This window comes from Salmonella sp. SA14318 (genome assembly GCF_029866905.1).
Lineage (GTDB): Bacteria > Pseudomonadota > Gammaproteobacteria > Enterobacterales > Enterobacteriaceae > Salmonella > Salmonella enterica.
Genome location: NZ_CP123282.1, coordinates 4,138,602 through 4,195,099, shown reverse-complemented (window position 1 = coordinate 4,195,099; position 56,498 = coordinate 4,138,602). Strand labels below are relative to the sequence as shown.

The following is a 56,498-nucleotide window of genomic DNA, read 5'->3' as shown; positions in this document are numbered from 1 at the left end:
TTTACATGGCCAAAGATATGAGAAACCAATAATTGCGGATTACTGGCATAATCAGCACAGTTAAAAACGATAAACGGTGAATTTTTATCAAGCGCATTCTGATAAACAGCGTAATTATACATCAGACTGGCAAAAAGACTTTTCCCTACACCAGTGTCCCCCGTTAACAGCGTATGCAATCCATGCGGAGGATACATAACAGCAGCTTTAGCCTGATTGATTTGTTTTTTAATACTTCCGTTATACCCCAGAAAATACTGGAAAGGCTCTTTTTGTACATCAGGCACAGGCAGATTAGCACTCTGATGAATGGTTTTAAGGTTTTCTTTTTTGATAGAGTAAAGTACTGGGCGAGTGCCGGATTTGACTATTTTATTCTCTTTAATAAATTGATTTAAATAATTACTAACATTGGGCCTGGCAATATTTGTATATAGTGCAATCTGCTCAGTTGTCAATCCATTAGGAAAAGTGATACAAAGCTCACAAACTGCCTGAAATATTTTCTCTTTTCTGTTCATCGGAGATCACATTTTTTGTAGGGTATTATGTTTGGCGCGCGCTTTTGTGTTGTTTTAGCGCAATTTCTATATTGAGCACGCCAATCGTGTAAACGGGAATGATATACATTGTTATAATCAACAACCGATCATTTCATAACAATGAAACGAATAAGTTGATGCTACATACCACAACCACATTGAAAGCGGCACTTCGTTTCAATGGGATTTCTACAATAGATATACACCTAAAGAGGAATTTTTACTATGACAATCAGTCTGCTATTTTCTTGTTGCTGGTAGGTAAGGTTGCAATAACCCGGCGCAACTAAAACGTTTCGCTTCTTCCCGGACCAATTACTTCTTGATGAACAATAGAACATAGCAAAAAAACGAGTTAATAAAATAGTAATACTGATCTCTTAAATCCTGTCAGTAGCACTGAGTACCTTTCAGACACAAATAAATCATTGTGATCGCGCTCGCATCGTGAACAATGTTGAGCCATGAGTTATATCAATATCAATATCAATGAAATCGATAGTTTTATTGAAGTTATGGGATGGACAATGGACAGCAATACTCAGGGATTCACTTCATACTGGCGTAATAGCTTAGCTGATGCCGAGTCTGGAAAAGGGGCATTCGAGCGTAAAGATGAAGATTCATTCAATGACCTGACGGCCAACCTCTACAAACTCTGGAACCGAATGGCATCCGGGAGCTACTTCCCACCGCCAGTTCGGCGGGTGGAAATTCCCAAAAGTGGTGGTGACCCAGGCCCAAAGGTGAGCGGCTGATCGCCGAAGCGCTGGGCGTTGCGCCAGAGAAAATCTGGCCTTCTCGTTATAGCTAGTCAGACCAGAGATGGGGGCTACGGATTTCCATTCCCAGAAAAGCAAAAACCCAGCCATAGGCTGGGTTTTCTGAATAAGTGGTGCCCGGACTCGGAATCGAACCAAGGACACGGGGATTTTCAATCCCCTGCTCTACCGACTGAGCTATCCGGGCAACGGGGCGCATTAAACCGTAAAGGGGCGCGGTCGTCAACGGCTTTACACGAAAAAAGTGATAAAAGCGCGCTGACTGCCTGCTTTTCAGGCAAAATGCATAAAATCAGTACCCGTCAGGTGAGCGCGCCACCCTGACGGCACTGTGCAAAACGCAGAATATCTTCCGCCAACCGCTGAGCGGTATCTACATCAGCCTGACTGCGGTTGACCAGCATTCGGCTGAGACAACCTTCCAGCACCAGCTCCATCTGCCTTGCAACCATCGCCGGATCGTCAATTTCCAGCGTGGTCAGTAGCTCATGGGTAAAATCATGTGCCGCGCGTTTTTGTTGATTAGCCAGTTGGTGAATAGGATGGGTTGGGTCGGGATAAAACGTACAGGCGGCAATGAACAAGCAACCAGGATAACGGTTATTACTGACACATTCCGAAAGCGCGCTGTAGCGTGCCAGTAGCTTTTGTTCAGCAGAAAGCGTCTCATCAAGAAGAAGCTGGCGTCGCCAGATATCTACCTGCTGACTCAGATAACGTAGCGCGTCATATAAAATGGCTTCTTTATCTGGCCAGAAACGCTGTAATGTGTCGAGTGGGCGATTTACGCGCTCCGCCACCATTTCCAGCGTAGTATCGGCTATCCCTTGCGTCTCCAGTAATTTCAGGGCTTCTCCCAGAATATCTTCACGTTGCACGGTATTCTCCTCCGTCTTTGCTTTTGCAAGTGTCGCTCACGGTTGGCGATCGTGCAAATGCGCGCTAAAGGTGGCGGCGTCCATAAAGCCGGTGACTCGCGATTGCGGCTGTTCCTGGCCTTGGGCATTAAAGAACAGAATGGTGGGCAGCCCGAGGACTTGCAGATGCTTTAACAGCGCGACATCCTGCGCATTATTAGCGGTGACGTTAGCCTGCAAGAGCACCGTGTCGCCGAGCGCCTGCTGGACCCGCGGATCGCTGAAGGTATACTTTTCAAACTCTTTACAGGCCACGCACCAATCGGCGTAGAAATCCAGCATAACGGGTTTGCCTTTGGCCTGCGCCAGCGCCTGATTGAGTTCGTCCACGGTAGAAATAGCCGTGAAATTGAGGTGCGCTGGAGCTTGCGCGGATGGCGATCCGAATGCCCAATCTTGTAGAGGCCGCACGCTAATGAGCGCTGCCGCCAGCAGGATAATCTGTACGATACGCATCCACGCTCGTCTGGCCTGAAGGCTGGTGATAAAGGCCCAACCAAAGAAAGCGACGCCCAGCAGCGACCACAGACGTAAACCCCAAGCCTCGCCAATAATCCGCTCCAGTAAAAAGACCGGTAACGCGAGGATCACGAAACCAAAAGCGGTTTTGACATGCGCCATCCACGGGCCGCTTTTCGGTAGCAGACGGTTGCCAAACACGGTGACCAGCATTAGCGGCAGACCCATACCTAATGCATACAAATACAGCGTACCGCCGCCCAGCCACATGTTGCCGCTCTGAGCGATATAAAGCAGGATCGCGCTTAATGGCGCTGTGGTACAGGGCGAGCAAATTAATCCGGCAATCGCCCCCATAACAAAAACACCGCCGGGCGAGCCGCCTTGCTGACGATTACTCATTAATGTCAGCCGGGTTTGCAGTGAGGAGGGGAGCTGTAGTGTGAACAGGCCAAACATCGACAACGCAAGCAGGGTGAACACGATGGCAAGGCCGATTAACACATAAGGGTGCTGCAGCGCCGCCTGAAACTGTAATCCCGCCGCGGCGACGACCAGACCCAGTGCGGTATAGGTCAGCGCCATCCCTTGTACATAGATAAAGGCCAGCAGCAGTGCGCGCCCCGTCGACAAACGTTGCCTTCCCCCCAGGACAATACCGGAAATCAGCGGATACATGGGTAAAACGCAGGGCGTAAAGGCGATGCCTATGCCGATCAGCAACGCCCAGAGCGCGGAAAAAGGTAGCTGGGCGGCGGGTTTTGACGTCTCACTCGTCTGGGTGACAGCAGGCGTCGGCGTGGCGTCTATTGCCGCGGCGACTTCACTTAGCGGCACCGTTTTCGTTTCCGGCGGATAACAGAATCCCGCATCGGCGCACCCCTGGTACGTTATCGTTAATGCCGCGCCAGCCGCCGCCTGGTTAACCGTTACCGGAACGTTTAGCCGCTTACGGTAGATTTCGCTTTTTCCGTAGAACTCATCTTCATGCCAGACGCCTGCCGGGAGTTGGACTGCGGCGATATCCGCTTTCGTCGGCGTGATACTGATTTGTTTACGGTAAAGGTAGTAACCCTCTTTTACCTGCCAGGAGAGGGTAAGATCGTGTTGATTTTGCTGAAAATCAAAAACAAACGCCCGGTCTGCCGGGACGAACTGCGAGCGACCCGGCGCGTCGAATAATCCGGCGAAGGCGGATGTGCTGCACAGCAGCAGGATCAGCGTAAAGATGCGTTGAGCCATGAGAGGTAATCAGTATCTCCGTGAGTAACAGGTAAAACCAGAAGTTCAGGCGTTTGATACGGGTGATGAGACTTCAGGCAGTCGATAAGCGCTTGCTGATGTGAAACGGTGGTTTTTAAGATCATTTGAACTTCATACTCCTGCTCCAGTTTGCCTTCCCAGTAGTACAGCGATGTCGCGCCGGGGAGGAGGGTGGCGCAGGCAGCCAGTTTCTCCGCCAGCACTTTGGCGGCCAGATCCTGGGCGGTAGCTTCATCCGGGGCGGTACAAAGCACCACAACGGCCTCGGGGATGGAAATATCCTGACTCTTAACATCAAGCATAAACACCTCGAAAGAACAAAAAGACCCGCAAGTGAACGGTCACTATACAACGGACGAGGGCAGGATGTTAGTCAAAGGGCGGGAGAATGCGGGGCGTGATACGCCCCGCGGGTGAAACACTTACAGCATAAAGCTGCCCAGCAGGAAGCCGAAGCAGACAGCCAGAACGACGCCCAGGGTGCCTGGGATGAAGAACGGGTGGTTAAAGACGAATTTACCGATACGGGTTGTACCGGTGTCATCCATCTGTACCGCTGCAACCAGAGTCGGGTAGGTCGGCAAAATGAACAGGCCGGAAACGGCGGCGAAGGAAGCGACTGCCGTCAGTGGAGAGACGTTCAGCGCCAGCGCCATCGGCATCAGCGCTTTCGCCGTTGCCGCCTGAGAGTAGAGCAGCGCGGAAGCAAAGAAGAAGATGACGGCCAGCAGCCACGGATGACCCTGGATGACGCTACCCGCAGTGTCTTTGATCCAGTCGATGTTAGCGGATACGAAAGTATCGCCCAGCCACGCCACGCCCAGAATACAGATACAGGCGCTCATCCCTGCTTTAAAGGTACTGGAGTTGAGGATGGCGTCAGTTTCCACTTTACACAGGATGGTGGTCAGCGTTGCGACGCTCAACATGATGATCAAAATAGCGTTGGTGGTGTTCATCAGCGGTTTCTCAACCAGGCCGAGGCTCGGACTGTTGACAATCGCATAAACAACCACGCAGATAACGCCCAGCAGGAACAGCCAGACGGAATTTTTTGCCATTGGTTTGATTTCAATCTGCTTTTCACCACGCAGTTCAATCAGCCCTTCTTCCAGACGCTTGCGGTAAATCGGGTCGTCCGACAGTTTGGAGTTGAACAGCATCGTGACCAGGAAGGACATCACCAGCACCGCCAGCAGCGTAGAGGGGATAACCACGGACAGCAGGTGAATGTAGCTAATGCCATGACCTTCCATAACAGAAGACATATACACCACGGCCGCAGAAATCGGCGAGGCGGTAATCGCAATCTGCGCGGATACCACGGCGGTCGAGAGCGGACGGCAAGGTTTGATTCCCTGCTCCTTCGCGACTTCAGCAATAACCGGCAGCGTTGCCAGGGAAATGTTCCCGGTACCAGCAAAAATAGTCAGGAAATAGGTCACAATCGGTGCGAGGATAGTGATGTATTTCGGGTTCTTACGCAGCAGTTTTTCCGTCTGGTTTACCAAATAATCCAGACCGCCCGCGACCTGCATAGCAGAGATCGCGGCGATAACCGCCATGATGATGGAAATGACATCGAATGGAATTGTCCCTGGCTTCACGCCGATGGCGGCAAGTACCAGAACACCCAGCCCACCTGCGAATCCAATACCGATGCCCCCAAGTCTGGCGCCCAAAAAGATTGCCAGCAAAACAATGATAAGTTCGACAACTATCATATTAGCCTTCCTTGTTGTTTAACAAGTTGATATTAAATTGTTGTTATTTGGTAACTTCTTGTAAGAAAAAAGGCACGTCATCGTGACGTGCCTCTTTGGTACTACCCTGTACGATTACTGTTCGCTTTCATCAGTATAACGTTTAGCTTTATAAGCCGGGTGCATCAAGTTCTGTACGGAGAAAATATCGTCCAGCTCGGCTTCCGTTAACAGGCCGCGCTCCAGCACAACTTCACGTACGCTCTTACCGGTTTCAGCACAGATTTTACCGACGATGTCGCCGTTGTGGTGGCCGATGAACGGGTTGAGGTAAGTGACGATACCGATGGAGTTATAAACGTACCCTTCGCACACTTCTTTATTCGCGGTAATGCCGTTAACGCATTTTTCCAGCAGGTTGTAGCACGCGTTGCTCAGAATGTGGATGGATTCGAACATCGCCTGACCGATAACCGGCTCCATAACGTTCAACTGCAACTGACCGGCTTCCGCCGCCATCGTAACGGTGGTGTCGTTACCGATGACTTTAAAGCATACCTGGTTTACGACTTCCGGTACTACCGGGTTCACTTTGGCTGGCATGATGGAGGAGCCCGCCTGCAGTTCCGGCAGGTTGATCTCGTTCAGGCCGGCACGAGGACCAGAAGAGAGCAAGCGCAGGTCGTTACAGATTTTGGACATCTTCACTGCCAGACGTTTCAGCGCGCTGTGAACCATAACATACGCGCCACAGTCAGATGTCGCCTCAATCAGATCTTCCGCCGGAACACAGGCGAAACCAGTGACTTCAGCCAGTTTTTTCACCGCCAGCGGAGAGTATTCTTTCGGCGTGTTCAGACCGGTGCCGATTGCCGTTGCGCCAAGGTTGACTTCCAGCAGCAGCTCAGCAGTACGCTCGATGCTTTTCACTTCTTCTTTCAGCAGGATGCTGAACGCACGGAATTCTTGACCAAGCGTCATCGGTACGGCGTCCTGCAACTGGGTACGACCCATTTTCAGGATGTCCTGGAATTCAACCGCTTTACGTTCGAAACCTTCACGCAACTGGTTGATGGCATCGATCAGTTTGACGATAGAGGCGTAAACCGCTACACGGAAGCCTGTCGGATAGGCGTCGTTAGTGGATTGACATTTATTCACGTGGTCGTTCGGGTTCAGGTACTGATATTCACCTTTCTGATGACCCATCAGTTCCAGCCCGATGTTGGCCAGCACTTCGTTGGTATTCATGTTGACGGAAGTGCCCGCGCCGCCCTGGTAGACATCTACCGGGAACTGGTCCATGCACTTACCGTTGTTAAGGACTTCATCACATGCGGCAATGATGGCGTTCGCCACACTCTTAGGAATGGTTTGCAGCTCTTTGTTGGCCAGCGCCGCCGCTTTTTTTACCATAACCATGCCACGCACAAATTCAGGGATGTCGCTGATTTTGTTATTGCTAATGTAGAAGTTTTCAATCGCTCTCAGAGTGTGAACACCATAGTAGGCTTCAGCTGGAACTTCCCTGGTACCCAACAGATCTTCTTCGATACGAATGTTGTTTGACATGTGAACCTTCTTTTTCAAGCTGCCAATGATTTTTACTTTAAAACACACAGGATATATGTGATTTCGAATGTTTTCTGACCGACGATTATCCCCTCCATCGGCCTGATAAACGAGATCATATGCTGCTTCAGAATTCCTACCGTAATCTGGATCACTTAAAGTGTGGGAATTTACCCCTTATTTATTATTTTGTGAAATAGGTCACCGCTTTAGTATTACTACCTAAAATAGGTGTACAAACCACTTGAAATTTTGCTACGCACCACCATATCGGATCGATGCGAATCGCAACCCCATTCAAATGGTCGTCGCAGACGGCCATGACTTACAGGAGAGTCCTTTGCGCTGGATACCCTTTTTAGCTGTCTTTCTCTATGTTTACATTGAGATTTCTATCTTTATCCAGGTCGCCCATGTGCTTGGTGTCCTGATGACGCTAATCCTGGTGATTTTTACGTCTGTTATCGGTATGTCGCTGGTACGTAACCAGGGTTTTAAAAACTTTTTGCTGATGCAACAAAAAATGGCGGCCGGTGAGAGCCCGGCGGCAGAAATGATTAAGAGTGTATCGCTGATCATCGCTGGCTTACTGCTCCTGTTGCCGGGGTTTTTCACCGATTTTCTCGGCCTTCTCCTTTTGTTACCGCCAGTGCAAAAACATTTGACGCTGAAGTTGCTGCCGCATTTACGTTTTTCCCGGATGCCGGGCGGCGGGTTTAGCGCGGGTACTGGCGGTGGCGAAACATTTGACGGCGAGTATCAACGTAAAGATGACGATCGCGATCGTATTGAACATAAAGACGATCGTCGGGATTAAAGGTAGAGATGTTGGTCGGATAAGTCGCGTGAGGCGCTATCCGGCCAGCGGATGCGTCTTACGCCATGCGTTTTCGCTTCGGTAAAAATAGCCATAATGCAGCCAGCATGATAATGGCATATAAGCTTTTCCACCCCAGCATTGCCAGCAATAACAGGCACAGTAGACAACCCGTCACCGCCAGTGCATAGCAACGCCCTTTCAACAGTCGACAGCCCGCCAGCATACAAAGCAGATAGAGCATAATAAAAATACCGTTAGCATAGACGATCAGCGCATTGAGGTTAATCTTCAGGGCGTAGACGACCAGAGAACTCACGCAACAACAGGCCAGAATAACGTTTAACGCGTGCAAGGGAAGGCGCCCGGGAGAGAGTTGAGCCAGATAGTGATCGGGCTGATATTGCATTTGCGTCCATATCAGACGCGCAAAACTCTGAGCATACACATTCAGGCTGGCAAAGCAGGTGAGATAACCAATAATGCAGGCTACCCACAACGCCTGGATACCGAAGAGATGAACAATAATAAGCGGTAGCGAGGCTGTTGCCGCTATCTTGTCGCTATAGACGCCAAAATGCAGCACCACGGCGGTACAGGCCCAATAAATGGCGCCGGCCAGCATCAGGCCAATGATCAATGCGCGCGGAAAATCACGTTCAGGATTTTTAAATTCAGACGACAAATGCGTAAACGCCTCAATTCCCACAAATCCCCAGAACATGATCGCCAGGGCGGTACACAGCCGGGAAAAGGTGATTTCGTTTGCGGCTGGGAAGGTGATATCTGCAGGTTTAATCGCGCCTTTCCACAGAATGGCGGCAATAAGCGCGATAATTAATCCAGCGATAATGGCTTGCAGGTTGGCGCTGGAGCTGGCGCCGCGCGATCCCATAAACCATAGTAAACCTAGAGTACCCAGCTCCCCAAATAAGAGCTGTTCGCTTTGCCAGCCAAACAGCGCCTGGCCGAAACCCACCGCAATATGCAAGGCTGCGGGAAAACTAACAGGAATGACTGATAAAAACAGCCAACTGATCACTCGTTGCAGACGCGGGCCAAATGCCATCCCGACAAAATGCGCTACGCCGCCAGCGTGTGGAAAATGACGCCCCAGCACAGCAAAGACAATCGCAATAGGGAAAATCAAAATAATGAGTAGCGGCCATGCCCAAAGGCTGATGTTGCCTGCCGCCAGCGCAGCCAGCTCCGGAAGCGCAAAAACGCCAGTCCCTAATAATGATGTGGTTAACAAGATAACGCCCTGAACCAACCCAAGCTCTTTTTTTAGTTCATTCATCAGCTCATTATCCGGCGGCATTGTAACGTCAGGTGACGACAGACATTTTTAAGCGTATCACACACGCCTTTTCTTATAGCAGGATGTTCTAAACCTTGGGTAAACGTGAGATAAGTAGCGTTTTTACCGCTTTTTTCGCTCAGAAGAATTTTTTTTCATCTCCCCCCTTGAAGGGGCAAAACCCCATCCCCATCTCTCTGGTCACCAGCCGGGAAACCGTTTACGGGCCGGCGTCACCCATAACTGATAATGACTTTCTCAAAGGAGAGCTATCAATGAGTATTCGTCCGTTACATGATCGTGTGATCGTCAAACGTAAAGAAGTTGAGTCCAAATCTGCTGGCGGCATCGTACTGACCGGTTCCGCAGCGGGTAAATCAACTCGTGGCGAAATCATCGCTGTCGGTAAGGGTCGCATCCTGGACAACGGTACTGTACAGCCGCTGGACGTGAAAGTTGGCGACATCGTTATTTTTAACGATGGCTACGGTGTGAAATCTGAAAAGATCGACAATGAAGAAGTGTTGATCATGTCTGAAAGCGACATTCTGGCAATTGTTGAAGCGTAATCCGCGAACGACACTGAACATACGAATTTAAGGGAAAGAGAAAATGGCAGCTAAAGACGTAAAATTCGGTAACGACGCTCGTGTGAAAATGCTGCGCGGCGTAAACGTACTGGCAGATGCAGTGAAAGTAACCCTCGGTCCGAAAGGCCGTAACGTGGTTCTGGATAAATCTTTCGGTGCGCCGACTATCACTAAAGATGGTGTTTCCGTAGCGCGTGAAATCGAACTGGAAGACAAGTTTGAAAACATGGGCGCGCAGATGGTGAAAGAAGTTGCCTCTAAAGCGAACGATGCTGCAGGCGACGGCACCACCACCGCGACCGTACTGGCGCAGTCCATCATTACCGAAGGCCTGAAAGCCGTTGCTGCGGGCATGAACCCGATGGACCTGAAACGTGGTATCGACAAAGCGGTTGCTGCTGCGGTTGAAGAGCTGAAAGCCCTGTCCGTACCGTGCTCCGACTCTAAAGCGATTGCTCAGGTAGGTACTATCTCCGCTAACTCCGACGAAACCGTAGGTAAACTGATCGCGGAAGCGATGGATAAAGTCGGTAAAGAAGGCGTCATCACCGTTGAAGACGGTACCGGTCTGCAGGACGAACTGGACGTGGTTGAAGGTATGCAGTTTGACCGCGGCTACCTGTCTCCTTACTTCATCAACAAGCCGGAAACTGGCGCAGTAGAGCTGGAAAGCCCGTTCATCCTGCTGGCTGATAAGAAAATCTCCAACATCCGCGAAATGCTGCCGGTTCTGGAAGCCGTTGCAAAAGCAGGCAAACCGCTGCTGATCATCGCTGAAGATGTTGAAGGCGAAGCGCTGGCTACCCTGGTTGTTAACACCATGCGTGGCATCGTGAAAGTGGCTGCTGTTAAGGCACCGGGCTTCGGCGATCGTCGTAAGGCGATGCTGCAGGATATCGCTACCCTGACCGGCGGTACCGTAATCTCTGAAGAGATCGGTATGGAGCTGGAAAAAGCAACCCTGGAAGACCTGGGTCAGGCGAAACGCGTTGTGATCAACAAAGACACCACCACCATCATCGATGGCGTGGGTGAAGAAGCTGCCATCCAGGGCCGTGTTGCTCAGATCCGTCAGCAGATTGAAGAAGCGACCTCCGACTACGATCGTGAAAAACTGCAGGAGCGCGTAGCGAAACTGGCAGGCGGCGTTGCGGTAATCAAAGTTGGCGCTGCGACCGAAGTTGAAATGAAAGAGAAGAAAGCCCGCGTTGAAGATGCCCTGCACGCGACCCGTGCTGCGGTAGAAGAAGGCGTGGTTGCTGGTGGTGGCGTTGCGCTGATCCGCGTTGCTTCTAAAATTGCTGACCTGAAAGGCCAGAACGAAGACCAGAACGTGGGTATCAAAGTTGCGCTGCGCGCAATGGAAGCTCCGCTGCGTCAGATCGTGCTGAACTGCGGCGAAGAGCCGTCTGTTGTCGCTAACACCGTTAAAGGCGGCGACGGTAACTACGGTTACAACGCAGCAACTGAAGAATACGGCAACATGATCGATATGGGTATCCTGGACCCAACCAAAGTTACCCGTTCTGCGCTGCAGTACGCGGCTTCTGTGGCTGGTCTGATGATCACTACCGAGTGCATGGTGACCGACCTGCCGAAAAGCGATGCTCCTGATTTAGGCGCTGCTGGCGGCATGGGTGGTATGGGTGGTATGGGCGGCATGATGTAATTGCCCACCCCCTGCATCCTTCAGGCTGCAGATGCGTTGGCTAACCCCAGTCACTTACTTGAGTAAGTGACTGGGGATTAACAAACTGGCCGCCTTCCTGCAACCAGAATGATTTGGGTGCTTATCTCCCAGAATTGAGAAACCCCCGGGCAGAAATGACCGGGGGTTTTTCTTTTAGTCATCTTTTTAGTATAAGATTCAGATACGGACAAAACGTCCAGCTCATTGATTATGGGGAATAACATGCACGTGAAATATTTAGCAGGGATCGTTGGCGCCGCGCTGCTGATGGCGGGTTGTAGCTCCAGCAACGAACTCACCGCTGCCGGCCAAAATGTACGCTTTGTCGAAGATAAGCCGGGCGCGGAATGCCAGCTTATTGGTACGGCAACTGGTAAACAGAGTAACTGGTTTTCAGGCCAGCACGGCGAAGAGGGTGGCTCAATGCGTGGCGCAGCGAACGATCTGCGTAATCAGGCAGCCGCGATGGGTGGAAACGTGCTGTATGGCGTAAGTAGTCCGTCACAGGGCATGTTGTCCAGTTTTGTCCCGACGGCCAGCGAGATGAACGGCCAGGTTTATAAATGTCCGAATTGATATGTCTGAATCGTAACGCCCTCTGAAAGATTCAGAGGGCGATATGGTTAGCGTTTTTCCTGCGATGATGCCATGCGTAGATTATGCAACGCGCGCATGCATTGATCTTGCGTCAGACGCGCTGCTTTACCGGTTTCAAGCGTTCTGACAAAAACCTTACACGGTTTTCCTTCCAGCTTTTTAAGACGCGGGCTGAAATTCAGCAAGCGGCGTGATATTGCTTCAGCTTCTTTAGAGCCTGACTGACTACGGGTCTTAATGATGGTGCCGCAATCATGCGATTGTCCTGCCTCATCCGTATAACGATAAACGAGCGCTAAATAATGGTTATACAGATTATGTTTCCAGTCAGGCTGGTTATAGGTATCGAATTCGATATTACCGTTTTCCAGGCAGTCAGCATCGTATAATGGTAAAAAGTCCAGCATTGAAGAAATACGCAATGCGAGCTCACGCATTTCGGCATTATTAATGGCGTGAATAATAGCCATCACCAGAACTTCAACCTGCCACTCACCGACCTGTAAATCAAGATGGCTACCATTGTGCAGCTTTAACGTAAAGGTTAATACTTTTTCTGTATTATCGCTCAACGCTAAAGATTCAACACGCTGATTAACATCGGCGTTTTCCAGCTCTTCACGGAGTATTGCCGGAATATTCTCATGCATTTTAAGCACATGACTGCTTTTGGCTTTCTGGCGTTTTTCCTGCTCTTGTTCCGGAAGCGAGTGTTGTAAATAAAGCCGGTGTTCAAGGCCGATCAACAAGTCTCGCAGCGCGAGCACAGGAAAGAAAAGCAGTGTTTCTTTATTTCTCAGTGACTTCACCTTAAGCGCCAGCGCGATAAACTTATCATTGTGACGAATAACGCCGGTATTTAGTCCCTTAATCGTTAAGGCCATGTCAATTCTCCACAAATATAAAATAATTAAATGTTTTACTGCAATGTATTTGATATATAAATTGTTTATGCCGTCCTATAAAAAGGAGAACCAGTATAATTCGAAAATGCAGTACACGCTAAGCGAGTCCTAAAACGGACTTTATTGAAAAGAGAGGACCGGAAAGGTGTATTTAACGAAGGTTAGTTTATCCTCGCCAAAGGGTGAGGAGAATCGCGGGGGAGTCTCCTCGTAATATTGCGCGGTAATATTTTTCGTCGTCCCTGACGCGCCCGCGAGGATTAGCACTGCCGAAGCTGTAAATCCAGCGGTGTTTTGCTCGGTTCGCCGCCGATTTCACGCGCCAGTCTTGGCACCATATAGCCGGATACCAGCGTGAGCAGTTCGCGCATGATTTGCCGGGATTCGTCATCGGTGACCATAAAATGCGCGGCGCCCTGCACTTTATCCAGCACATGCAGGTAATAGGGCATCACGCCGGCGTCAAATAGCGCGTTGCTCAGATTCGCCAGCGTTCGCGCGTTATCATTCACGCCACGCAGCAGGACGCTCTGGTTGAGAAGCGTGACGCCCACGTGGCGCAGTTTCTTCATCGCCAGGCAGAACGCCTCGTCCACTTCATTAGCGTGGTTGATATGGTTCACCAACAAAATTTGCAGACGTGACTGGTCAAAGCGGGCAACCAGTTCGTCAGTAATGCGTGCCGGGATGACGATAGGCAACCGACTGTGGATGCGTAGCCGCTTGACGTGCTTAATGGCTTCCAGTTGTGTGAGCAGCCAGTCCAGCTCATGATCTTTCGCCATCAGCGGATCGCCGCCGGAAAAGATGATCTCATCCAGTTCCGGGTGTGCGGCGATATACTCCAGCGCGACTGTCCAGTTGCGCTTATTGCCTTGATTCTCCGCATATGGGAAGTGACGACGGAAACAGTAGCGGCAATTTACCGCACATCCGCCTTTTACCAGCAATAGCGCCCGGTTTTGGTATTTATGCAATAATCCTGGCACCACGCTGTGTTGCTCTTCCAGCGGGTCGGTGGAGAAACCGGGGGCGACAATAAATTCATCCCGGGACGTCAGCACTTGACGTAAAAGAGGATCGTCAGGGTTGCCCTTCTCCATGCGCGCAATAAAAGCGCGCGGCACGCGGAGGGCAAACAAGCGCCTGGCGTCCTGTCCTGCCCGGAGGTTTTCATCAGCTTCAATCTGTAAAAGATGCAGCAGTTCGTCGGGATTGGTCACAACATCGGCAAGTTGCGCTAACCAATCTTCTCGCAATGGGGTATTTAGGGTTACAATATGCGCCATTTTGTGGCTTAGCTACCAGTTAACAATTTCAGAGGGCCTTATGGCGACTTACTATAGCAACGATTTTCGTTCCGGTCTTAAAATCATGTTGGATGGCGAACCTTATGCGGTTGAATCCAGTGAATTCGTGAAACCGGGTAAAGGCCAGGCGTTTGCCCGCGTTAAGCTGCGCCGTCTGCTGACCGGCACGCGCGTTGAGAAAACCTTCAAATCGACCGATTCCGCTGAAGGCGCGGATGTAGTCGATATGAACCTGACTTACCTGTACAACGACGGTGAGTTCTGGCATTTCATGAACAACGAAACCTTCGAGCAGCTGTCTGCAGATGCCAAGGCTATCGGCGACAACGCAAAATGGCTGTTGGATCAGGCAGAATGCATCGTAACCCTGTGGAACGGTCAGCCTATCTCTGTCACTCCGCCGAACTTTGTTGAGCTGGAAATTGTTGATACCGACCCAGGTCTGAAGGGCGATACCGCAGGTACTGGCGGCAAACCAGCCACGCTGTCTACTGGCGCAGTGGTTAAAGTTCCGCTGTTCGTGCAGATTGGCGAAGTGATCAAAGTCGATACCCGTTCCGGCGAATACGTATCCCGCGTAAAATAATTTACGTTATCGGGAAAAATGGTGCAGCGTATGCTGCGCCATCCTATTTTTCGCGCCTCAATGATGAAACGCTTTATCGGTCTTGTCGCGCTGGTTCTTCTTACCGGCACATTATTAACGGCATGTAATACCGCCCGCGGCTTCGGCGAAGATATTCAGCATCTTGGCCACGCCATCTCCCGCGCAGCCAGCTAATCGCTTCTCGTCTTCCTAAAATTAGTCGATCGCCCGTCATTTTCTGGGATGTTGTCTATTATTAAGTTGCTATACACAAACAACATTGGCTAGAAAAGGAAGACATTATGGTTAAAAAGACAATTGCAGCGATCTTTTCTGTTTTGGTACTTTCCACTGTATTAACTGCTTGTAATACCACGCGCGGCGTGGGCGAGGACATCTCGGACGGTGGTAGTGCGATCTCTGGCGCTGCAACCAGAGCTCAGCAGTAATCATCAACGGTACGGCATGGCGTCGTACCGTTAATCGATTTTCTCCGGAAGCATAAGAAAGGGAGAATACCGGTTATCCATATGAAGTTTCATACGGATATTACGTTTATAGGTGTAAACCGTTTTCCCGTGAATGCCAAGCGCATACGCAATCTCTTTATTGCTGGTGCCTTCCGTCCACATCGCGAGCACTTTTTCCTCCTGCGGAGAGAGCAATGGCGTGGCGCTTTCCGGCGCTTCCTGCAGTGGATGAGTATATAGCGCTCCTTTAATTCGTTGTGCAAGCTCATGTAAAGGCGTGTGTTTAGATAACACCGCATGACTGGCATATTGCGGTCTGTACGGCATATTCCCTGACTGTAATAATACCAACGGCGTCATCCTGCAGGCGGCAAAAAATGCATTGATAGGCTGCTCGGGTAAGGCATCATTGAGAAAACCATATAAATCAGCGATAACCAGATGGGGCTTCCATTGCAGAATATGTTCTTTCGCCAGTATAAGGTTATTCATCCCGGATACCAGCAGTGAAGAACTGAGCACATCAGTGTGATTAAGCCAGGCCTCCATGCCCGTACGGGTAAAGTGGCATCGGTCTATCACTAAAATTTTCAACATAGTTTTTTGCACCCGGAAGTAGATAAAGCACTTTCTTTCCCAGAAGGCGTTCCATCATAGAGAACTCCTGTGGGCGCTAAATGCGAAAACTACGCGGCTTAAAAGGGCCAATTCCCGCCTTTAGACGGAAAAAAATAAAAAGGTTGAAATTCATTTTCTCTCAGGCAAGAATGGCTTTTCATCCGTATACGTTACAGGACGACCTGTAAACGCTATTCTCACCGGGGACGGCCCCATTAATTATCTGGAGCCTGCTATGTCCTGGATCATTCTATTAATCGCTGGTTTACTTGAAGTGGTATGGGCTGTCGGCCTGAAGTATACCCACGGTTTTTCTCGTCTGACCCCCAGTATTATCACCATTACGGCCATGGTTATCAGTATGGCGTTACTTTCCTGGGCAATGAAAACGCTGCCCGTTGGAACGGCGTACGCCATCTGGACCGGCATCGGCGCCGTCGGGGCGGCAATCACCGGTATCCTTCTGCTGGGCGAGTCTGCCTCACCGGCGCGTTTGCTCAGTCTTGGCTTGATCGTCGCGGGTATCATTGGGCTAAAACTCAGTGCGCATTAATTCGTCGCTGATATTGCTACGAACCTGATTGTTTTACCCAAATTAATTTATTGACGTCAAACCCCTCCCGGGTCGCGACGGCCAGCATTTGCTGTTTTATTTCCTCAGAAAGCGTTGGCGTGCGAGAGAGTATCCACAGATAGTCGCGATCCGGGCCGCACACCAGCGCATGACGGTATTCCCGGTCAAGCGCAATCACGTTATAGCCGCCGTAGAACGGGCCGAAAAAAGAGACCTTGAGCGCGGCGCGGTTTGGACTACCGGTAAAATACGCTTTGCCTTCTGTTTTTTGCCACATTCCCCGCTCCGGGTTATAGCCTTTATTGATGACATTAATCCCGCCATCGTCACGCAGGCTATAGGTGGCCGTGACTTGTTCCAGCCCACGTTCAAATCGATGATCGAGGCGTGCGATCTCATACCAGGTGCCGAGGTAACGTTTGGCATCAAAGTTATTTACCACGGTAACGCCTTTAGGCGGAGTAGGCGAACTACAGGCGACAACCAGAAATGCAGCCGTAACTGCAGCAACGACGGGCAGAATGCGCATAAAATTTTCCTTCCAGTGTTTTTTCTAAGTGTAGAACCTGGCGGGAAAATGAGAGGCAGGAAAAGAAAAAACGCCCTCTTATCGGGTAGATAAGAGGGCGTTGTGGCAACTTAGAGAGTGATAACGCCAATCGCCGTCACAACGGTCAGGATTGCCGCCAGACCGTAGAAGACCCATTTGCCCGCAGGCACGTGGATTTTCAGGTCATGCATCGCGTGGTGCATACGGTGTAGGCCACACCATAGCGGCAGCACGATCATCAGGAACAGAAAAACGCGACCAATAAAGCTTTGGGCGAACGTCAGTACGCGCTCAAAACTCAGGGCATCGCCCGGAAATAGCCCCAGCGGCAGCATGATGCCAACCAGTAGCACGATCACCGGCGCGATGATCGCGCCCCACATACCGCCTGCGCCAAACAGTCCCCAGAATACGGGTTCATCAGAACGTTTTGGGTTTGGATTAATCATCCGGGACTCCTTACCAGAACAGGGCAACATACAGAATGACTACGGTGACTACCGCAGTGACCACCCAAAGCCCTTTGATGATTGGCTCTGGCCCCATTTTTTCGTCTTTTACAATGATATTGGCCGCCTTCGGCGCCAGTTCAAACCAGGTTTTGGTGTGCAGCAGCGCGGCCGCCAGGGTGATCAGGTTTAAGATCACTACCACCGGGTTTTGTAAAAAGCCGACGAATCCCATCCAGGATTCCGCGCCGTGTTTGAGCGCAAACAGACCGAAAATCAGTTCAATACTGAACCAGACTGCCGGCACCGCTGTGCCTTCGCGCAGCATATAAAAGCGATAAAACGGCAGTTTTTTCCACCAGGTGGACGTCATCGGCCGCACATAGGGTTTGCGTTTAGTCGTCATGTTGCACTCCTTAGCGTGGTTTCAGGGTGGCGATAAGAAAGTCTTTCGAGCTTTCCACTTTACCCTGCTGAATGGCCGCAGCCGGATCGACATGTTTTGGACAGACTTCGGAGCAGTAGCCCACGAAAGTACAGGTCCATACGCCGTTCGGACTGTTCAACTGCGCCATACGCTCCTTCTTACCGTGATCGCGGCTATCTTCGTTATAGCGATGCGCCAGCGTAATCGCAGCCGGTCCGATAAACTCAGGATTCAGACCGAACTGCGGGCACGCGGCGTAGCACAGACCACAGTTGATGCAACCGGAGAACTGGTGATACTTCGCCATTTGCGCCGGGGTCTGGACATTCGGCCCCTGATCTGGCGTGCGAGAGTTGCCAATAATGTACGGTTTGATCGCTTCCAGGCTTTCGATAAAGTGCGTCATATCGACAACCAGATCGCGTTCAATCGGGAAGTTCGCCAGCGCTTCCACCTTCATACCGTTGGTGTAATCGCGCAGGAAGGTTTTACACGCCAGTTTAGGGACGTTGTTGACCATCATGCCGCAAGAGCCGCAGATCGCCATACGGCAGGACCAGCGGTAGCTCAGGTCTGGCGACAGGTTATCTTTGATGTAGCCCAACGCGTCCAGTAGCGATGTTGTTTCATCATAAGGAACTTCATAGAAAGCACTGTGCGGCGCGGTATCGGTTTCCGGGTTATAGCGCACCACCTCAACTTTCAGGTTTTTCATCTCAGCCATTCGCCTTCTCCTTCTTATCGGCTGCTTCCGCTTCACCGCCGTAAACACGTTTGGCTGGCGGCAGGGTGGTGATTTTCACGTCGCTGTATTCCAGACGGGTCGTGCCATCAGCATCGCGGAAGGCGAGGGTGTGCTTGAGGAAGTTCACATCGTCGCGCTCGGTACAGCCTTCATCCAGACGCTGATGCGCGCCGCGGGACTCTTTACGCGCCAGCGCAGAGTGCGCCATACATTCCGCCACGTTCAGACCATGACCCAGTTCGATGGTATACAGCAGGTCAGTGTTGAACACGCTGGAAGTATCGGAGATACGTACGCGCTTGAAACGTTCCTGAAGCTCGGCCAGTTTATCAACGGTTTTCTGCATCAGTTCCGGGGTACGGTAAATACCGCAACCTTCTTCCATAGACAGACCCATCTCATCGCGGATCTTCGACCAGTTTTCGTTGCCTTCCTGGTTCACCAGATTTTTCAGACGCTGTTCAATATCGGCAACCTGGGCGTCGAGCGCGGCGCTATTTGCGGCGCCTGCCGTAGCAGCGCGTTCCATTGCTTGTTCGCCAGCCAGACGACCAAACACCACCAGTTCCGCCAGCGAGTTGGAACCGAGGCGGTTCGCGCCATGCAGGCCAACAGAGGAGCATTCGCCAACGGCAAACAGCCCTTTGACACGGCTTTCACAGTTCTGGTCGGTTTCAATGCCGCCCATGGTGTAGTGCGCGGTCGGACGTACTGGAATCGGTTCTTTAACCGGATCGACGCCGACATAGGCTTTCGCCAGTTCGCAAATGAACGGCAGACGTTCATGCAGTTTCTTCTCGCCGAGATGACGCAGGTCGAGGTGAACCACATCGCCGCGCGGCGTGGAGATGGTGTTGCCTTTACGCCATTCGTGCCAGAAAGCCTGGGATACTTTGTCGCGTGGCCCCAGTTCCATATATTTGTTTTTCGGCTCGCCCAGCGGCGTTTCGGGGCCCATGCCGTAGTCTTGCAGGTAACGGTAGCCATTTTTATTGACCAGAATACCGCCTTCGCCGCGGCAACCTTCGGTCATCAGGATACCGGAACCTGGCAGGCCGGTCGGGTGATACTGAACGAATTCCATATCACGCAGCGGAACGCCGTGGCTCAGCGCCATGCCCATCCCGTCGCCGGTGACGATGCCGCCGTTGGTGTTATAGCGGTATACGCGGCCTGCGCCGCCTGTCGCCATGACCACGGCGTTGGCGCGGATTTGCACCAGCGTGCCTTCCATCATGTTCATTGCCACCAGGCCGCGCGCATGGTTGTCATCAACCAGAATATCCAGCACGAAATGTTCGTCAAAGCGCTGGATTTGTGGGAACTGCAGGGAAGTCTGGAACAGGGTATGCAGCATATGGAAGCCGGTTTTATCCGCGGCGAACCAGGTACGCTCGATTTTCATACCACCGAAGCGACGCACGTTAACGCTACCGTCCGGACGGCGGCTCCACGGGCAGCCCCATTGCTCCAGCTGCGTCATCTCAGTGGGACAATGGTGGACAAAGTAATCCACGACATCCTGCTCACACAGCCAGTCTCCGCCTGCTACCGTATCGTGAAAATGGTAGTCAAAGCTGTCATGATCCTGGGCGACAGCGGCTGAACCCCCTTCGGCAGCGACGGTGTGGCTGCGCATCGGGTACACTTTTGAGATCAGTGCGATTTTAGCATTGGGATTCGCCTGTGCGGCAGCAATTGCAGCACGTAATCCCGCGCCACCGGCGCCTATAATGGCAAGATCGGCTTGAAAGGTTTGCACGACATTCCTCCAGATTATTGTAATTTCACCCTCGCGCAGCCAGATAAAGCCTCTGGGTTCTGCGAAGTATGAATGCGTTTCCACTGCTCCTTTATGGGTACAACAGTATAGTCTCAGGGATGTGAGGGAAATTTGACGTGTTCGATTTTTTTAGCGTATCAGAGGGATGAATTATCATTGATTTTGATTAATTTAATTACTAAACCATCTGAAATCACTTTTTTTACCCTCCAGAAGGCGCCCGATACGCCTGCGCAAAATTTGTTTCGCCCGCGCGTTGCGAGTAGACTTCGTGACCCTGTCTTAAACTGGAGAAAGAATCATGAGCGAAACGGCAACCTGGCAGCCGAGCGCGTCCATCCCCAATTTATTAAAACGTGCGGCGATTATGGCGGAAATCCGTCGTTTCTTTGCCGATCGTGGAGTGCTTGAGGTTGAGACGCCCTGCATGAGTCAGGCGACGGTCACAGACATTCATCTGTTCCCGTTCGAAACGCGTTTCGTCGGACCTGGCCATTCCCAGGGGATGAACCTCTATTTAATGACCAGTCCGGAATACCATATGAAACGCCTGCTGGCGGCAGGGTGCGGTCCGGTTTTCCAGCTATGCCGCAGTTTCCGTAATGAAGAGATGGGACGACATCATAATCCGGAATTCACTATGCTGGAGTGGTATCGCCCGCATTACGATATGTACCGCCTGATGAATGAAGTGGATGATTTGCTTCAGCAAGTGCTGGATTGTCAACCCGCGGAAAGTCTCTCCTATCAACAGGCGTTTCAGCGCCATCTGGAGATTGACCCGTTATCAGCAGATAAAACGCTGCTGCGTGAGGCGGCGGCAAAGCTTGATTTAAGCAATATCGCCGATACGGAAGAAGACCGTGATACGTTGCTGCAACTGTTGTTCACGATGGGGGTTGAGCCGTATATAGGTAAAGAAAAGCCGACCTTTATTTATCACTTTCCGGCAAGTCAGGCATCGCTGGCACAAATCAGTACCGAGGATCATCGCGTCGCCGAGCGCTTTGAGGTGTACTACAAAGGTATTGAGCTGGCGAATGGTTTCCACGAACTGACGGACGCACGTGAGCAACAACAGCGCTTTGAACAGGACAATCGTAAGCGCGCCGCTCGCGGTCTGCCGCAGCAGCCGATTGACCAAAATCTACTGGATGCGCTGGCCGCCGGTCTACCGGATTGTTCCGGCGTGGCGCTGGGTGTTGATCGTCTGGTGATGCTGGCGCTGGGAGCAGAAAGCCTGGCGGACGTGATTGCTTTTACGGTCGATCGGGCGTAAATCTGAAATTCACTCTTCCGCGAGATAAAATGGCGCAATAAGCGCCATTTTGTAGCATATTTTTTCAATTATCCTCTGTTTGCCACAACATAAGGCTGGAACTTTGATGCCATTTAGGTATCAATCCTGTGTTGATTTTTTTATCGCTGACCTTTGTAAAAAAGAAGGCGGCGTCAATCGGTGAGCGGCGTCTGGCAAACGCGCTCAAGCGTAAGGGATGGTTGAATGACCCACACGATAAAAAAGATGAGCCTTATTGGGCTTATCCTGATGATTTTTACTTCTGTTTTTGGTTTTGCGAATAGCCCGTCGGCGTTTTATTTAATGGGGTATAGCGCAATCCCGTGGTATATATTTTCTGCCTTGCTGTTTTTTATACCATTCGCCTTAATGATGGCTGAAATGGGTTCCGCTTATCGCAAAGAAGAGGGCGGGATCTATTCGTGGATGAATAATAGCGTGGGGCCACGTTACGCGTTTATCGGCACGTTTATGTGGTTTTCATCGTATGTCATATGGATGGTAAGTACGGCGGCAAAAATTTGGGTACCGTTTTCTACTTTTGTTTTTGGCGCCGATATGACGCAGCACTGGCGTATTGCGGGGCTTGAGCCTACGCAGGTTGTCGGGCTGCTCGCCGTTGGCTGGATGATTCTGGTGACGTGTGTCGCCGCCAGAGGGATCAATAAAATTGCGCGAATTACGGCGGTCGGAGGTATTGCCGTAATGTGTCTTAATTTAGTTTTATTGTTAGTGAGTGTCGCTATTTTGTTATTAAATGGTGGGCATTTTGCACAAGAAATTAATTTTACCTCGTCACCGAATCCGGGTTATCACTCCGGCCTGGCAATGTTGTCATTTGTGGTATTTGCTATTTTTGCTTACGGCGGTATTGAGGCTGTCGGCGGACTGGTGGATAAAACCGAGAAACCGGAAAAGAATTTTGCGAAAGGTATTGTTTTCGCGGCCATTGTGATTTCAATTGGTTATTCTTTGGCGATCTTTTTATGGGGCGTCAGCACTAACTGGCAACAGATATTAAGTAATAGCGCCGTTAACTTAGGGAATATCACCTACATTTTGATGTCGAGTTTAGGCACGACATTAGGTAACGCGTTAAACCTTTCTCCGGACGCAGCGATGACGGTGGGCGTCTGGTTTGCGCGTATCACCGGCCTTTCTATGTTTCTGGCTTATACCGGCGCGTTTTTTACGTTGAGCTATTCACCGCTGAAAGCCATTATTCAGGGGACGCCAAAAGCGTTGTGGCCCGCGCCGATGACGACACTGAACGCTAACGGTATGCCGGCGACCGCTATGTGGCTACAGTGCGTGCTGGTGAGTCTGTTTATTTTGCTGGTCTCTTTTGGCGGTGACACTGCATCGGCGTTTTATAACAAACTCACGCTGATGGCGAACGTCTCAATGACCTTGCCATACCTGTTCCTTGCGCTGGCATTTCCCTTCTTTAAAGCGCGTCAGGATCTGGAGCGGCCATTTGTTCTCTTTAAAACCAAAGCCTCTACCCTGGTCGCGACGGGTGTTGTGGTGCTGGTGGTGACGTTTGCCAACGTCTTTACCATCATCCAGCCGGTGATTGAAGCTGGGGATTGGGACAGCGCCTTGTGGATGATCGGTGGGCCGATCTTCTTCTCGCTGCTGGCGATGGCGATTTATCAGAATTACAGCAGCCGCATGAGCGCTGATCCGGAGTGGGCGGCGGAGTAAAGGCCGTAGGCCGGATAAGACCCGACGGGGCGTATCCGGCGTTTATTGCCCGATGGAGAACGTTATGAATGATAGTTCGAGAGACCCGATTATCACGGAAGATGAGGTTAGGGCACTCAATTTTACTCCGGAAGATATCCTTGAAATAGAAAAGGTTATTCTTTCTTCCGTTCATGTTGCACGTCGAAAGGTTGCGATGGTAGTAGGAATGACTATTGGCACGTTAAGGGATCGCGATGAGGATAAGTGGAAACATGTGTCGGATATTTATTGCGCGTATGTTATAAGATGCCTCGTATTTCGCGGAGAACTGGTGGGTTACGGCGATTTATTCCGAATGCGCTATAGCGAAATTAACCTGCCTGTTGCCGATCTGGACGCATAATAAGTCCGAAAATGTCTGTGAGCTGCGATGAAATGCCCGATGGCGCAAGCTTATCGGGCCTACAGGTTAATTGCCGGCCCGTAGGCCGGATAAGACCCGACGGGTCGCATCCGGCATTTCTTGCCTGGATCATGCGCTACAAACTCCCCGCCGGGCGGCTGGTTTTACCCGCTGACGTTAACGTTCTCCCCGTTTGTTTACCGCCGAGACTCTCCAGACGCATCTGGAACGGTGGGAACGGCATATCAATACCGTGCTCGCGGAAGCCCGCCAGAATCAATTGGTGGATCTCATGGCGTAATGGCATACGGTGTCCCATTTCCGCGGCATAGATACGCAGTTCGAAAATCTGAATACCCTGCTGGAGATCCACCAGAAAGATTTCAGGCGGCGGGTTATCCAGCACCAAAGAACAGCGCTGCGCCGCCGTCAGCAGAATTTGCGTCACCTCTTCGCTATTGGCATCCGCTGGCGCCGGGATGGTTAACACCACGCGCGTAACGGAGTCAGACAGCGACCAGTTGATAAACTGTTCGGTGATAAAGGCTTTATTCGGCACGATAATCTCTTTACGATCCCAGTCGCTGATGGTGGTGGCGCGGGTATTGATTTTGGTCACGCTGCCGGTGAGATCGCGAATGGTCACCGTATCGCCGATACGAATCGGCTTTTCAAACAAAATAATCAGGCCGGAGATAAAGTTAGCGAAAATTTCTTGCAGGCCAAAACCAAGCCCAACGCCGAGCGCGGCAACCAGCCATTGTAGCTTCGACCACTCAATGCCGATCATTGAGAAACCGACCAGTCCGCCAATCAGCATTAACAGATATTTGGTGATGGTCGTAATGGCGTAACCGGTACCAGGCGTTAAATCGAGATGCTGTAATAACGCCAGTTCCAGCAGCGCAGGCAGATTACGCACCAACTGCGTGGTGATGATAAAGACCAGAATCGCAATGAGCACCGCCCCGAGGGTAATCGGCTCCAGGCTTTCCACGCCTTGCACCGTAGAGGTGACATCCCACAGCGAAATATTCTCCAGGAAGCCGAATGCCGAGTGGATTTCCGACCACAGTACAATTACCGATAGCAGGGCGATAAGCATCAGAATTGAGCGGACCAGACGCAGCGACTGAGCGCTAATAGCGTCAAGATCGATTTCACTTTCATCGATGTCGACCGCGCCTTCCAGGCTGGAGGAGTGCGCCGGTTCTTCTTCGCCGCGCGCGCGCTGCGCCAGCATTTCCGCCCGACGATGTTTGGCGCGGTCAAAAGCCAGTCGGCGTCGTTGGATCAGCATCCAGCGGCGAATGACGTGATAGATGACCAGCAACAGGAACCAGATGGCGACCGAGGTTTCCAGTCTCGCCAGTAGCGCCTGCGCCGTGGCCAGATAACCCACCGCCGCCGCCAGAATCGCGATAAGCGGCGCGCCCATCAGCATATTCCACAGCAGGCTGTTGACCATGTTGTCGCCGTTGCCTTCTTTATCAAGATAGAGCGGGATGCCCGCTTTTTTCAGACTCAGCGTGACCAGCGCCAGCGCGCCGCATATCAGGATGAAGCAAAGGCGGCCCAACGAGCCGGAAAACTCCCGATCGTTAAGATTATCAAACATGATCACTGCCATAATGAGCGGCACGATCAGCCCAATGCTCATCAGGTAGTAGCGCATCGCTTTCGCTACCCGGTTTCGCGGCCAGCCGAAATGCGCCACAAACAGGCCATTAGGGCGGGCAAACGCGGCGCAAATCATGACTACCCACAACAGCGGTACTGTCGCCGTCACGCCATCGCCGATGGCGACGGCCAGCGGATACGGCCAGGCTTCCTGTAGACCATAGCCGAGCGTCGCCCACAAGACCGGCAGCGGCGAGGCGACCAGAATCGACCAGAACACCGTTCGCAGCGTCAGCGAGAAGTGATCCTGAGTGACTTTCCCGACGCGCGAGGCCGAGCGCTCAAGGAACCGGTTGAAGTGTTGACGTGAATAGAGGCTAAACCCGACCAGCGCCAGCGCGCCGAATAACGGCAGTAGCGTCTCTTTGCTGGTCAGCATCATGATGCTGGCTTTACCTAACTGATTAAACGTATCTAATGAGATAAGCCGACGTAAATCCTGAACCAAATCAACAGGCCAGGAGAGCGATAGCGGGCTAACGTCAGCGGTCCAGAACAGATAACGGTGGGTCGCTTCATTAACCTCTTTAAGCGCATCCTCCAGTTGGCTGTTGGAGACTTTCAGTTTGGTCAGCTCCAGGATCAGCGTATCGCCGCCCTGTAACAACGAGTTGAGCAGCTCGCGCTGAGTGCGAAGCTGGGCGTCAAGAATCTGGTTTTGCTCGGCGGTCAGCGGCTGTCCATTGGCCTGACGTATTTGCCGTAGCTGCGGCTGCTTATTGAGTAACTCTTCATAGCGCATACGGTGGACGCGTAGCTGCGCCATTTCCGTATCAAGCTGCTGCGGCTTAGGCATCTCTGGCAGACGGGCGACCTGCGCGCGCAGCGCTTCGCCAAGCATGTTGGACACGCCAAGCCATTGCGACTGCTCCCGCAGCGTATTGAGCGCCTGGCGCACCTGTAACGTTTGGCTGGTGGCCTGTCGCTGCTGCGAGGCGACCAGATCCATCCGCTGCGCTTGTTGATTGAGCGCCTGTGACAGCTCGCGGTTGACTTTAAATTGTTCGACGATGCCTTCCGGCAAACCTGCGCTGTTTTCCGCCAGCAGCTCAGTGCTTTCCAGCGCGCGTTCCGCTTCACGTTGGCGCAGGCTATTGAGCTGATTGCGCAGCGCCTGAAGATACGCATCCAATTGCTGACTCTGTTTTTCCGCCAGCTCGGAACGCAGACGAGCCAGTTCCTGCCGGTTGTTGGCGGACAGTTGCGCCAACTCCAGTTCGTCGACTAACGCTTTTAGTTTGGCGGACTCCGCCTGCATACTGAGACTTTGCGCCTGGCTAAGCGCGGCACTTCCGCCTGCGGCGCCGAGCCGTCGCTCAATCTCATTAAGCTGGCGGCGGGCGTCGTTTTGCTGTTGGGGAAGCTGGCTGAGCGAGTCGGCGATCTCCCTGACGCGCTCCTGCTCCTGTTGCGCCTCGCGGGTTTTATCCAGTAGCTGGCTGCTAACCTGCAAGATCTCCTGATTTAACGCTTCGGTGGACATCTCTGGCGGTACGCTGCGAGGTTCCTCGCGCAGATTATTCAACTGGGCGCGCAAGGTGGCGGATAGCTTAGGGAAATTATCAATAACGTGTTGATATTGTTTCGCGCGCTCAAGCGAGCCTTTTCGCTCTTCAAGCGCGTTTAACGCAGTCTGGAGCGCCTCAACGGCTTCCGGCTGAGCGGGCTTCGCCGCTTTTGCCTGCTCCAGTTCCTGCGTGATTTGTTTGGCGTCGGGGGCCGTTGCGGCGAACGCCCCCGTGCTGAGGCACCAGGCCATCAGAAAAGCGATAATCAGGCGCACGTCAGCATTCTCTCTTGATTAGGTGTCGTCTTTTTTATTGTCAACCAGCGGGCTGGCGTCGTGTTCAGCTTTAATTTCTTCTGCCGGCAGCGGAGCAGGTTCCACCTCCGGCGCGACGAATGTTTCGGTCGACGTCGCCAGCGGTTGGCCAATTTTGGTAACGGACAGGCTTGCCAGCGACGCGATCAGATTCACTTTCCCCGGCGCAAATAAGTTGATGACCGTGGAACCCAGTTTAAAGCGCCCCATCTCCTGGCCTTTCAACAAGGCGACAGACCCTTCATGTTCGCCTTCTGGCCAGGTCCAGCGCTTGATGATGCCTTCGCGCGGCGGGGTAATGGTCCCCGCCCAGACAGTTTCGATACTGCCGACAATAGTTGCGCCGACCAGAATCTGCGCCATAGGGCCGAACTCGGTATCAAACAGACAGATAACGCGCTCGTTGCGGGCAAACAGGTTGGGGACGTTTTGCGCGGTCAGATGGTTAACAGAGAACAGATCGCCCGGTACGTAGATCATTTCGCGCAGGATGCCGTTGCATGGCATATGCACGCGATGGTAGTCGCGAGGGGAGAGGTAAGTGGTCACAAACGTGCCGTTGCGGAACTTATCCGCCATCAGGTAGTTACCCGCCAGCAACGCTTCAAGGCTGTAATGATGGCCTTTGGCCTGCAAAATTTTATCTTCTTCGATACGACCCAACTGGCTTATCACGCCGTCGGCAGGCATCACCAGGATGTTAGGATCGGTATTGAGCGGACGCACGTCATCACGCAGCGGACGAACAAAGAAATCATTGAACGTACGATAGCTGGCGGTATCCGGTTTTTGCGCCTCAGTCATATCGACTTTGTAATACTTTACGAAGAGATCGATAACCAGTTTTGTCAGCCATCCTGCTCGTTTGCTTGCGCCCCAGCCCGCCAGGCGAGTGAGCCATAGTTTCGGCAGAATGTATTGTAGCGAAAGTTTAAATGAGTTTAACAAGGTAGCCTCCAGGCCATTGTTGTTCCTGAACCGGCAGTTATACCGGTATCCTGAAAAAAGGGGACGATTCTAACGACGCCTAGCGTATCTGTCAGTCGTCCGTATCAGAAAAGTTTTTACGCGTTTTTACCTGCGCCATACTTTCAAGAATTCGGTGATAATTTTCGAAACGGGTTTCCGCAATAGCGCCGTTCTCTACCGCTTCGCGAATGGCGCAGCCTGGATCGGCGTCATGCTTGCAGTCCCGGTATTTGCAATGTCCCAAATAGTCATGAAATTCGACAAAGCCCTGGGTGATTTGTTCCGGCTCCAGATGCCATAAGCCGAACTCGCGCACGCCGGGGGAATCAATGACATCGCCGCCATGCGGGAAATGATACAGACGAGCAGCGGTAGTGGTATGTTGACCCAGACCGGAGACATTCGACACATCGTTCGTCAGAATCTCGTTCTGTAAGCCGAGCAGAGCGTTTAGCAGACTGGATTTTCCGACGCCGGACTGCCCGGCAAAAATACTGATACGACCGGTTAACGCCTCTTCCAGCGGTTTCAGACCATCCTGCGTATGGCTGGAGACCATCAGCACGCGATAGCCGATATTGCGGTAGATATCCATCTGCTCATTAACGAAGTCCATACCTTCGTCGTCCAGCAGATCAATTTTATTGAGTACGATAAGCGGCTCAACCTGTAGGGTTTCACAGCCGACCAGGTAGCGATCGATGATATTCAGCGACAGCTCCGGCAAAATCGCGGAGACGATAACGATTTGGTCAATGTTGGCGGCAATAGGCTTCACGCCGTCGTAGAAGTCCGGGCGCGTCAATACCGAGGTGCGCTCATGCACCGCTTCAACGATGCCTTTTACGTTGACGCCCTCTGCGGCGGCTTTGCCCGGACGCCAGACGACGCGATCGCCCGTCACCAGCGAACGGATAGTGCGGCGGATATTGCAACGGTGAACCTCGCCGTCAGCAGACTCCACATCGGCATGCATACCAAAACGGCTAATGACGATACCTTCTGCAGGCTCGCCAAACAGGTTGTCATCGTAGTCGGCTTTCTCCGCGGACGTTTTTAAACGACGCTGGTGATTGGCGTTCACACGGCGCTGCTGGCCTTTGGAGAGTTTATTTTTGCTCAATCGTACTGGCTCCTGGTCGCCCATAGTGGGCAAAACATCTATGATACACGCAATTGTAGATGAATATAGTCACAGTGAATGTGACCTCTGAAGGGTGGAAAATAGCATGAGTGCCGATGAAAACAACCTGATTTGGATCGATCTGGAGATGACAGGTCTGGACCCCGAGCGCGATCGCATTATTGAGATAGCCACGCTGGTGACGGATGCCAGCCTGAACATTCTGGCGGAAGGGCCGACGATTGCGGTACATCAATCCGATGCGCAACTGGCGTTAATGGATGACTGGAACGTGCGCACCCATACCGGTAGCGGCCTGGTAGATCGCGTTAAGGCAAGTACGATGGGCGAACGAGACGCTGAACTGGTGACGATTGAATTTCTGAAAACGTGGGTGCCTGCGGGTAAGTCGCCGATTTGCGGTAACAGCATCGGTCAGGATCGTCGTTTTCTGTTTAAATATATGCCGGAACTGGAGGCCTACTTCCACTATCGCTATCTGGATGTCAGTACGCTCAAGGAACTGGCGCGCCGCTGGAAGCCGGAGATTCTGGCCGGCTTTACCAAGCAGGGCACGCACCAGGCGATGGATGATATTCGCGAGTCGGTGGCGGAGCTGGCTTACTACCGCGAGCATTTCATTAAGCTGTGAGGCTTAACATGCCGGATGGCAACGCCAGAGCGTCTCATCCGGCAGCTCTCCCGCCACTGAATTACTGCGTAAACCATTTCTCCTGCATTTGTGCATATTCCGGCGATGCTTTCACCTTGTCGAGCGCGGCATTAATTTCTTGCAATAGCGCGTCGTTGCCTTTGCGTACCGCAATGCCTAACCCTTTTCCGTAGTAGTCAGGATCGCTGGCGCGTTCATCCATGATGGCGTAATCCGGATTGTTTTTTAGCCACTTACCAATCGCGGCGACATCGCCAAACACGCCCTCAAGACGGTTGTTTTTCAGATCGGTAAAAGCGTTTAGATAGCTGTCATAGGCGACAGGCGTGATAGCTTGTTGTTTATCCTGCAAATAGCGCTGATGCGTTGTACCGTTTTCCAGTCCGACTTTTTTGCCTTTCAGATCGGCAAAAGTGTGATAAGCCCCTTTACGCGTGACGACTACCGCCGATAGACCTTCGTAATAGGGTTGGCTAAAGGAGACCTGCTGTTCACGTTTGGGCGTCATATCCATACCGGCGATCACCGCATCAAACTTTTTGAAGCGTAGGCTGGGGATCAGACTATCAAAGCTCTGGTTAGTGAATGAGCACTCCGCTTGCATCTCTTTGCAGACCGCGTTGGCGACATCAATATCGAAACCAACAATTTTATTATCGGCATCGACAAACTCATAGGGCGCATAGGTGGCGGAGGTGCCAAAATGTAATGTTCTGGCGGAAACGGAAGCGGCGTGAACGGAGAGGCTGGCTAACAGCATGACAATAAGTTTTTTTTTCATCTTGATCCCTGATATCAATTGGATGTTGTGGTCACCGTGCTATTCTTTTTTTGGCGCAGGGTGCTATTCTGATTCTGTGCCTTTAGGCGTGGCGTGAAAAGTTTTTTGTTGCATAGCGCACGCTTTGCTCGTTTTTTGTCTTGTTTGGTGATTTAATCAGCATTCAAACAAAAATCGCGAAAAAATGCGTTCAGGGGCTTGCAGCTAAATGGATTTCTCGTATAATGCGCCTCCCGTAACGACGCAGAAATGCGAATTACGACAGCAACAAATTTGCGGGAATAGCTCAGTTGGTAGAGCACGACCTTGCCAAGGTCGGGGTCGCGAGTTCGAGTCTCGTTTCCCGCTCCAAAATTTGAAAGTACTTGTTAAGTACAGACCACCAATCGCAGGATTTCGAATTGCGACAAGGCGGCAACTGAATGAGTACTCAGGAGCTTACTGAAGTAAGTGACTGAGGCGAGTGAAGGCAGCCAACGCAGTAGCGGTTCGAAAGACGAAGATTATGCGGGAATAGCTCAGTTGGTAGAGCACGACCTTGCCAAGGTCGGGGTCGCGAGTTCGAGTCTCGTTTCCCGCTCCAAAATTTGAAAGTGCTTGTTAAGCACAGACCACCAATCGCAGGATTTCGAATTGCGACAAGGCGGCAACTGAATGAGTCCTCAGGAGCTTACTGAAGTAAGTGACTCAGGCGAGTGAAGGCAGCCAACGCAGTAGCGGTTCGAAAGACGAAGATTATGCGGGAATAGCTCAGTTGGTAGAGCACGACCTTGCCAAGGTCGGGGTCGCGAGTTCGAGTCTCGTTTCCCGCTCCAATTCTTATCTACAGTAAAATTATCCACAACGAATATCGCGTTGGGGCACGTTTTGTTCCGCTTTCGTCAGATCCTTGTAAACAGACTTATCCACAGGGCGGCCCATTACTCCTGGAATGCAAAAAATTATACCTGACGCGTAGAATTTCTATAATTTACTGAAAAATATAGAAAAAATAAGATTTCAAAACGTTAGCGTTATTGTCTGTTCCTTTTTTCCCTCTTGAATCGCAATGTGTTTTTATTTTTATACACAGCCTGTGAATAATTCAGGCATCGCGCACCAGCCCTTTTTCAATCACCCTGACCAGACGCTGTTTTTTCGGTAGCTGCACTTCAATGATGCAGGCGTTGCGCTTTTCAATTTGTTGCGCAATCGCCCATTCGATATGCTCATCGAGAAGTGGATGCTCACCCTTGCGGCTTTCCAGCGCCGTAATGACGGCATTACTCCACGGCGCATTCCCCAGCGCGACGGCAACATTTCGCAGCCAGCGTAAATGACCAATGCGCCGAATCGCAGAACCTTCAGTGACTTTCAGAAACTGCGCTTCGCTCCAGCTAAACAACTCAAGCAAATCTGGATTATGCAGCGCCTTGCGTGGGCTAAAATCTGCTTCGTCGGTCAACTGAGAGTAACGATTCCACGGACAGATAAGCTGGCAGTCATCGCAGCCGTAAATACGGTTGCCTATCAGTGGGCGAAATGCTTCCGGAATAGCGCCTTCCAGCTCAATGGTGAGATAAGAAATACAGCGCCGCGCGTCCACCGTATACGGTTCGACAATCGCCCCGGTCGGGCAAATGGTCATACAGGCGACGCATTTGCCGCAACCTTCTTCGACCGGCTGGTCGACCGGCAGCGGTAAATCAATCAGCAGTTCCCCCAGGAAAAAGAATGAGCCTGCCTCCCGATTAAGGATAAGTGAGTGCTTACCCGTCCAGCCAAGTCCGGCTTTTTCCGCTAATGGGCGTTCAAGAATAGGCGCAGAGTCGACAAACGGTCTAAAATTCAGCGAACCGCAGTACTGCTGGATCTGCTCGCCCAGTTTTTTAAGGCGGCTGCGTAACAGCTTGTGATAATCACGCCCCAGCGCATATCGGCTAACGTAGCCCAGCGTGGGATCCTTCAACGTACTGGCAAATGCGGCGTTGGCGGGCAGATAGTTCATGCGCACGCTGATGACACGTAGCGTACCGGGTAAGAGTTCATGAGGCCGGGCGCGCATCATACCGTGGCGCGCCATCCATGCCATCTCGCCGTGGTATTGTTTGTCCAGCCACGCCTGCAGCGCAGGTTCGGATGCGCGCAGATCGGTATCAGTAATACCGACCTGCTGAAAGCCCAGCTCCAGCCCCCACTGCTTAATATTTTGCGCTAACTGATTGAGATCGAGGGGCTTTGACATGATGGACCATAACATGAAGAAAAACCCTGTAAGTATACCACACTCCATTTGGCCCGCCGATGACATCAAACGGCTGGAACGCGATGCGGCGGATGCCTTCGGACTCACACTCTATGAATTGATGCTGCGCGCTGGCGACGCGGCATTTCGGGTAGCCCGTGACAGTTATCCTGACACCCGACACTGGCTGGTGTTGTGTGGTCATGGCAACAACGGCGGCGATGGTTACGTCGTGGCGCGACTAGCGCAAGCGGCGGGCATTAGCGTAACGTTGCTGGCGCAGGAGAGCGACAAACCGTTGCCTGAAGAAGCGGCGCAGGCGCGCGATGCCTGGCTGAATGCCGGCGGCATTATCCATGCTGCCGATATTATCTGGCCGGAAGCGACGGATCTGATTATCGACGCGCTGCTTGGCACCGGCATAGCCCAGGCACCGCGCGACCCGGTAGCCGGTCTGATTGAACAGGCGAACGCCCATCCTGCGCCGGTTGTCGCCGTCGATATCCCGTCAGGCCTGCTGGCGCAAACGGGCGCCACGCCTGGCGCGGTGATAAGCGCCGCGCATACGGTCACGTTTATCGCCCTGAAACCAGGCCTGCTGACCGGCAAAGCGCGTGACGTTACCGGCATATTGCATTATGACGCGTTGGGACTGGAAGGCTGGCTGGCGAGCCAGACGCCGCCGCTCCGGCGTTTTGACGCGACGCAGTTGGGGCAATGGCTAACGCCGCGTCGACCGACCTCGCATAAGGGCGATCATGGTCGTCTGGCGATTATTGGCGGCGACCAGGGAACAGCGGGCGCAATTCGGATGGCTGGCGAGGCGGCGCTGCGTACGGGGGCTGGGTTGGTCAGAGTTCTGACTCGCGGTGAAAACATCGCGCCGTTGCTGACGGCCCGCCCGGAACTGATGGTACATGAACTCACGCCTCAGTCGCTGGAAGAGAGCCTGACCTGGGCTGACGTTGTGGTGATCGGCCCGGGGCTTGGGCAGCAGGAATGGGGCAAAAAAGCCTTACAGAAAGTAGAAAACGTCCGTAAACCTATGCTGTGGGATGCGGATGCGTTGAACCTACTGGCAATCAATCCTGATAAACGTCACAATCGCGTGATTACGCCGCATCCGGGAGAGGCTGCCCGCCTGTTAGGATGTTCTGTGGCAGAAATTGAAAGTGATCGCTTACTTTCAGCACAGCGTCTGGTAAAACGGTACGGAGGCGTGGTCGTGTTAAAAGGCGCAGGAACGATTATTGCCGCTGAACACCACCCTCTGGCTATCATTGACGCTGGTAATGCAGGGATGGCGAGCGGCGGGATGGGCGATGTCCTGTCCGGCATCATCGGCGCATTGCTCGGACAGAAGTTTACCCCGTATGATGCGGTATGTGTGGGATGTGTGGCTCACGGCGCGGCGGCGGACTTACTGGCAGCGCGTTATGGCGCTCGCGGCATGTTGGCGACCGATCTTTTTACTACGCTGCGGCGTATTGTTAACCCTGATGTGATTGACGTAAACCATGATGAATCGAGTAATTCCGCTACCTGACGAACAGGCGACGCTAGACCTGGGACAACGGGTAGCCAACGCCTGTGATGGCGCGACCGTTATTTATCTGTATGGCGATTTAGGTGCCGGTAAAACGACGTTTAGCCGGGGATTTTTACAGGCGTTAGGCCATAACGGTAATGTAAAAAGCCCCACCTATACGCTGGTAGAGCCTTATGCGCTTGATAACATGATGGTATATCACTTCGACTTATACCGTCTTGCGGACCCGGAGGAGCTGGAGTTTATGGGCATTCGCGATTATTTCGCCAACGACGCCATTTGTCTGGTGGAGTGGCCGCAACAAGGTAAAGGCGTTCTCCCCGACCCGGACGTCGAAATCCATATTGATTACCAGGCGCAGGGGCGTGAGGCTCGCGTAAGCGCGGTATCCTCATCGGGTCATTCGTTACTGGCGCGTTTAGCCGATTAGCTATAAAGGTGGCGGGATGATTTATCGCATCAAAAATGCCGTAATAGCAGCCTTAATCCTGCTGTGCGCGCACGCGGGCGCCGCCAGTCTCTCTGATATTCAGGTGTCCAACGGCGAGCAGCAGGCGCGCATTACGCTGAGTTTTATCGGCGAGCCGGAATATGCTTACTCACAGGACGGTAAACGTACCGTGGCGCTGGATATCAGGCAGACCGGCGTGATTCAGGGGCTGCCGCTTCAGTTTAGCGGTAACAATCTGGTGAAAACGATCCGTGCCGGAACGCCGAAAGATGCGCAATCTTTACGGTTGCTTGTCGATCTGACGGAAAATGGTAAAACCGAGGCGGTGAAGCGGCAAAACGGCGGCAACTATACGGTCATTTTCACCATTAATGCCGATGTTCCGCCGCCGCCACCGCCTGTCGTCGCGAAACGGGTTGAAAGCGCGCCCCGCCCGACGGAGCCTGCCCGTAATCCGTTTAAATCTTCTGATGATCGCCTGACCGGCGTAACCAGCAGCAATACCGTTACGCGGCCTGCGGCGCGCGCGTCGGCAGGCGCTGGCGATAAAGTGGTGATTGCTATTGATGCCGGACATGGAGGCCAGGACCCCGGCGCGATAGGCCCGGGCGGTACGCGCGAGAAAAATGTCACCATCGCCATCGCGCGTAAGTTACGCACATTGCTGAATAACGATCCGATGTTTAAAGGCGTGCTGACGCGTGACGGCGACTATTTTATTTCGGTGATGGGGCGGTCTGACGTGGCGCGTAAGCAAAACGCCAACTTCCTTGTCTCTATTCATGCGGATGCCGCGCCAAATCGCGACGCCACCGGCGCCTCCGTCTGGGTATTGTCCAATCGTCGCGCGAACAGCGAAATGGCAAACTGGCTTGAGCAGCATGAGAAGCAATCCGAACTGTTAGGCGGCGCTGGCGATGTGCTGGCGAACAGTCAGTCAGACCCTTACCTGAGCCAGGCGGTACTGGATTTGCAATTCGGTCATTCGCAGCGGGTAGGGTATGATGTGGCGACGAACGTGCTAAGCCAACTGGATGGTGTGGGGTCGTTGCATAAACGTCGCCCGGAACACGCGAGCCTGGGCGTGTTGCGTTCGCCGGATATCCCGTCCATTTTGGTGGAGACGGGCTTTATCAGTAATCACGGCGAAGAGCGATTGCTGGCGAGCGACCGCTATCAGCAGCAGATTGCTGACGCTATATACCGGGGGTTGCGTAAGTACTTTGCAGCGCATCCGATTCAGTCTGCGCCGCAGGGCGGCCCAGGCCAGACGGCCAGTACCAACCAGCCTGGCGCCATAACCGCCGCGAATTAAGGAGATTTCATGCCGATTCAGGTTCTGCCGCCGCAGCTTGCGAACCAAATCGCCGCTGGCGAAGTGGTGGAACGCCCTGCGTCGGTTGTTAAAGAGCTGGTAGAGAATAGTCTGGATGCAGGCGCCACCCGCGTTGATATCGACATCGAGCGTGGCGGCGCGAAGCTTATTCGTATTCGCGACAATGGCTGCGGCATTAAAAAAGAGGAGCTGGCGCTGGCGCTGGCCCGTCATGCCACCAGTAAAATCGCCTCGCTTGACGATCTGGAAGCGATTATCAGTCTGGGATTTCGCGGCGAAGCGCTGGCCAGTATCAGTTCGGTCTCGCGTTTGACGCTAACGTCGCGCACGGCGGAGCAGGCGGAAGCCTGGCAGGCGTATGCGGAAGGACGCGACATGGACGTGACGGTAAAACCCGCTGCGCACCCGGTCGGCACCACCCTGGAAGTTCTGGATCTCTTTTATAATACGCCCGCCCGGCGCAAATTCATGCGTACCGAAAAAACGGAATTTAATCATATCGATGAGATCATCCGTCGTATTGCATTGGCCCGTTTTGACGTCACGCTTAACCTGTCGCACAACGGCAAATTGGTACGACAGTATCGCGCTGTCGCAAAGGACGGGCAAAAAGAGCGCCGGTTAGGCGCCATCTGCGGGACGCCGTTTCTCGAACAGGCACTGGCGATCGAGTGGCAGCATGGCGATCTGACCCTGCGCGGCTGGGTCGCCGATCCGAATCACACCACCACGGCGTTAACGGAGATCCAGTACTGCTATGTGAATGGCCGCATGATGCGCGACCGCTTGATCAACCATGCCATTCGCCAGGCCTGTGAAGATAAACTGGGCGCGGACCAACAGCCTGCGTTTGTGTTGTATCTGGAGATTGACCCGCATCAGGTGGATGTCAATGTTCATCCCGCCAAGCACGAAGTGCGTTTTCATCAATCCCGGCTGGTGCACGACTTCATCTATCAAGGGGTGCTGAGCGTTCTGCAACAGCAGACGGAAACGACGCTGCCGCTGGAGGAGATTGCGCCAGCGCCGCGGCATGTCCCGGAAAACCGTATCGCCGCCGGGCGCAACCATTTTGCTGTACCCGCCGAGCCAACTGCGGCGCGCGAGCCCGCGACACCGCGTTATTCCGGCGGCGCATCGGGCGGTAACGGCGGGCGTCAGTCCGCAGTTGGTTGGCCGCACGCGCAGCCAGGTTATCAGAAGCAGCAGGGCGAGGTTTATCGCACGCTTTTACAGACGCCGACGGCGAGCCCCGCGCCGGAGCCGGTTACGCCTGCGCTTGACGGACATAGCCAGAGTTTCGGTCGCGTACTGACAATAGTCGGCGGTGACTGCGCGTTGCTGGAACACGCGGGGACTATCCAGCTCTTGTCGCTGCCGGTTGCGGAGCGTTGGCTGCGTCAGGCGCAGCTTACACCGGGTCAAAGTCCGGTTTGCGCGCAGCCGTTGCTGATTCCGCTGCGTTTAAAAGTGAGCGCCGATGAAAAAGCCGCGCTGCAAAAAGCCCAATCTTTGTTGGGAGAATTGGGTATTGAATTTCAGTCAGATGCGCAGCATGTGACCATTCGGGCGGTGCCTTTACCCTTACGACAACAAAATTTACAAATCTTGATTCCTGAACTGATAGGCTACCTGGCGCAGCAGACCACATTTGCAACGGTCAATATTGCACAATGGATAGCGCGTAATGTGCAGAGCGAACATCCGCAGTGGTCGATGGCGCAGGCCATATCGCTGCTGGCGGATGTTGAGCGGCTATGTCCGCAGCTGGTAAAAGCGCCGCCGGGTGGCCTGTTACAACCTGTTGATTTACATTCGGCGATGAACGCCCTGAAGCATGAATGATGTAAGCAAGGCGAGCCTGCCTAAGGCGATATTTTTGATGGGGCCGACGGCCTCCGGCAAAACGGCGCTGGCGATAGAACTGCGTAAAGTTTTGCCGGTAGAGTTGATAAGCGTTGATTCCGCCCTCATTTATCGGGGAATGGATATTGGCACGGCTAAGCCGAATGCCGATGAGCTGAAAGCGGCGCCGCATCGACTGCTGGATATACGCGACCCGTCGCAGGCGTATTCGGCGGCGGATTTTCGCCGCGACGCGTTAGCGCAAATGGCGGAGATCACCGCTGCGGGGCGTATCCCGCTGTTAGTGGGCGGTACCATGCTGTATTTTAAGGCATTGCTGGAAGGGTTATCGCCGCTGCCTTCAGCAGATCCGGAAGTCAGATCCCGGATAGAGCAGCAAGCAGCGGAGCTTGGATGGGAGGCGTTGCATCAGCAACTTCAGGAGATAGATCCGGTTGCCGCCGCGCGAATTCATCCAAATGATCCGCAAAGACTTTCCCGGGCACTGGAAGTTTTTTTCATTTCGGGTAAAACTTTAACGGAGCTAACGCAAACGTCAGGAGACGCGCTACCGTACCAGGTGCATCAGTTCGCTATCGCCCCGGCGAGCCGTGAACTGCTCCATCAGCGCATTGAACTGCGTTTTCATCAGATGTTGGCTTCAGGTTTTGAAGCAGAAGTCCGGGCGCTTTTTGCCCGAGGAGATTTGCATACGGACTTGCCTTCCATCCGTTGTGTGGGATACCGCCAGATGTGGTCATACATTGAGGGCGAAATCTCATATGATGAAATGGTTTATAGAGGTGTTTGCGCCACGAGACAGTTGGCGAAGCGCCAGATGACCTGGTTGCGCGGTTGGGAAGGGGTGCGCTGGCTTGACAGTGAGAATCCCGATCGGGCGCGAAAAGAAGTATTACAGGTTGTTGGTGCTATCGCAGACTGAATGTGTACAATTGAGACGTATCGTGCGCAATTTTTCAGAATCGAAAGGTTCAAAGTACAAATAAGCATATAAGGAAAAGAGAATGGCTAAGGGGCAATCTTTACAAGATCCGTTCCTGAACGCATTGCGTCGGGAACGTGTTCCAGTTTCTATTTATTTGGTGAATGGTATTAAGCTGCAAGGTCAAATCGAGTCCTTTGATCAGTTCGTGATCCTGTTGAAAAACACGGTCAGCCAGATGGTTTATAAGCACGCGATTTCTACTGTTGTCCCGTCTCGCCCGGTTTCCCATCACAGCAACAATGCCGGTGGCGGCGCCAGCAATAACTACCATCACGGTAGCAACGCGCAGGGTTCTACTGCGCAACAGGACAGCGAAGAGACTGAATAAGTTCACGCGCTGTTTATCCATGTCGGGGGCGTCGGATAATCGCCCCCGCTGGTTATTAAGAGGGTTTACGCTTGTTTGACCGTTATGATGCCGGTGAGCAGGCGGTACTGGTACACATCTATTTTTCGCAAGACAAAGATATGGAAGACCTCCAGGAGTTTGAATCTCTGGTCTCTTCCGCCGGTGTCGAAGCAATGCAGGTGATTACCGGTAGCCGTAAAGCACCGCACCCGAAGTACTTTGTAGGTGAAGGTAAGGCAGTTGAAATTGCGGAAGCCGTGAAAGCGACTGGCGCAGCGGTCGTATTGTTTGATCATGCATTGAGTCCAGCCCAGGAGCGAAACCTGGAGCGTTTGTGCGAGTGCCGGGTTATCGATCGCACCGGTCTTATCTTAGATATTTTTGCCCAACGTGCGCGTACCCATGAAGGTAAGTTGCAGGTTGAGCTGGCACAGCTACGCCATCTGGCTACGCGTCTGGTGCGTGGCTGGACCCACCTTGAACGTCAGAAAGGCGGGATTGGTTTGCGCGGTCCGGGTGAAACCCAGCTCGAAACCGACCGTCGTTTACTGCGTAATCGCATTGTGCAGATTCAGTCGCGCCTGGAGAAAGTTGAGAAGCAACGTGAGCAGGGGCGGCAGTCGCGCATCAAGGCCGACGTTCCGACGGTATCGCTGGTGGGCTATACCAACGCCGGAAAATCCACCCTTTTTAATCAGATCACTGAAGCGCGGGTCTATGCGGCAGATCAGCTATTTGCGACGCTGGACCCCACATTACGTCGTATTGATGTAGCGGATGTCGGTGAAACCGTTCTGGCGGATACGGTAGGCTTTATCCGCCATTTACCGCACGATCTGGTGGCAGCCTTTAAAGCTACCCTGCAAGAGACGCGTCAGGCGACGCTGCTGCTGCATGTGGTCGATGCGGCGGATGTTCGTGTGCAGGAAAACATCGAGGCGGTAAACACCGTTCTCGAAGAGATTGACGCTCACGAAATCCCCACCTTAATGGTGATGAACAAAATCGATATGCTGGACGACTTTGAACCGCGTATCGACAGAGATGAAGAGAATAAACCCATCCGCGTTTGGCTTTCAGCGCAAAGCGGCGTGGGGATACCACAGCTTTTTCAGGCTTTGACGGAGCGTCTTTCCGGCGAGGTGGCGCAGCATACGCTGCGTTTGCCGCCGCAGGAAGGGCGTCTGAGAAGCCGGTTTTATCAGCTTCAGGCAATAGAAAAAGAGTGGATGGAGGAAGACGGTAGCGTCAGTCTGCAGGTACGAATGCCGATTGTCGACTGGCGTCGCCTCTGTAAACAAGAACCGGCGTTGATCGAATACGTGATCTAGACGCGAAGTCATTCAGGTCGTATTGAGGCGGTAGCTGAGAGAATCTCAGGAGCTCACAACTAAGTGACCTGGGGTAAAAAAGCCGCCACTCAAGACGCAGCCTGAAAGATGATGTCTGTAACGGCGGTTCGTCTGAAGCATGGAGTAATTTCGCCTTATCCTCTGAGGTCGAAAGACAACGGGGATCACCGCATAACAAATATGGAGCACAAACATGGCGTGGAATCAGCCCGGTAATAACGGACAGGACCGCGACCCGTGGGGAAGCAGCAAACCTGGCAGCAACTCTGGGGGAAATGGAAACAAAGGTGGCCGCGATCAGGGACCTCCCGATCTGGATGATATCTTCCGTAAGCTGAGTAAAAAACTCGGTGGTTTTGGGGGCGGTAAAGGCACCGGTTCCGGCGGCGGTAGCTCATCGCAAGGCCCGCGTCCGCAACTGGGAGGCCGTATTGTCGCCATCGCCGCGGCGGCAGTAGTCATTATCTGGGCGGCCAGCGGTTTTTATACCATTAAAGAAGCCGAGCGTGGCGTTGTGACGCGTTTTGGTAAATTCAGCCATCTGGTAGAGCCAGGTCTGAACTGGAAGCCGACATTTATTGACGACGTCACGCCGGTGAACGTCGAAGCGGTGCGCGAACTGGCGGCGTCAGGCGTGATGCTGACGTCTGATGAAAACGTCGTGCGCGTTGAAATGAACGTGCAATACCGCGTCACCGATCCGCAGAAATATCTGTTTAGCGTGACCAGCCCGGACGATAGCCTACGTCAGGCCACCGACAGCGCGCTGCGTGGCGTCATTGGTAAATACACAATGGATCGCATCCTGACCGAAGGCCGTACCGTTATTCGTAGCGATACCCAACGCGAGCTGGAAGAGACTATCAAACCGTACAACATGGGGATTACCCTGCTGGACGTGAACTTCCAGGCTGCGCGCCCGCCGGAAGAGGTGAAAGCCGCCTTTGACGACGCGATTGCCGCACGTGAAAACGAGCAGCAGTACATTCGTGAAGCGGAAGCGTATACTAACGAAGTTCAGCCGCGCGCCAACGGTCAGGCGCAGCGTATTCTGGAAGAGGCACGCGCCTATAAAACCCAGACTATCCTGGAAGCGCAGGGTGAAGTCGCCCGGTTTGCGAAGATTTTGCCGGAATATAAAGCCGCGCCGCAGATTACACGCGAGCGTCTGTATATTGAAACGATGGAAAAAGTGCTGAGCCATACCCGTAAAGTACTGGTTAACGACAAGAGCGGTAATTTAATGGTGCTGCCGTTAGATCAGATGCTGAAAGGCGGGAATGCGCCGGCGGCAAAGAGCGACAATAGCGCCAGCAACCTGCTGCGCCTGCCGCCGTCCACAAAGTCTAACGCCAGCGGAGCAAGCAACACGTCGTCCTCAAATCAGGGCGATATTATGGACCAACGCCGCGCGAATGCGCAGCGTAACGACTACCAGCGTCAGGGGGAATAACGATGCGTAAGTCAGTTATTGCGATTATCATCATCGTGCTGGTAGTGCTCTACATGTCCGTCTTTGTGGTCAAAGAGGGCGAGCGCGGCATTACGCTGCGTTTTGGTAAAGTTCTGCGTGACGATGAGAACAAACCGCTGGTTTACGCGCCGGGTCTGCACTTTAAGATCCCGTTTATTGAATCAGTGAAAATGCTTGATGCGCGTATCCAGACGATGGATAACCAGGCCGATCGCTTTGTGACTAAAGAGAAGAAAGACCTGATTGTCGACTCCTACATCAAATGGCGTATCAGCGACTTTAGCCGTTACTATCTGGCGACCGGCGGCGGCGATATTTCGCAAGCCGAAGTGCTGTTAAAACGTAAATTCTCGGACCGTTTGCGTTCTGAGATTGGTCGCCTGGACGTAAAAGACATCGTGACCGATTCTCGTGGTCGTCTGACTCTGGAAGTGCGCGACGCGCTGAACTCCGGTTCAGCCGGTACCGATGATGAAGTAGCGACACCGGCGGCGGATGACGCGATTGCCGAAGCGGCGGAACGCGTCACGGCGGAAACCAAAGGTAAAGTACCGGTCATCAACCCGAACAGTATGGCGGCGTTGGGTATCGAAGTGGTCGATGTGCGTATTAAGCAGATCAACCTGCCGACCGAGGTTTCTGAGGCGATTTACAACCGTATGCGCGCCGAGCGTGAAGCGGTCGCGCGTCGTCATCGTTCACAAGGTCAGGAAGAAGCGGAAAAACTGCGTGCGGCTGCTGACTATGAGGTGACGAAAACTCTGGCGGAAGCCGAGCGTCAGGGGCGTATCATGCGTGGTGAAGGTGATGCTGAAGCCGCGAAGCTGTTTGCCGACGCGTTCAGTCAGGACCCTGATTTCTACGCGTTCATTCGTAGTCTGCGCGCTTACGAGAAGAGCTTCGAAGGTAATCAGGACGTGATGGTACTGAGCCCGGACAGCGATTTCTTCCGCTACATGAAGACACCGAGTTCGACGACACGCTAAAATAGCGTCAGCGGTTTTAGACCAGCAAAACCACCGCATCCAAAGGATGCCGGTGGTTTTCTTTTATAAGGGCGATAAATGAATTCAACAATCTGGTTGGCGCTTGCTCTGGTATTAGTCCTCGAAGGGCTGGGACCGATGCTGTATCCCGGCGCATGGAAAAAAATGGTTTCGGCACTGGCGCAACTGCCGGAAAATGTTTTACGACGTTTTGGCGGCGGACTTGTGGTTGCGGGAGTTGTGGTCTACTACATGTTGAGGAAAACGATTGGCTGAACAAAAAGTGGTCGGATTTGCCGCAGATTGAGTGCAAAAAGTGCTGTATATCTGAAAAAGCGATGGTAGAATCCATTTTTAAGCAAACGGTGATTTTGAAAAATGGGTAACAACGTCGTCGTACTGGGCACCCAATGGGGTGACGAAGGTAAAGGAAAGATCGTCGATCTTCTGACTGAACGGGCTAAATATGTTGTACGCTACCAGGGCGGTCACAACGCAGGCCATACTCTCGTAATCAACGGTGAAAAAACCGTTCTCCATCTTATTCCATCAGGTATTCTTCGCGAGAATGTAACCAGCATCATCGGTAACGGTGTTGTGCTGTCTCCGAGCGCGCTGATGAAAGAGATGAAAGAACTGGAAGACCGTGGCATCCCCGTTCGTGAGCGTCTGCTGCTGTCTGAAGCCTGTCCGCTGATCCTTGATTATCACGTTGCGCTGGATAACGCGCGTGAGAAAGCGCGTGGCGCGAAAGCGATCGGCACCACCGGTCGTGGAATCGGGCCTGCTTATGAAGATAAAGTGGCACGTCGCGGTCTGCGTGTTGGTGACCTTTTCGACAAAGAAACCTTCGCTGAAAAACTGAAAGAAGTGATGGAATATCACAACTTCCAGTTGGTTAACTACTACAAAGCTGAAGCGGTTGATTACCAGAAAGTTCTGGATGATACGATGGCTGTTGCCGACATCCTGACTTCTATGGTTGTTGACGTTTCGGACCTGCTCGACCAGGCGCGTCAGCGTGGCGATTTCGTCATGTTTGAAGGTGCGCAGGGTACTCTGCTGGATATCGACCACGGTACTTATCCGTACGTAACTTCTTCTAACACCACTGCAGGTGGCGTGGCGACCGGTTCCGGCCTGGGCCCGCGTTATGTTGATTACGTTCTGGGTATCCTCAAAGCTTACTCCACTCGTGTAGGTGCAGGTCCGTTCCCGACCGAACTGTTCGATGAAACCGGCGAGTTCCTCTGCAAGCAGGGTAACGAATACGGCGCCACTACCGGCCGTCGTCGTCGTACCGGCTGGCTGGACACCGTTGCCGTTCGTCGTGCGGTACAGCTGAACTCCCTGTCTGGCTTCTGCCTGACCAAACTGGACGTGCTGGATGGCCTGAAAGAGGTGAAACTCTGCGTGGCTTACCGTATGCCGGATGGTCGCGAAGTGACTACCACTCCGCTGGCAGCTGACGACTGGAAAGGTGTAGAGCCGATTTACGAAACCATGCCGGGCTGGTCTGAATCCACCTTCGGCGTGAAAGATCGTAGCGGCCTGCCGCAGGCGGCGCTGAACTACATCAAACGTATCGAAGAACTGACCGGCGTGCCGATTGATATTATTTCTACCGGCCCCGATCGTACTGAGACGATGATTCTGCGCGACCCGTTCGACGCGTAAATCTGGTACGCCTGGCAGATATTTTGCTTGCCGGGCTAACAGTGTGATACATTGCTGTGTCGGGTAAGCCATTACGCTATCCGACACAGTGCTAAATCCTCGCTTTTTTCCTTCCCCGAACTGAAATAAATTAGCGACACAGCTTGTGGCTGGTTTATCATCAATACAGATAAGTTATATCCCGTTTTCCCTTTTCCTGAGGTTGATGTGCAGTTAACGAGTTTCACCGATTACGGCTTACGTGCGCTAATCTATATGGCGTCGTTACCAGATGGACGAATGACCAGCATTTCTGAGGTGACAGAAGTCTACGGCGTGTCCCGTAATCATATGGTCAAAATTATCAATCAGCTTAGCCGGGCGGGCTTTGTCACCGCCGTTCGGGGAAAAAATGGCGGTATCCGCCTGGGTAAACCGGCTAATACTATTTGTATTGGCGATGTGGTGCGTGAGCTGGAACCCTTATCACTGGTCAACTGTAGCAGCGAATTTTGCCACATCACCCCTGCCTGTCGTCTGAAACAGGCGCTTTCTAAGGCCGTGCAGAGTTTTCTCAAGGAGCTGGATAACTACACGCTTGCCGATTTGGTTGAAGAGAATCAACCGCTTTATAAATTATTACTGGTGGAGTGAAGTAAACTTCATTAGAGATGACAATGGAGGAACCTCAATGTCACAAGATCCTTTCCAGGAACGCGAAGCAGAAAAATACGCGAATCCTATCCCGAGCCGGGAATTTATCCTCGAACATTTAACGAAACGTGAAAAACCGGCCAGTCGCGAAGAACTGGCCGTAGAACTGAATATTGAAGGCGAAGAGCAGCTTGAAGCCTTGCGTCGCCGCCTGCGCGCGATGGAGCGCGACGGACAACTGGTCTTTACCCGCCGCCAGTGCTATGCGCTGCCGGAACGCCTCGACCTGCTGAAAGGCACCGTGATCGGTCATCGTGATGGTTACGGTTTCTTACGTGTCGAAGGTCGCAAAGACGATCTGTATCTTTCCAGCGAGCAGATGAAAACCTGTATTCATGGCGATCAGGTGCTGGCGCAGCCGCTGGGCGCCGATCGTAAAGGTCGCCGCGAAGCGCGTATCGTCCGTGTACTGGTACCGAAAACCAGTCAGATAGTCGGGCGTTATTTCACCGATGCGGGCGTCGGCTTTGTAGTGCCGGACGACAGCCGTCTCAGCTTCGACATTCTTATCCCGCCAGAAGACGTCATGGGCGCGCGGATGGGGTTCGTGGTCGTGGTTGAACTGACCCAACGTCCAACTCGCCGTACTAAAGCGGTAGGGAAAATCGTCGAAGTGCTGGGCGACAATATGGGCACCGGTATGGCGGTTGATATGGCGCTGCGTACCCATGAAATACCCTACATCTGGCCGCAGGCGGTAGAGCAGCAGGTCGCCGGGCTGAAAGAAGAGGTGCCGGAAGAGGCGAAAGTCGGTCGTGTCGATCTGCGCGATTTGCCGCTGGTCACGATTGATGGCGAAGATGCCCGTGACTTTGACGACGCGGTTTACTGTGAGAAAAAACGCGGCGGCGGCTGGCGTTTGTGGGTCGCTATTGCTGACGTGAGCTATTATGTACGGCCGCCAACGCCGTTGGATCGCGAGGCGCGCAATCGCGGCACGTCGGTTTACTTCCCGTCACAGGTTGTCCCAATGTTGCCGGAGGTGCTCTCCAACGGCCTGTGTTCGCTAAACCCGCAGGTTGACAGGCTGTGTATGGTCTGTGAAATGACCATCTCGGCGAAAGGTCGGCTGACCGGCTACAAATTCTATGAAGCGGTGATGAGCTCCCATGCGCGTCTGACCTATACCAAAGTCTGGCATATGCTGCAGGGCGATCAGGATCTGCGTGAACAATATGCGCCGCTGGTGAAGCATATTGAAGAGCTGCACAACCTCTACAAAGTGCTGGATAAAGCGCGTGAAGAGCGCGGGGGGATCTCGTTTGAGAGCGAAGAGGCGAAGTTTATCTTTAACGCCGAACGTCGCATTGAGCGTATCGAACAGACCCAGCGTAATGACGCGCATAAGCTTATCGAAGAGTGCATGATCATGGCGAATATCTCGGCGGCGCGCTTTGTCGAAAAAGCTAAAGAGCCGGCGCTATTCCGTATTCATGATAAACCCACCACCGAAGCGATCACCTCATTCCGCTCCGTACTGGCGGAGCTGGGGTTGGAGCTGCCGGGCGGAAATAAACCGGAACCGCGCGATTATGCCGAACTGCTTGAATCGATTGCCGACCGGCCGGACGCCGAAATGCTGCAAACTATGCTGCTGCGTTCAATGAAGCAGGCGATTTACGATCCGGAAAACCGCGGGCACTTTGGCCTGGCGTTGCAGTCTTATGCGCACTTTACCTCGCCGATTCGCCGCTATCCGGATCTTTCTTTGCACCGCGCCATTAAGTACCTGCTGGCTAAAGAGCAAGGGAACAAGGGCAACACCACAGAAACGGGCGGTTATCACTACTCGATGGAAGAGATGTTGCAGCTCGGCCAGCACTGTTCGATGGCGGAACGCCGCGCTGATGAAGCGACGCGTGATGTCTCCGACTGGCTGAAATGTGACTTTATGCTGGATCAGGTAGGCAACGTCTTTAAGGGCGTGATTGCCAGCGTCACCGGTTTCGGTTTCTTTGTCCGTCTTGATGAACTGTTTATCGATGGGCTGGTACACGTTTCCTCACTGGATAACGATTACTATCGCTTCGATCAGGTAGGGCAACGTCTGATTGGCGAGTCCGGCGGGCAGACATATCGCCTGGGCGACCGGGTCGAGGTACGCGTCGAAGCGGTGAATATGGACGAACGGAAAATTGACTTTAGCCTGATCTCCAGCGAGCGCGCACCGCGTAACGTCGGCAAAACGGCGCGTGAAAAAGCGAAAAAAGGTGAAAGTAAAAACGCCGGTAAACGTCGTCAGGTAGGTAAAAAAGTTAACTTCGAGCCTGATAGCGCCTTCCGCGGCGAGAAAAAAGCGAAGCCGAAAGCAGCGAAAAAAGACGCGAGAAAAGCAAAAAAGCCATCGGCTAAAACGCAGAAAATAGCCGCAGCGACCAAAGCGAAGCGTGCGGCGAAGAAAAAAGCGGCAGAGTGAGCAATACCCTCTTCAAACAGAAGAGGGTGAATTATCTGTAGGCCGGGCAAGCGTAGCGCCCCCGGCAAAACGTAAACAACGAGTACATTAATGAGCGAAATGATTTACGGCATCCACGCAGTGCAGGCCCTGCTGGAGCGCGCCCCTGAACGTTTTCAGGAAGTCTTTATTTTAAAAGGCCGTGAAGATAAACGTCTGTTGCCGCTGATTCACGCCCTTGAGTCCCAGGGCGTGGTTATCCAGCTGGCAAACCGCCAATATCTCGACGAGAAAAGCGACGGTGCCGTGCATCAGGGTATTATCGCTCGCGTGAAACCAGGCCGGCAGTATCAGGAAAACGATCTGCCGGATCTGATCGCATTACACGAACGCCCCTTTTTGTTGATCCTCGATGGCGTCACCGATCCGCATAATCTTGGCGCCTGTCTGCGCAGCGCCGATGCCGCTGGCGTACATGCGGTAATCGTGCCGAAAGACCGCTCCGCGCAACTTAACGCGACGGCGAAGAAAGTCGCCTGCGGCGCAGCGGAAAGCGTGCCGTTGATCCGCGTCACCAACCTGGCGCGCACGATGCGCATGTTGCAGGAAGAGAATATCTGGATTGTCGGAACGGCGGGCGAGGCTGACCATACGCTGTATCAGAGCAAAATGCCTGGCCGCATGGCGCTGGTCATGGGCGCAGAAGGTGAAGGTATGCGTCGTCTGACCCGTGAGCACTGCGATGAGCTGATCAGCATTCCTATGGCCGGTAGCGTGTCGTCGCTGAATGTCTCTGTGGCGACCGGGATTTGTCTGTTTGAAGCCGTTCGCCAGCGAACCTGACGCTAATAGTATTTTTTAAGAAAATAACCATCCATAATCGGATGGTTTTTTTTTATCTTTGGCTGGTAATATAAAAAGCAAAACCTACCCTGTAACTCCCTTTATTTATAAAAAAGAGATAGAGATAATAATATGGCATGGACTCCACGGACGCTGGCGGATGCGTTAAACAACATCGCCGAATTAGATATTGATATAGAAAATAATGAGTCTTCATTAATAATAAAAATGAATGATTATGGCGATTTACCACTGGCGGTTTTATTTACCTCGCAACAAATAGTTATCGAGACTTATATCTGTCCGGTAAATACGATTAGAGATACCGCTGAATTTAATCTTTTCTTACTGAGAAATCAGAAGGTTTTACCGCTGTCTTCGGTCGGTATTACTCAGGTAAAACAGGAGGAATATTATGTCGCTTTTGGCGCGCTGTCGTTAAATTCGTCGCTTGCCGACGTGACGCTGGAAATCACCACGCTTGTAGAAAATGCGTTGGATATCGCTGAAATAACACAAGTCTATTCACAGGAATAATACAGGCGGCTTACATGGGAATTTTAAAAAGTTTGTTCACGTTAGGTAAATCATTCGTTGCTCAGGCAGAAGACGCCATTGATGAAGCGCAGGGTGTACGTATGCTGGAGCAGCATATTCGCGACGCAAAAGCCGAGCTGGATAAAGCGGGTAAATCCAGAGTGGATTTATTGGCGCGGGTGAAGTTAAGCCATGACAAGCTGAATGATTTACGTGAGCGTAAAGCCAGCCTTGAAACACGGGCGTTGGCGGCAATGAGTAAGAATGTCGACGCCGCTTTACTCAACGAAGTGGCGGAAGAAATAGCCCGTCTGGAAAATGCCATTCTTGCCGAAGAACAGGTGCTGACTAATCTGGAAGCCTCTCGCGATGCGGTGGAGAAGGCCGTAACGGCGACAGGCCAGCGGATTGCGCAGTTTGAGCAGCAACTTGAAGTGGTTAAGGCGACAGAAGCCATGCAGCGCGCGCAGCAGGCGGTGACGACCTCGACCGTCGGAGCCGCGTCGAATGTGTCTACGGCGGCGGAGTCGCTTAAACGTTTACAAACGCGTCAGGCTGAACGCCAGGCCCGGCTGGATGCTGCCGCGCAGCTGGAAAAAGTCGCCGATGGACGCGACCTGGACGAAAAACTGGCGCAGGCGGGTATTGGCGCAACCAATAAAAGCAATGCTCAGGATGTGTTGGCGCGTTTACAGCGTCAACAAGGCGAATAATGCTCTTTACGTGGATTGTCAAAACCTGCCAGCGTCATTTGTCCAGACTGACCTGGCCCGCTTTGCTGGGCCTGTTTATCGGGCAGTATCTGCTTTGTTATCGGTAGCGCGAAAGCGCGCTACCGTGCTGGGCTTCGTCGCTTTCATACGAGACGGCACATGAATGCGCGATCTCAAATGGCATTATGCCCAACGACAATCGCATTCTGGCTGAAGAGGTCGCATGGCAAGAGATAGAGGTTCCCCTATGATGCAATTTTTTCAGCGTTTGCTCGGTAAAACAAGCGCGCCAGCGCCGATTCGCGGACCATTAGGATTACATCTTAACGCCGGTTTCACGCTGGATACGCTGGCATTCCGGCTACTGGAGTCGTCGTTGCTGGTGGCGCTACCGGGTGAAAAATACACTGTCGCGGCAGCGAGTCGCATAGATTTAGGCGGCGGCAGTCAGATTTTTCGCTACTACACCTCTGGCGATGAGTTTCTACAAATTAACACCACTGGCGGCACGGATGTTGACGACATTGATGACATCAAACTTTTTGTATATGAGGAAAGTTTCGGTATTAACGAGGAACGTCACTGGCGTTCAGCCATTGCGCCAGCGGCAATAGGGCCGATGACGCTCAACTGGCAAGAACGGCGCTGGCAGCGCTTTTTTAACCATGAAGAGCCGGGCAATATTGAACCTGTCTACATGCTGGAAAAGGTTGAAAATCAGCAGGCAGAGAAATGGGACGTTCACAATTTTACGATGGGCTTCCAGCGCCAGGTGACGGACGATGCCTGGGAGTATCTTCTATTGAACGGGGAAGAATCATTTAACGAGCGCGGTGAGCCTGAATGGGTGTTTTCACGCGCCCTCGGCGTGGATATCCCGCTCACTTCACTGACGGTTATTGGTTAAGCACATACAGGGAAATTATGCATATACTGGACGCATTACTGGCTTTCTGCGCCTATTTTTTTATTGGCGCGGCAATGGTCATTGTATTTCTTTTTATTTACTCAAAGATAACGCCGCATAATGAATGGCAGTTGATAAAAAATAACAATACTGCGGCATCGCTGGCCTTTAGCGGTACGTTGCTGGGCTATGTCATCCCCTTATCCAGCGCGGCGATAAACTCGGTCAGTATCCCGGACTATTTTGCCTGGGGCGGCATTGCGCTGGTGATTCAACTGCTGATTTATGGTTGCGTAAGGTTATACATGCCTACGCTGAGCGAAAAAATTATTAATCACAACGTGGCGGCGGGGCTATTTATGGGAACCGCAGCGCTGGCTGGCGGTATTTTTAACGCTGCCTGTATGACATGGTAACGGAAGATCATGGCAAAAAAACGAAAATCCAGAAGCACATCCGGCGTAGGCCATTCGGCAATAAGACGGATAGCCGAACCGGTCAATCCCTTTGAGCGGCAACGAAATCGCTACACGCCAAAATACCTGACGCTGGCGATTATGGGCGGAGCGGCCTTTTTTCTCCTGAAAGGGTACGGTGACGGCAGCAATAGTGACAACGACGGCGATGGGACGTTTTACGCCACGGTGAACGACTGTATTGACGATGGCAATAGCGCCAGCGTTTGCGCTGACGGCTGGAATAATGCGAAAACAGAATTTTACGCTAATGTGCCTAAGCAATTGACGCAGGAGCGCTGTCAGTCGCAGTTTGGCGATTGCTACTTTGATATCACCGAGCGGAGCTGGGTTCCGGTATTAAGCGGCTTTTTACTCAGCCGCGCGATTCGTCAGAACCGTGATGAACAATACATCTATAGCAGCGGCGGTTCATCTTACGTCTCCCGTCCCGTCTGGCGCACCACATCCGGCGATTATGCGTGGCGCAGCGGCACAGGGAAAAGCGATACCGCGACCAGCCCTGGTTATATCACACGGAAAGCGTCCACCGTCTCCCGCGGCGGCTATGGTCGTTCTTCCAGCGCCCGCGGGCACTGGGGAGGCTAACCATGCTACGACATAACGTACCGATACGCCGGGATCTGGATAAGATCGCCTGCGATCACGGTTTTGACTTTCATGTTATCGATAACGAAATTTACTGGGATGAAAGCCGGGCCTACCGTTTTACATTACGGCAAATTGAAGAACAGATCGAAAAACCGACCGCAGAGCTTCATCAGATGTGTCTGGAGGTTGTCGAGCGGGCCGTCCGGGATGAGCAGATCATGCAGCAGCTGGCGATCCCGCCATTGTACTGGGATGTCATCGCCGAAAGTTGGCGCAGCCGCGATCCTTCGCTTTACGGGCGGATGGATTTCGTCTGGTGCGGCAAAGATCCGGTTAAATTGCTGGAATACAATGCGGATACGCCGACGTCGCTCTATGAGTCCTCCTACTTTCAATGGCTATGGCTGGAGGATGCCCGTCGTAGCGGCGCCATCCCGCGTGATGCCGATCAATACAACGCGATACAGGAGCGGCTGATCGCCCGCTTCAGCGAGCTGTACAGTCGGGAACCGCTCTACTTTTGCTGTTGTGAAGATACCGACGAAGATCGCACGACGGTGCTGTACCTTCAGGATTGCGCGCAGCAGGCGGGCCAGGAAACGCGATTTATCTATATTGAAGAACTGGGGCTTGGCGTAGGCGGCGTGCTGACCGATCTGGACGATAACGTGATTCGCCGCGCCTTTAAGCTCTACCCGCTGGAATGGATGATGCGCGACGACAACGGCCCGCTGTTGCGAAAACGGCGTGAGCAATGGATTGAGCCATTGTGGAAAAGTATTCTGAGTAACAAAGGGCTGTTGCCGTTATTGTGGCGCTTTTTCCCTGGCCATCCGAATCTGCTGCCGGCCTGGTTTGAGGGCGAAAAATCGCTCGCAGCGCCAGGTGAAAGCAGCGTGCGGAAGCCGATTTATTCACGTGAAGGCGGCAACGTCACGATTTTCGACGAGCGGCAAAATGTTATCGATCATGCCGACGGCGACTACGCTGACGAGCCGATGATTTACCAGGCGTTTCAGCCTTTGCCGCGCTTTGGCGATAGCTATACGCTGATTGGCAGTTGGATCATTGACGATGAAGCCTCCGGAATGGGGATTCGCGAGGACAATACGCTGATTACCAAAGACACTTCCCGTTTCGTCCCACATTATATTGCCGGTTAATCATACTTTTGTGATCTTGCTCCGGCGTCAATGGCGCAGTCATGACCATACTTGACTTCAGCGCCATTGAAGGAGGGAGACACCATGTCCTGGCAAACACATACCGTTTTTAATCAACCAGCTCCGCTCAATAACAGCAACTTATTCCTGTCTGATGGCGCGCTATGTGAAGCGGTTTCCCGGGAAGGCGCGGGATGGGATAGCGATCTTCTCGCCAGCATTGGCCAACAACTGGGAACGGCGGAATCACTGGAACTGGGGCGTCTGGCGAACGCGCATCCTCCTGAGTTGCTGCGTTACGATCCCCAAGGACAGCGCCTGGATGACGTTCGCTTTCACCCCGCCTGGCACCTGTTGATGCAGGGGCTTTGCGCTAATCGGGTACATAACCTGGCCTGGGAGGAAGAGGCAAGGGCGGGAAGTTTTGTCGCCCGGGCGGCGCGTTTTGTATTACATGCTCAGGTAGAAGCGGGAACACTCTGTCCTGTCACGATGACCTTTGCCGCGACACCGTTGCTATTGCAGATGCTTCCCGCCACTTTCCATGACTGGCTGGCGCCGCTGCGCAGCGATCGCTACGATTCGCATTTGCTGCCGGGCGGGCAAAAACGGGGCCTGCTTATCGGCATGGGAATGACGGAAAAGCAGGGCGGATCGGACGTACTCAGTAATACGACCCACGCGGAGCGGCTGGCGGATGATTCATATCGGCTGGTGGGACATAAATGGTTTTTCTCTGTGCCGCAAAGTGATGCGCACCTCGTGCTGGCGCAGGCAAAAGGAGGACTATCCTGTTTCTTTGTGCCGCGTTTCCTGCCAGACGGGCAACGGAACTCTGTTCGTCTTGAGCGCCTGAAAGATAAACTCGGTAATCGATCTAATGCCAGCGCCGAAGTCGAGTTTCAGGATGCCGTCGGCTGGCGGCTGGGAGAAGAGGGCGAAGGGATTCGGCATATCTTAAAGATGGGCGGTATGACGCGTCTTGATTGCGCGCTCGGGAGTCATGGCTTAATGCGGCGCGCATTTTCAGTCGCGATTTACCATGCTCATCAGCGTCAGGCTTTTGGTAAGCCGCTGATCGAACAACCGTTGATGCGACAAACCTTAAGTCGTATGGCGCTATGCCTGGAGGGGCAGACGGCGCTTTTGTTTCGGCTGGCGCGCGCCTGGGAGCAACGTCGCGAGGCGAAAGAGGCATTATGGGCGCGATTATTCACGCCAGCGGCGAAATTCGCCATCTGTAAGCAGGGAATCCCTTTTGTGGCTGAGGCGATGGAGGTTCTCGGCGGGATGGGGTATTGCGAAGAGAGCGAACTCCCGCGCCTGTACCGTGAAATGCCGGTGAACAGTATCTGGGAAGGGGCCGGCAATATCATGTGTCTGGATGTACTTCGGGTGCTGACAAAACAACACGGCGTCTATGACGTATTGAGTGAGGCTTTTGCGGAAGTCAAAGGCCAGGATCGCCATTACGACCGCGCGGTACGTCAGCTACAGCAACGTTTACGCAAACCGGACGAAGCAATGGGCAGAGAGATTACGCAGCAGCTTTTCTTGCTGGGATGCGGAGCGGAAATGCTGCGTCATGCCTCGCCGCCGCTGGCGCAAGCGTGGTGTCAGATGATGCTGGATACACGCGGCGAAATGCCGCTGCCTGCCCAGGTGCAAAATGATTTACTGTTAAGGGCGACCGGGGGACTGCGGTAACGTTTGACCTGTAGTACATGCCATCCGGCGCGAGCCACGCGGCATCAGGCATAGAGTATCGCCTGTACGCGCCAGTTATCCGACTGTTGTTCTTCATACATTTGAATAATTCTGTACCAGGACGCACCCTGTTCATCGGCTTTCAGGGCGATAATCCGCTCCACATCCTGTGGGTTTCCTGCAACATTACTGACCGAGATCAGGCCGATTTCATTCAGACCCGTTACGCAGTCAGCACTGGCGAATTCGGCAGACTGTGCCGTCGTACTCACCAGTCCGGCAGAAAGCAGCAGTGAGGATAAGGCAAGTTCTTGTTTCATCGTCAGCTCCTTATTACATACCCCGCATTTAACAGGACGCTCCATCACGGTAAACCTGTTTGTTTATTGTGCACAGGTAAACGCATAGGGACGCAAAGCAATGTAAAACTGACTAAAAATCAATCTACTGTTATTGACGATACAAAATGGCTTGTGAATACCACTGGCCGGTTACAACCGTTTCATCAACCATTAAGATAACGTAATAATCGGCTTTCGCAGCGACGGCTTTCGCTCTGATTTCATCTATTGCATCATCCGGGGAGCCCCGAACCAGCGCGCTTACGGTCCCCATCCGCTGTAGTCCTTGCGTTTGATCGCGACGGATTTCCTGCGGGTGATCGGCGACAGGCGGTGCAGGTTGCGGCGTACCCTGCAGCACGCTACACGCGCTTAATAACAGCGCTGCTATCAATGAAGCAAACCGACGCATAACTCTATCTCGTTTCCTGATAATCATAGTGTAATGCCTTATTGATTTCCCTTTAGGGGGAATGTTCCCGAAGTGTTACCTGTCACGCGATTTTCGAATGAAAACGTTGCGAAAGCGTAACCCAGTTCTCAAACATTATGAATTATTGCGCTATCCATAAACTTGCGTTAAGTATTTCTCCGTGGCATACCGGATAAAAAGGAGAGAATAATGATAGCGATTGAAACACGACAATTAGCCGGAGGCGTCGTACTACATGCCTTCCCGGAAGGGAAACGCGCCGTGCCGCTTCCCTGTGTGGTGTTCTATCATGGCTTCACCTCCTCCAGCCTGGTTTATAGTTATTTTGCCGTTGCCCTGGCACAGGCAGGATTCCGGGTAG

57 protein-coding genes, 4 tRNA genes and 2 pseudogenes (2 of these 63 cut by a window edge) are annotated in these 56,498 nt (G+C 52.7%); 40 read left to right on the top strand and 23 right to left on the bottom strand.

Annotated features, from left to right (window positions below; translation table 11 throughout):
* On the bottom strand, positions 1-521 hold the 5' portion of the coding sequence (locus tag QEN32_RS20040; RefSeq protein WP_001651306.1) for a sigma 54-interacting transcriptional regulator. The gene continues 2,200 nt to the left of window position 1, outside the view; the window shows 521 of its 2,721 coding nt (coding positions 1-521); it begins with the start codon at positions 519-521; the stop codon falls past the left edge of the window.
* 653 nt (positions 522-1,174) lie between these two features.
* Here QEN32_RS20040 and QEN32_RS22700 point away from each other — a divergent pair.
* Together QEN32_RS22700 and QEN32_RS22695 are read left to right on the top strand one after the other, a co-directional pair.
* Positions 1,175-1,273: pseudogene (locus QEN32_RS22700) on the top strand (reverse transcriptase/retron type); the annotation flags it as partial.
* A 23-nt stretch (positions 1,274-1,296) separates the two neighbouring features.
* Positions 1,297-1,356 (top strand): helix-turn-helix domain-containing protein, encoded by a 60-nt coding sequence (locus QEN32_RS22695; RefSeq protein WP_071525127.1) that lies wholly within the window; start codon positions 1,297-1,299, stop codon positions 1,354-1,356.
* Between the two features lie 79 nt (positions 1,357-1,435).
* On the opposite strand, the gene QEN32_RS20030 is transcribed toward QEN32_RS22695, so the two are convergent.
* The 6 genes from QEN32_RS20030 to aspA all read right to left on the bottom strand — a co-directional run bounded on the left by QEN32_RS20030 (position 1,436) and on the right by aspA (position 7,238).
* Positions 1,436-1,511, bottom strand: a tRNA-Phe gene (locus QEN32_RS20030).
* Positions 1,512-1,626: 115 nt separating this feature from the next.
* Positions 1,627-2,202, bottom strand: a complete 576-nt coding sequence (locus QEN32_RS20025) for a transcriptional regulator (RefSeq protein ID WP_001188509.1) — start codon at positions 2,200-2,202, stop codon at positions 1,627-1,629.
* Between the two features lie 36 nt (positions 2,203-2,238).
* Positions 2,239-3,942: a protein-disulfide reductase DsbD gene (locus tag QEN32_RS20020; protein WP_094897450.1), complete on the bottom strand. Its 1,704-nt coding sequence runs from the start codon at positions 3,940-3,942 to the stop codon at positions 2,239-2,241.
* Positions 3,918-4,265 carry a divalent cation tolerance protein CutA gene (cutA, locus tag QEN32_RS20015; protein WP_000887832.1) on the bottom strand — a complete coding sequence of 116 codons (348 nt, stop codon included), beginning with the start codon at positions 4,263-4,265 and terminating at the stop codon, positions 3,918-3,920. Before cutA ends, QEN32_RS20020 begins: the two co-directional genes overlap by 25 nt.
* A 120-nt stretch (positions 4,266-4,385) precedes the next feature.
* Entirely contained in the window at positions 4,386-5,687 is a 1,302-nt protein-coding gene (gene dcuA, locus QEN32_RS20010; protein WP_000637595.1) for an anaerobic C4-dicarboxylate transporter DcuA, read from the bottom strand.
* Between the two features lie 114 nt (positions 5,688-5,801).
* Positions 5,802-7,238, bottom strand: a complete 1,437-nt coding sequence (gene aspA, locus QEN32_RS20005; RefSeq protein WP_000069440.1) for an aspartate ammonia-lyase — start codon at positions 7,236-7,238, stop codon at positions 5,802-5,804.
* A gap of 340 nt (positions 7,239-7,578) precedes the next feature.
* Here aspA and QEN32_RS20000 point away from each other — a divergent pair, with 340 nt between their 5' ends.
* A complete protein-coding gene (locus tag QEN32_RS20000) occupies positions 7,579-8,055 on the top strand; it encodes an FxsA family protein (protein ID WP_001267291.1) in 477 nt (158 codons plus the stop codon).
* Between the two features lie 58 nt (positions 8,056-8,113).
* Here the strand turns inward: QEN32_RS20000 and yjeH are convergent, their stop codons facing one another.
* Positions 8,114-9,355 (bottom strand): L-methionine/branched-chain amino acid transporter, encoded by a 1,242-nt coding sequence (gene yjeH, locus QEN32_RS19995; protein WP_023220391.1) that lies wholly within the window; start codon positions 9,353-9,355, stop codon positions 8,114-8,116.
* Between the two features lie 275 nt (positions 9,356-9,630).
* Here yjeH and QEN32_RS19990 point away from each other — a divergent pair, with 275 nt between their 5' ends.
* From QEN32_RS19990 to QEN32_RS19980, 3 genes are all read left to right on the top strand, one after another.
* Positions 9,631-9,924 carry a co-chaperone GroES gene (locus tag QEN32_RS19990; RefSeq protein ID WP_000027827.1) on the top strand — a complete coding sequence of 98 codons (294 nt, stop codon included), beginning with the start codon at positions 9,631-9,633 and terminating at the stop codon, positions 9,922-9,924.
* A gap of 43 nt (positions 9,925-9,967) precedes the next feature.
* On the top strand, positions 9,968-11,614 hold the full coding sequence (groL, locus tag QEN32_RS19985) for a chaperonin GroEL (RefSeq protein ID WP_000729126.1): 1,647 nt from the start codon (positions 9,968-9,970) through the stop codon (positions 11,612-11,614).
* A 243-nt stretch (positions 11,615-11,857) separates the two neighbouring features.
* On the top strand, positions 11,858-12,211 hold the full coding sequence (locus tag QEN32_RS19980; RefSeq protein WP_000558210.1) for a DUF4156 domain-containing protein: 354 nt from the start codon (positions 11,858-11,860) through the stop codon (positions 12,209-12,211).
* Between the two features lie 47 nt (positions 12,212-12,258).
* On the opposite strand, the gene QEN32_RS19975 is transcribed toward QEN32_RS19980, so the two are convergent.
* A complete protein-coding gene (locus tag QEN32_RS19975) occupies positions 12,259-13,116 on the bottom strand; it encodes a YjeJ family protein (RefSeq protein WP_001229226.1) in 858 nt (285 codons plus the stop codon).
* Between the two features lie 281 nt (positions 13,117-13,397).
* Complete coding sequence (gene epmB, locus QEN32_RS19970) at positions 13,398-14,426, bottom strand: EF-P beta-lysylation protein EpmB (RefSeq protein WP_265322050.1); 1,029 nt, start codon at positions 14,424-14,426, stop codon at positions 13,398-13,400.
* 40 nt (positions 14,427-14,466) lie between these two features.
* On the opposite strand from epmB, the gene efp reads away from it, so the two are divergent.
* The 3 genes from efp (at position 14,467) to ecnB (ending at position 15,482) form a co-directional block, all read left to right on the top strand.
* Entirely contained in the window at positions 14,467-15,033 is a 567-nt protein-coding gene (gene efp / locus QEN32_RS19965; RefSeq protein WP_000257282.1) for an elongation factor P, read from the top strand.
* 60 nt (positions 15,034-15,093) lie between these two features.
* Positions 15,094-15,228 (top strand): entericidin A/B family lipoprotein, encoded by a 135-nt coding sequence (locus QEN32_RS19960; protein ID WP_000977686.1) that lies wholly within the window; start codon positions 15,094-15,096, stop codon positions 15,226-15,228.
* 107 nt (positions 15,229-15,335) lie between these two features.
* Complete coding sequence (gene ecnB / locus QEN32_RS19955) at positions 15,336-15,482, top strand: lipoprotein toxin entericidin B (protein WP_000239598.1); 147 nt, start codon at positions 15,336-15,338, stop codon at positions 15,480-15,482.
* Positions 15,483-15,512: 30 nt separating this feature from the next.
* Here the strand turns inward: ecnB and QEN32_RS19950 are convergent, their stop codons facing one another.
* A complete protein-coding gene (locus QEN32_RS19950) occupies positions 15,513-16,100 on the bottom strand; it encodes a LuxR C-terminal-related transcriptional regulator (protein WP_000912959.1) in 588 nt (195 codons plus the stop codon).
* 256 nt (positions 16,101-16,356) lie between these two features.
* Here QEN32_RS19950 and sugE point away from each other — a divergent pair, with 256 nt between their 5' ends.
* The gene (gene sugE / locus QEN32_RS19945) at positions 16,357-16,674 is read left to right on the top strand and encodes a quaternary ammonium compound efflux SMR transporter SugE (RefSeq protein ID WP_000118469.1); all 318 of its coding nucleotides are present in this window, start codon (positions 16,357-16,359) and stop codon (positions 16,672-16,674) included.
* Positions 16,675-16,690: 16 nt separating this feature from the next.
* On the opposite strand, the gene QEN32_RS19940 is transcribed toward sugE, so the two are convergent.
* The 5 genes from QEN32_RS19940 to frdA all read right to left on the bottom strand — a co-directional run bounded on the left by QEN32_RS19940 (position 16,691) and on the right by frdA (position 20,628).
* Entirely contained in the window at positions 16,691-17,224 is a 534-nt protein-coding gene (locus tag QEN32_RS19940) for a lipocalin family protein (RefSeq protein ID WP_001221673.1), read from the bottom strand.
* 110 nt (positions 17,225-17,334) lie between these two features.
* Positions 17,335-17,694, bottom strand: coding sequence for a fumarate reductase subunit FrdD (gene frdD, locus QEN32_RS19935; protein WP_000609650.1), 360 nt, complete (start codon positions 17,692-17,694; stop codon positions 17,335-17,337).
* Positions 17,695-17,704: 10 nt separating this feature from the next.
* Positions 17,705-18,100 carry a fumarate reductase subunit FrdC gene (gene frdC, locus QEN32_RS19930; RefSeq protein WP_000208749.1) on the bottom strand — a complete coding sequence of 132 codons (396 nt, stop codon included), beginning with the start codon at positions 18,098-18,100 and terminating at the stop codon, positions 17,705-17,707.
* Between the two features lie 10 nt (positions 18,101-18,110).
* Positions 18,111-18,845 carry a fumarate reductase iron-sulfur protein gene (frdB, locus tag QEN32_RS19925; RefSeq protein WP_000829509.1) on the bottom strand — a complete coding sequence of 245 codons (735 nt, stop codon included), beginning with the start codon at positions 18,843-18,845 and terminating at the stop codon, positions 18,111-18,113.
* The gene (gene frdA / locus QEN32_RS19920) at positions 18,838-20,628 is read right to left on the bottom strand and encodes a fumarate reductase (quinol) flavoprotein subunit (protein WP_001192954.1); all 1,791 of its coding nucleotides are present in this window, start codon (positions 20,626-20,628) and stop codon (positions 18,838-18,840) included. The genes frdB and frdA overlap by 8 nt, the downstream gene beginning before the upstream one ends.
* Before the next feature lie 322 nt (positions 20,629-20,950).
* Between frdA and epmA the strand changes: the two genes are divergently transcribed.
* The 3 genes from epmA (at position 20,951) to QEN32_RS19905 (ending at position 24,041) form a co-directional block, all read left to right on the top strand.
* A complete protein-coding gene (gene epmA / locus QEN32_RS19915; protein ID WP_079954616.1) occupies positions 20,951-21,928 on the top strand; it encodes an elongation factor P--(R)-beta-lysine ligase in 978 nt (325 codons plus the stop codon).
* 225 nt (positions 21,929-22,153) lie between these two features.
* Entirely contained in the window at positions 22,154-23,656 is a 1,503-nt protein-coding gene (gene yjeM, locus QEN32_RS19910) for a glutamate/gamma-aminobutyrate family transporter YjeM (RefSeq protein ID WP_000149872.1), read from the top strand.
* A gap of 64 nt (positions 23,657-23,720) precedes the next feature.
* Complete coding sequence (locus tag QEN32_RS19905) at positions 23,721-24,041, top strand: hypothetical protein (RefSeq protein WP_001736544.1); 321 nt, start codon at positions 23,721-23,723, stop codon at positions 24,039-24,041.
* 136 nt (positions 24,042-24,177) lie between these two features.
* Here QEN32_RS19905 and mscM read toward each other — a convergent pair whose 3' ends face one another.
* The 3 genes from mscM to rsgA form a co-directional block, all read right to left on the bottom strand.
* The gene (mscM, locus tag QEN32_RS19900; RefSeq protein WP_255229471.1) at positions 24,178-27,504 is read right to left on the bottom strand and encodes a miniconductance mechanosensitive channel MscM; all 3,327 of its coding nucleotides are present in this window, start codon (positions 27,502-27,504) and stop codon (positions 24,178-24,180) included.
* Positions 27,505-27,522: 18 nt separating this feature from the next.
* Positions 27,523-28,491: an archaetidylserine decarboxylase gene (asd, locus tag QEN32_RS19895; RefSeq protein WP_265322049.1), complete on the bottom strand. Its 969-nt coding sequence runs from the start codon at positions 28,489-28,491 to the stop codon at positions 27,523-27,525.
* Between the two features lie 91 nt (positions 28,492-28,582).
* A complete protein-coding gene (gene rsgA, locus QEN32_RS19890; protein ID WP_000041945.1) occupies positions 28,583-29,635 on the bottom strand; it encodes a small ribosomal subunit biogenesis GTPase RsgA in 1,053 nt (350 codons plus the stop codon).
* A 106-nt stretch (positions 29,636-29,741) separates the two neighbouring features.
* Between rsgA and orn the strand changes: the two genes are divergently transcribed.
* The gene (gene orn, locus QEN32_RS19885) at positions 29,742-30,287 is read left to right on the top strand and encodes an oligoribonuclease (RefSeq protein WP_080160344.1); all 546 of its coding nucleotides are present in this window, start codon (positions 29,742-29,744) and stop codon (positions 30,285-30,287) included.
* Positions 30,288-30,348: 61 nt separating this feature from the next.
* On the opposite strand, the gene QEN32_RS19880 is transcribed toward orn, so the two are convergent.
* Complete coding sequence (locus QEN32_RS19880) at positions 30,349-31,089, bottom strand: arginine ABC transporter substrate-binding protein (protein ID WP_000727897.1); 741 nt, start codon at positions 31,087-31,089, stop codon at positions 30,349-30,351.
* A 275-nt stretch (positions 31,090-31,364) separates the two neighbouring features.
* Between QEN32_RS19880 and QEN32_RS19875 the strand changes: the two genes are divergently transcribed.
* The 3 genes from QEN32_RS19875 (at position 31,365) to QEN32_RS19865 (ending at position 31,904) form a co-directional block, all read left to right on the top strand.
* Positions 31,365-31,440, top strand: a tRNA-Gly gene (locus QEN32_RS19875).
* Between the two features lie 156 nt (positions 31,441-31,596).
* Positions 31,597-31,672 (top strand) — tRNA-Gly (locus QEN32_RS19870).
* A gap of 156 nt (positions 31,673-31,828) precedes the next feature.
* Positions 31,829-31,904: transfer RNA gene (locus QEN32_RS19865), tRNA-Gly, on the top strand.
* A gap of 269 nt (positions 31,905-32,173) precedes the next feature.
* On the opposite strand, the gene queG is transcribed toward QEN32_RS19865, so the two are convergent.
* Positions 32,174-33,313, bottom strand: coding sequence for a tRNA epoxyqueuosine(34) reductase QueG (gene queG, locus QEN32_RS19860; protein WP_001670426.1), 1,140 nt, complete (start codon positions 33,311-33,313; stop codon positions 32,174-32,176).
* On the opposite strand from queG, the gene nnr reads away from it, so the two are divergent.
* The 22 genes and pseudogenes from nnr (at position 33,312) to QEN32_RS19750 (ending at position 55,363) form a co-directional block, all read left to right on the top strand.
* Positions 33,312-34,859, top strand: coding sequence for a bifunctional ADP-dependent NAD(P)H-hydrate dehydratase/NAD(P)H-hydrate epimerase (nnr, locus tag QEN32_RS19855; RefSeq protein ID WP_076736124.1), 1,548 nt, complete (start codon positions 33,312-33,314; stop codon positions 34,857-34,859). The genes queG and nnr overlap by 2 nt on opposite strands.
* Positions 34,831-35,292 carry a tRNA (adenosine(37)-N6)-threonylcarbamoyltransferase complex ATPase subunit type 1 TsaE gene (gene tsaE / locus QEN32_RS19850; RefSeq protein WP_000981984.1) on the top strand — a complete coding sequence of 154 codons (462 nt, stop codon included), beginning with the start codon at positions 34,831-34,833 and terminating at the stop codon, positions 35,290-35,292. The genes nnr and tsaE overlap by 29 nt, the downstream gene beginning before the upstream one ends.
* Before the next feature lie 16 nt (positions 35,293-35,308).
* Positions 35,309-36,628 carry an N-acetylmuramoyl-L-alanine amidase AmiB gene (amiB, locus tag QEN32_RS19845; protein WP_000640348.1) on the top strand — a complete coding sequence of 440 codons (1,320 nt, stop codon included), beginning with the start codon at positions 35,309-35,311 and terminating at the stop codon, positions 36,626-36,628.
* A 9-nt stretch (positions 36,629-36,637) separates the two neighbouring features.
* Positions 36,638-38,494 carry a DNA mismatch repair endonuclease MutL gene (gene mutL, locus QEN32_RS19840; protein ID WP_001595285.1) on the top strand — a complete coding sequence of 619 codons (1,857 nt, stop codon included), beginning with the start codon at positions 36,638-36,640 and terminating at the stop codon, positions 38,492-38,494.
* Complete coding sequence (miaA, locus tag QEN32_RS19835; RefSeq protein ID WP_001000734.1) at positions 38,487-39,437, top strand: tRNA (adenosine(37)-N6)-dimethylallyltransferase MiaA; 951 nt, start codon at positions 38,487-38,489, stop codon at positions 39,435-39,437. Before mutL ends, miaA begins: the two co-directional genes overlap by 8 nt.
* An 82-nt stretch (positions 39,438-39,519) precedes the next feature.
* On the top strand, positions 39,520-39,828 hold the full coding sequence (hfq, locus tag QEN32_RS19830) for an RNA chaperone Hfq (RefSeq protein ID WP_001051875.1): 309 nt from the start codon (positions 39,520-39,522) through the stop codon (positions 39,826-39,828).
* A 71-nt stretch (positions 39,829-39,899) separates the two neighbouring features.
* Positions 39,900-41,180, top strand: a complete 1,281-nt coding sequence (hflX, locus tag QEN32_RS19825) for a ribosome rescue GTPase HflX (protein WP_000460338.1) — start codon at positions 39,900-39,902, stop codon at positions 41,178-41,180.
* A 214-nt stretch (positions 41,181-41,394) separates the two neighbouring features.
* Positions 41,395-42,654, top strand: a complete 1,260-nt coding sequence (gene hflK / locus QEN32_RS19820) for an FtsH protease activity modulator HflK (protein ID WP_000312505.1) — start codon at positions 41,395-41,397, stop codon at positions 42,652-42,654.
* A 2-nt stretch (positions 42,655-42,656) separates the two neighbouring features.
* On the top strand, positions 42,657-43,661 hold the full coding sequence (gene hflC, locus QEN32_RS19815; protein ID WP_001232417.1) for a protease modulator HflC: 1,005 nt from the start codon (positions 42,657-42,659) through the stop codon (positions 43,659-43,661).
* A gap of 78 nt (positions 43,662-43,739) precedes the next feature.
* Positions 43,740-43,937: a DUF2065 family protein gene (locus tag QEN32_RS19810; RefSeq protein WP_001089290.1), complete on the top strand. Its 198-nt coding sequence runs from the start codon at positions 43,740-43,742 to the stop codon at positions 43,935-43,937.
* Between the two features lie 102 nt (positions 43,938-44,039).
* Positions 44,040-45,338 (top strand): adenylosuccinate synthase, encoded by a 1,299-nt coding sequence (gene purA, locus QEN32_RS19805; protein ID WP_000527972.1) that lies wholly within the window; start codon positions 44,040-44,042, stop codon positions 45,336-45,338.
* A gap of 207 nt (positions 45,339-45,545) precedes the next feature.
* The gene (gene nsrR, locus QEN32_RS19800) at positions 45,546-45,971 is read left to right on the top strand and encodes a nitric oxide-sensing transcriptional repressor NsrR (RefSeq protein WP_001177632.1); all 426 of its coding nucleotides are present in this window, start codon (positions 45,546-45,548) and stop codon (positions 45,969-45,971) included.
* 37 nt (positions 45,972-46,008) lie between these two features.
* A complete protein-coding gene (rnr, locus tag QEN32_RS19795) occupies positions 46,009-48,447 on the top strand; it encodes a ribonuclease R (RefSeq protein WP_000076357.1) in 2,439 nt (812 codons plus the stop codon).
* Between the two features lie 90 nt (positions 48,448-48,537).
* Entirely contained in the window at positions 48,538-49,269 is a 732-nt protein-coding gene (gene rlmB, locus QEN32_RS19790) for a 23S rRNA (guanosine(2251)-2'-O)-methyltransferase RlmB (RefSeq protein WP_001293277.1), read from the top strand.
* Positions 49,270-49,401: 132 nt separating this feature from the next.
* Positions 49,402-49,806 (top strand): DUF2170 family protein, encoded by a 405-nt coding sequence (locus QEN32_RS19785; protein WP_000312605.1) that lies wholly within the window; start codon positions 49,402-49,404, stop codon positions 49,804-49,806.
* Positions 49,807-49,820: 14 nt separating this feature from the next.
* Entirely contained in the window at positions 49,821-50,519 is a 699-nt protein-coding gene (locus QEN32_RS19780) for a PspA/IM30 family protein (RefSeq protein WP_000511974.1), read from the top strand.
* Positions 50,519-50,620: pseudogene (locus tag QEN32_RS19775) on the top strand (hypothetical protein); the annotation flags it as partial. The gene QEN32_RS19780 and the pseudogene QEN32_RS19775, both read left to right, overlap by 1 nt.
* Before the next feature lie 122 nt (positions 50,621-50,742).
* Entirely contained in the window at positions 50,743-51,426 is a 684-nt protein-coding gene (locus QEN32_RS19770; RefSeq protein ID WP_000090290.1) for a YjfK family protein, read from the top strand.
* 17 nt (positions 51,427-51,443) lie between these two features.
* Positions 51,444-51,842, top strand: a complete 399-nt coding sequence (locus QEN32_RS19765; protein ID WP_000547738.1) for a DUF350 domain-containing protein — start codon at positions 51,444-51,446, stop codon at positions 51,840-51,842.
* A gap of 9 nt (positions 51,843-51,851) precedes the next feature.
* On the top strand, positions 51,852-52,490 hold the full coding sequence (locus QEN32_RS19760; protein ID WP_001085605.1) for a DUF1190 domain-containing protein: 639 nt from the start codon (positions 51,852-51,854) through the stop codon (positions 52,488-52,490).
* Between the two features lie 2 nt (positions 52,491-52,492).
* Positions 52,493-53,656 (top strand): glutathionylspermidine synthase family protein, encoded by a 1,164-nt coding sequence (locus tag QEN32_RS19755; RefSeq protein ID WP_000943934.1) that lies wholly within the window; start codon positions 52,493-52,495, stop codon positions 53,654-53,656.
* A gap of 84 nt (positions 53,657-53,740) precedes the next feature.
* The gene (locus QEN32_RS19750; protein ID WP_265322048.1) at positions 53,741-55,363 is read left to right on the top strand and encodes an isovaleryl-CoA dehydrogenase; all 1,623 of its coding nucleotides are present in this window, start codon (positions 53,741-53,743) and stop codon (positions 55,361-55,363) included.
* Positions 55,364-55,407: 44 nt separating this feature from the next.
* Here the strand turns inward: QEN32_RS19750 and yjfN are convergent, their stop codons facing one another.
* Complete coding sequence (yjfN, locus tag QEN32_RS19745; RefSeq protein WP_001518964.1) at positions 55,408-55,683, bottom strand: DUF1471 family protease activator YjfN; 276 nt, start codon at positions 55,681-55,683, stop codon at positions 55,408-55,410.
* 130 nt (positions 55,684-55,813) lie between these two features.
* Complete coding sequence (gene bsmA, locus QEN32_RS19740) at positions 55,814-56,143, bottom strand: biofilm peroxide resistance protein BsmA (protein WP_000586836.1); 330 nt, start codon at positions 56,141-56,143, stop codon at positions 55,814-55,816.
* Between the two features lie 183 nt (positions 56,144-56,326).
* On the opposite strand from bsmA, the gene yjfP reads away from it, so the two are divergent.
* Positions 56,327-56,498, top strand: the 5' portion of a protein-coding gene (gene yjfP, locus QEN32_RS19735) for an esterase (RefSeq protein ID WP_000560303.1). Its footprint extends 578 nt past the window's final position; only the first 172 of its 750 coding nucleotides appear in the window; the start codon lies at positions 56,327-56,329; its stop codon lies off the right edge, out of view.

Bases quoted from the DNA above. Each gene is read 5' to 3' on its own strand.
- QEN32_RS20020 (WP_094897450.1), bottom strand. From the start codon at position 3,942: ATGGCTCAACGCATCTTTACGCTGATCCTGCTGCTGTGCAGCACATCC.
- cutA (WP_000887832.1), bottom strand. From the start codon at position 4,265: ATGCTTGATGTTAAGAGTCAGGATATTTCCATCCCCGAGGCCGTTGTG.
- dcuA (WP_000637595.1), bottom strand. From the start codon at position 5,687: ATGATAGTTGTCGAACTTATCATTGTTTTGCTGGCAATCTTTTTGGGC.
- aspA (WP_000069440.1), bottom strand. From the start codon at position 7,238: ATGTCAAACAACATTCGTATCGAAGAAGATCTGTTGGGTACCAGGGAA.
- yjeH (WP_023220391.1), bottom strand. From the start codon at position 9,355: ATGAATGAACTAAAAAAAGAGCTTGGGTTGGTTCAGGGCGTTATCTTG.
- QEN32_RS19990 (WP_000027827.1), top strand. From the start codon at position 9,631: ATGAGTATTCGTCCGTTACATGATCGTGTGATCGTCAAACGTAAAGAA.
- groL (WP_000729126.1), top strand. From the start codon at position 9,968: ATGGCAGCTAAAGACGTAAAATTCGGTAACGACGCTCGTGTGAAAATG.
- QEN32_RS19980 (WP_000558210.1), top strand. From the start codon at position 11,858: ATGCACGTGAAATATTTAGCAGGGATCGTTGGCGCCGCGCTGCTGATG.
- QEN32_RS19975 (WP_001229226.1), bottom strand. From the start codon at position 13,116: ATGGCCTTAACGATTAAGGGACTAAATACCGGCGTTATTCGTCACAAT.
- epmB (WP_265322050.1), bottom strand. From the start codon at position 14,426: ATGGCGCATATTGTAACCCTAAATACCCCATTGCGAGAAGATTGGTTA.
- efp (WP_000257282.1), top strand. From the start codon at position 14,467: ATGGCGACTTACTATAGCAACGATTTTCGTTCCGGTCTTAAAATCATG.
- QEN32_RS19960 (WP_000977686.1), top strand. From the start codon at position 15,094: ATGATGAAACGCTTTATCGGTCTTGTCGCGCTGGTTCTTCTTACCGGC.
- ecnB (WP_000239598.1), top strand. From the start codon at position 15,336: ATGGTTAAAAAGACAATTGCAGCGATCTTTTCTGTTTTGGTACTTTCC.
- QEN32_RS19950 (WP_000912959.1), bottom strand. From the start codon at position 16,100: ATGTTGAAAATTTTAGTGATAGACCGATGCCACTTTACCCGTACGGGC.
- sugE (WP_000118469.1), top strand. From the start codon at position 16,357: ATGTCCTGGATCATTCTATTAATCGCTGGTTTACTTGAAGTGGTATGG.
- QEN32_RS19940 (WP_001221673.1), bottom strand. From the start codon at position 17,224: ATGCGCATTCTGCCCGTCGTTGCTGCAGTTACGGCTGCATTTCTGGTT.
- frdD (WP_000609650.1), bottom strand. From the start codon at position 17,694: ATGATTAATCCAAACCCAAAACGTTCTGATGAACCCGTATTCTGGGGA.
- frdC (WP_000208749.1), bottom strand. From the start codon at position 18,100: ATGACGACTAAACGCAAACCCTATGTGCGGCCGATGACGTCCACCTGG.
- frdB (WP_000829509.1), bottom strand. From the start codon at position 18,845: ATGGCTGAGATGAAAAACCTGAAAGTTGAGGTGGTGCGCTATAACCCG.
- epmA (WP_079954616.1), top strand. From the start codon at position 20,951: ATGAGCGAAACGGCAACCTGGCAGCCGAGCGCGTCCATCCCCAATTTA.
- yjeM (WP_000149872.1), top strand. From the start codon at position 22,154: ATGACCCACACGATAAAAAAGATGAGCCTTATTGGGCTTATCCTGATG.
- QEN32_RS19905 (WP_001736544.1), top strand. From the start codon at position 23,721: ATGAATGATAGTTCGAGAGACCCGATTATCACGGAAGATGAGGTTAGG.
- orn (WP_080160344.1), top strand. From the start codon at position 29,742: ATGAGTGCCGATGAAAACAACCTGATTTGGATCGATCTGGAGATGACA.
- QEN32_RS19880 (WP_000727897.1), bottom strand. From the start codon at position 31,089: ATGAAAAAAAAACTTATTGTCATGCTGTTAGCCAGCCTCTCCGTTCAC.
- nnr (WP_076736124.1), top strand. From the start codon at position 33,312: ATGATGGACCATAACATGAAGAAAAACCCTGTAAGTATACCACACTCC.
- queG (WP_001670426.1), bottom strand. From the start codon at position 33,313: ATGTCAAAGCCCCTCGATCTCAATCAGTTAGCGCAAAATATTAAGCAG.
- tsaE (WP_000981984.1), top strand. From the start codon at position 34,831: ATGATGAATCGAGTAATTCCGCTACCTGACGAACAGGCGACGCTAGAC.
- amiB (WP_000640348.1), top strand. From the start codon at position 35,309: ATGATTTATCGCATCAAAAATGCCGTAATAGCAGCCTTAATCCTGCTG.
- mutL (WP_001595285.1), top strand. From the start codon at position 36,638: ATGCCGATTCAGGTTCTGCCGCCGCAGCTTGCGAACCAAATCGCCGCT.
- miaA (WP_001000734.1), top strand. From the start codon at position 38,487: ATGAATGATGTAAGCAAGGCGAGCCTGCCTAAGGCGATATTTTTGATG.
- hfq (WP_001051875.1), top strand. From the start codon at position 39,520: ATGGCTAAGGGGCAATCTTTACAAGATCCGTTCCTGAACGCATTGCGT.
- hflK (WP_000312505.1), top strand. From the start codon at position 41,395: ATGGCGTGGAATCAGCCCGGTAATAACGGACAGGACCGCGACCCGTGG.
- hflC (WP_001232417.1), top strand. From the start codon at position 42,657: ATGCGTAAGTCAGTTATTGCGATTATCATCATCGTGCTGGTAGTGCTC.
- QEN32_RS19810 (WP_001089290.1), top strand. From the start codon at position 43,740: ATGAATTCAACAATCTGGTTGGCGCTTGCTCTGGTATTAGTCCTCGAA.
- purA (WP_000527972.1), top strand. From the start codon at position 44,040: ATGGGTAACAACGTCGTCGTACTGGGCACCCAATGGGGTGACGAAGGT.
- rnr (WP_000076357.1), top strand. From the start codon at position 46,009: ATGTCACAAGATCCTTTCCAGGAACGCGAAGCAGAAAAATACGCGAAT.
- rlmB (WP_001293277.1), top strand. From the start codon at position 48,538: ATGAGCGAAATGATTTACGGCATCCACGCAGTGCAGGCCCTGCTGGAG.
- QEN32_RS19785 (WP_000312605.1), top strand. From the start codon at position 49,402: ATGGCATGGACTCCACGGACGCTGGCGGATGCGTTAAACAACATCGCC.
- QEN32_RS19780 (WP_000511974.1), top strand. From the start codon at position 49,821: ATGGGAATTTTAAAAAGTTTGTTCACGTTAGGTAAATCATTCGTTGCT.
- QEN32_RS19770 (WP_000090290.1), top strand. From the start codon at position 50,743: ATGGCAAGAGATAGAGGTTCCCCTATGATGCAATTTTTTCAGCGTTTG.
- QEN32_RS19765 (WP_000547738.1), top strand. From the start codon at position 51,444: ATGCATATACTGGACGCATTACTGGCTTTCTGCGCCTATTTTTTTATT.
- QEN32_RS19760 (WP_001085605.1), top strand. From the start codon at position 51,852: ATGGCAAAAAAACGAAAATCCAGAAGCACATCCGGCGTAGGCCATTCG.
- QEN32_RS19755 (WP_000943934.1), top strand. From the start codon at position 52,493: ATGCTACGACATAACGTACCGATACGCCGGGATCTGGATAAGATCGCC.
- QEN32_RS19750 (WP_265322048.1), top strand. From the start codon at position 53,741: ATGTCCTGGCAAACACATACCGTTTTTAATCAACCAGCTCCGCTCAAT.
- yjfN (WP_001518964.1), bottom strand. From the start codon at position 55,683: ATGAAACAAGAACTTGCCTTATCCTCACTGCTGCTTTCTGCCGGACTG.
- bsmA (WP_000586836.1), bottom strand. From the start codon at position 56,143: ATGATTATCAGGAAACGAGATAGAGTTATGCGTCGGTTTGCTTCATTG.